Origin of the sequence: Pararhizobium antarcticum (assembly GCF_001885585.1) — a bacterium.
Lineage (GTDB): Bacteria > Pseudomonadota > Alphaproteobacteria > Rhizobiales > Rhizobiaceae > Pararhizobium > Pararhizobium antarcticum.
Genome location: NZ_LSRP01000087.1, coordinates 1 through 56,683 on the forward strand (window position 1 = coordinate 1; position 56,683 = coordinate 56,683).

Annotated in this window: 51 protein-coding genes and 3 pseudogenes; 21 read left to right on the top strand and 33 right to left on the bottom strand. The window is 60.0% G+C overall.

What is annotated here, in order from left to right:
• Positions 1-585 (top strand): alanine:cation symporter family protein (locus AX760_RS13245; RefSeq protein WP_139276499.1); only part of this gene is annotated, 585 nt, incomplete at its 5' end.
• Between the two features lie 371 nt (positions 586-956).
• Positions 957-2,216, top strand: coding sequence for a cation:proton antiporter (locus AX760_RS13250; protein ID WP_071833372.1), 1,260 nt, complete (start codon positions 957-959; stop codon positions 2,214-2,216).
• A gap of 79 nt (positions 2,217-2,295) precedes the next feature.
• Here AX760_RS13250 and AX760_RS13255 read toward each other — a convergent pair whose 3' ends face one another.
• The 14 genes from AX760_RS13255 to cyoA all read right to left on the bottom strand — a co-directional run bounded on the left by AX760_RS13255 (position 2,296) and on the right by cyoA (position 16,158).
• Positions 2,296-3,555: a Zn-dependent hydrolase gene (locus tag AX760_RS13255; protein ID WP_071833373.1), complete on the bottom strand. Its 1,260-nt coding sequence runs from the start codon at positions 3,553-3,555 to the stop codon at positions 2,296-2,298.
• On the bottom strand, positions 3,552-4,406 hold the full coding sequence (locus tag AX760_RS13260; RefSeq protein ID WP_071833374.1) for a BtpA/SgcQ family protein: 855 nt from the start codon (positions 4,404-4,406) through the stop codon (positions 3,552-3,554). Before AX760_RS13260 ends, AX760_RS13255 begins: the two co-directional genes overlap by 4 nt.
• A complete protein-coding gene (locus AX760_RS13265; protein ID WP_071833375.1) occupies positions 4,403-5,317 on the bottom strand; it encodes a ribokinase in 915 nt (304 codons plus the stop codon). Before AX760_RS13265 ends, AX760_RS13260 begins: the two co-directional genes overlap by 4 nt.
• Before the next feature lie 3 nt (positions 5,318-5,320).
• A complete protein-coding gene (locus AX760_RS13270; RefSeq protein WP_071833376.1) occupies positions 5,321-6,091 on the bottom strand; it encodes a glutamine amidotransferase in 771 nt (256 codons plus the stop codon).
• Positions 6,092-6,120: 29 nt separating this feature from the next.
• Positions 6,121-7,209, bottom strand: a complete 1,089-nt coding sequence (locus tag AX760_RS13275; protein ID WP_071833377.1) for a phosphotriesterase family protein — start codon at positions 7,207-7,209, stop codon at positions 6,121-6,123.
• A 2-nt stretch (positions 7,210-7,211) separates the two neighbouring features.
• Complete coding sequence (locus tag AX760_RS13280; protein WP_071833378.1) at positions 7,212-8,252, bottom strand: ABC transporter permease; 1,041 nt, start codon at positions 8,250-8,252, stop codon at positions 7,212-7,214.
• The gene (locus AX760_RS13285; protein WP_071833379.1) at positions 8,249-9,046 is read right to left on the bottom strand and encodes an ATP-binding cassette domain-containing protein; all 798 of its coding nucleotides are present in this window, start codon (positions 9,044-9,046) and stop codon (positions 8,249-8,251) included. Before AX760_RS13285 ends, AX760_RS13280 begins: the two co-directional genes overlap by 4 nt.
• A 188-nt stretch (positions 9,047-9,234) precedes the next feature.
• A complete protein-coding gene (locus AX760_RS13290; RefSeq protein ID WP_071833380.1) occupies positions 9,235-10,176 on the bottom strand; it encodes an ABC transporter substrate-binding protein in 942 nt (313 codons plus the stop codon).
• A 129-nt stretch (positions 10,177-10,305) separates the two neighbouring features.
• Positions 10,306-10,926, bottom strand: a complete 621-nt coding sequence (locus AX760_RS13295; protein ID WP_071833381.1) for a cupin domain-containing protein — start codon at positions 10,924-10,926, stop codon at positions 10,306-10,308.
• A gap of 244 nt (positions 10,927-11,170) precedes the next feature.
• The gene (locus tag AX760_RS13300) at positions 11,171-11,875 is read right to left on the bottom strand and encodes an SURF1 family protein (protein WP_071833382.1); all 705 of its coding nucleotides are present in this window, start codon (positions 11,873-11,875) and stop codon (positions 11,171-11,173) included.
• 16 nt (positions 11,876-11,891) lie between these two features.
• Entirely contained in the window at positions 11,892-12,311 is a 420-nt protein-coding gene (gene cyoD, locus AX760_RS13305; RefSeq protein WP_071833383.1) for a cytochrome o ubiquinol oxidase subunit IV, read from the bottom strand.
• A complete protein-coding gene (gene cyoC / locus AX760_RS13310; RefSeq protein WP_071833384.1) occupies positions 12,311-12,940 on the bottom strand; it encodes a cytochrome o ubiquinol oxidase subunit III in 630 nt (209 codons plus the stop codon). Before cyoC ends, cyoD begins: the two co-directional genes overlap by 1 nt.
• Positions 12,937-14,940, bottom strand: coding sequence for a cytochrome o ubiquinol oxidase subunit I (gene cyoB, locus AX760_RS13315; RefSeq protein ID WP_071833385.1), 2,004 nt, complete (start codon positions 14,938-14,940; stop codon positions 12,937-12,939). Before cyoB ends, cyoC begins: the two co-directional genes overlap by 4 nt.
• Positions 14,941-14,952: 12 nt before the next feature.
• Positions 14,953-16,158, bottom strand: a complete 1,206-nt coding sequence (gene cyoA / locus AX760_RS13320; protein ID WP_071833386.1) for a ubiquinol oxidase subunit II — start codon at positions 16,156-16,158, stop codon at positions 14,953-14,955.
• A gap of 232 nt (positions 16,159-16,390) precedes the next feature.
• On the opposite strand from cyoA, the gene AX760_RS13325 reads away from it, so the two are divergent.
• Positions 16,391-17,725, top strand: coding sequence for an MFS transporter (locus AX760_RS13325; RefSeq protein WP_071833387.1), 1,335 nt, complete (start codon positions 16,391-16,393; stop codon positions 17,723-17,725).
• Between the two features lie 69 nt (positions 17,726-17,794).
• On the opposite strand, the gene AX760_RS13330 is transcribed toward AX760_RS13325, so the two are convergent.
• The 3 genes from AX760_RS13330 to AX760_RS13340 form a co-directional block, all read right to left on the bottom strand.
• Entirely contained in the window at positions 17,795-18,553 is a 759-nt protein-coding gene (locus AX760_RS13330; protein ID WP_175552063.1) for an ATP-binding cassette domain-containing protein, read from the bottom strand.
• Positions 18,554-18,584: 31 nt separating this feature from the next.
• Entirely contained in the window at positions 18,585-19,706 is a 1,122-nt protein-coding gene (locus tag AX760_RS13335; RefSeq protein ID WP_071833389.1) for an ABC transporter permease, read from the bottom strand.
• Between the two features lie 80 nt (positions 19,707-19,786).
• Entirely contained in the window at positions 19,787-20,737 is a 951-nt protein-coding gene (locus AX760_RS13340; protein ID WP_071833390.1) for a sugar ABC transporter substrate-binding protein, read from the bottom strand.
• An 85-nt stretch (positions 20,738-20,822) separates the two neighbouring features.
• Here AX760_RS13340 and AX760_RS13345 point away from each other — a divergent pair, with 85 nt between their 5' ends.
• Complete coding sequence (locus tag AX760_RS13345) at positions 20,823-21,932, top strand: LacI family DNA-binding transcriptional regulator (RefSeq protein ID WP_245295014.1); 1,110 nt, start codon at positions 20,823-20,825, stop codon at positions 21,930-21,932.
• 30 nt (positions 21,933-21,962) lie between these two features.
• On the opposite strand, the gene AX760_RS13350 is transcribed toward AX760_RS13345, so the two are convergent.
• From AX760_RS13350 to AX760_RS13360, 3 genes are read right to left on the bottom strand one after another with little or no spacing between them, the layout of a single operon-like run.
• Positions 21,963-23,096 (bottom strand): Gfo/Idh/MocA family protein, encoded by a 1,134-nt coding sequence (locus tag AX760_RS13350; RefSeq protein WP_071833391.1) that lies wholly within the window; start codon positions 23,094-23,096, stop codon positions 21,963-21,965.
• 12 nt (positions 23,097-23,108) lie between these two features.
• Positions 23,109-23,999: a sugar phosphate isomerase/epimerase family protein gene (locus AX760_RS13355; protein WP_071833392.1), complete on the bottom strand. Its 891-nt coding sequence runs from the start codon at positions 23,997-23,999 to the stop codon at positions 23,109-23,111.
• A gap of 19 nt (positions 24,000-24,018) precedes the next feature.
• Complete coding sequence (locus tag AX760_RS13360) at positions 24,019-25,122, bottom strand: Gfo/Idh/MocA family protein (RefSeq protein ID WP_071833393.1); 1,104 nt, start codon at positions 25,120-25,122, stop codon at positions 24,019-24,021.
• A 127-nt stretch (positions 25,123-25,249) separates the two neighbouring features.
• On the opposite strand from AX760_RS13360, the gene iolD reads away from it, so the two are divergent.
• The 4 genes from iolD to AX760_RS13380 are packed head-to-tail and all read left to right on the top strand — an operon-like array spanning position 25,250 to position 29,774.
• Positions 25,250-27,115, top strand: coding sequence for a 3D-(3,5/4)-trihydroxycyclohexane-1,2-dione acylhydrolase (decyclizing) (gene iolD, locus AX760_RS13365; RefSeq protein ID WP_071833394.1), 1,866 nt, complete (start codon positions 25,250-25,252; stop codon positions 27,113-27,115).
• Positions 27,115-28,092, top strand: coding sequence for a 5-dehydro-2-deoxygluconokinase (iolC, locus tag AX760_RS13370; protein ID WP_071833395.1), 978 nt, complete (start codon positions 27,115-27,117; stop codon positions 28,090-28,092). The genes iolD and iolC overlap by 1 nt, the downstream gene beginning before the upstream one ends.
• 12 nt (positions 28,093-28,104) lie before the next feature.
• Positions 28,105-28,947: a 5-deoxy-glucuronate isomerase gene (locus tag AX760_RS13375; protein WP_071833396.1), complete on the top strand. Its 843-nt coding sequence runs from the start codon at positions 28,105-28,107 to the stop codon at positions 28,945-28,947.
• The gene (locus tag AX760_RS13380) at positions 28,944-29,774 is read left to right on the top strand and encodes a class II fructose-bisphosphate aldolase (RefSeq protein WP_071833397.1); all 831 of its coding nucleotides are present in this window, start codon (positions 28,944-28,946) and stop codon (positions 29,772-29,774) included. The genes AX760_RS13375 and AX760_RS13380 overlap by 4 nt, the downstream gene beginning before the upstream one ends.
• 125 nt (positions 29,775-29,899) lie before the next feature.
• Here the strand turns inward: AX760_RS13380 and AX760_RS13385 are convergent, their stop codons facing one another.
• Positions 29,900-30,796, bottom strand: a complete 897-nt coding sequence (locus AX760_RS13385) for a LysR family transcriptional regulator (RefSeq protein ID WP_071833398.1) — start codon at positions 30,794-30,796, stop codon at positions 29,900-29,902.
• A 121-nt stretch (positions 30,797-30,917) separates the two neighbouring features.
• Here AX760_RS13385 and AX760_RS13390 point away from each other — a divergent pair, with 121 nt between their 5' ends.
• The 8 genes from AX760_RS13390 to AX760_RS13425 all read left to right on the top strand — a co-directional run bounded on the left by AX760_RS13390 (position 30,918) and on the right by AX760_RS13425 (position 40,638).
• Positions 30,918-32,501 carry a proton-conducting transporter transmembrane domain-containing protein gene (locus tag AX760_RS13390; RefSeq protein WP_071833399.1) on the top strand — a complete coding sequence of 528 codons (1,584 nt, stop codon included), beginning with the start codon at positions 30,918-30,920 and terminating at the stop codon, positions 32,499-32,501.
• A gap of 4 nt (positions 32,502-32,505) precedes the next feature.
• Positions 32,506-34,914 carry a YbcC family protein gene (locus tag AX760_RS13395; protein ID WP_071833400.1) on the top strand — a complete coding sequence of 803 codons (2,409 nt, stop codon included), beginning with the start codon at positions 32,506-32,508 and terminating at the stop codon, positions 34,912-34,914.
• Between the two features lie 111 nt (positions 34,915-35,025).
• A complete protein-coding gene (locus AX760_RS13400) occupies positions 35,026-35,445 on the top strand; it encodes an aldose epimerase family protein (RefSeq protein ID WP_071833401.1) in 420 nt (139 codons plus the stop codon).
• A gap of 381 nt (positions 35,446-35,826) precedes the next feature.
• Positions 35,827-36,966, top strand: coding sequence for an ROK family transcriptional regulator (locus tag AX760_RS13405; RefSeq protein WP_071833418.1), 1,140 nt, complete (start codon positions 35,827-35,829; stop codon positions 36,964-36,966).
• Entirely contained in the window at positions 36,963-37,733 is a 771-nt protein-coding gene (locus AX760_RS13410) for an ATP-binding cassette domain-containing protein (protein ID WP_071833402.1), read from the top strand. Before AX760_RS13405 ends, AX760_RS13410 begins: the two co-directional genes overlap by 4 nt.
• Before the next feature lie 33 nt (positions 37,734-37,766).
• Positions 37,767-38,807, top strand: a complete 1,041-nt coding sequence (locus AX760_RS13415; RefSeq protein WP_071833403.1) for a sugar ABC transporter substrate-binding protein — start codon at positions 37,767-37,769, stop codon at positions 38,805-38,807.
• Between the two features lie 62 nt (positions 38,808-38,869).
• On the top strand, positions 38,870-39,865 hold the full coding sequence (locus AX760_RS13420; RefSeq protein ID WP_071833404.1) for an ABC transporter permease: 996 nt from the start codon (positions 38,870-38,872) through the stop codon (positions 39,863-39,865).
• On the top strand, positions 39,862-40,638 hold the full coding sequence (locus AX760_RS13425; RefSeq protein ID WP_071833405.1) for an SDR family NAD(P)-dependent oxidoreductase: 777 nt from the start codon (positions 39,862-39,864) through the stop codon (positions 40,636-40,638). Before AX760_RS13420 ends, AX760_RS13425 begins: the two co-directional genes overlap by 4 nt.
• 80 nt (positions 40,639-40,718) lie before the next feature.
• Here AX760_RS13425 and AX760_RS13430 read toward each other — a convergent pair whose 3' ends face one another.
• Positions 40,719-41,609 carry a LysR family transcriptional regulator gene (locus tag AX760_RS13430; protein ID WP_245295016.1) on the bottom strand — a complete coding sequence of 297 codons (891 nt, stop codon included), beginning with the start codon at positions 41,607-41,609 and terminating at the stop codon, positions 40,719-40,721.
• 139 nt (positions 41,610-41,748) lie between these two features.
• Here AX760_RS13430 and AX760_RS13435 point away from each other — a divergent pair, with 139 nt between their 5' ends.
• Positions 41,749-42,369: a pyridoxamine 5'-phosphate oxidase family protein gene (locus tag AX760_RS13435; protein ID WP_071833419.1), complete on the top strand. Its 621-nt coding sequence runs from the start codon at positions 41,749-41,751 to the stop codon at positions 42,367-42,369.
• A gap of 43 nt (positions 42,370-42,412) precedes the next feature.
• Here the strand turns inward: AX760_RS13435 and AX760_RS13440 are convergent, their stop codons facing one another.
• Positions 42,413-42,757 carry a nuclear transport factor 2 family protein gene (locus AX760_RS13440; protein WP_175552061.1) on the bottom strand — a complete coding sequence of 115 codons (345 nt, stop codon included), beginning with the start codon at positions 42,755-42,757 and terminating at the stop codon, positions 42,413-42,415.
• Positions 42,758-42,865: 108 nt separating this feature from the next.
• Positions 42,866-43,246 (bottom strand): nuclear transport factor 2 family protein, encoded by a 381-nt coding sequence (locus AX760_RS13445; RefSeq protein ID WP_071833420.1) that lies wholly within the window; start codon positions 43,244-43,246, stop codon positions 42,866-42,868.
• A 112-nt stretch (positions 43,247-43,358) separates the two neighbouring features.
• On the opposite strand from AX760_RS13445, the gene AX760_RS13450 reads away from it, so the two are divergent.
• Entirely contained in the window at positions 43,359-43,820 is a 462-nt protein-coding gene (locus AX760_RS13450; protein ID WP_071833408.1) for a MarR family winged helix-turn-helix transcriptional regulator, read from the top strand.
• 91 nt (positions 43,821-43,911) lie between these two features.
• Here the strand turns inward: AX760_RS13450 and AX760_RS28195 are convergent.
• From AX760_RS28195 to AX760_RS13485, 7 genes and pseudogenes are all read right to left on the bottom strand, one after another.
• Positions 43,912-44,127: pseudogene (locus AX760_RS28195) on the bottom strand (IS3 family transposase); the annotation flags it as partial.
• Positions 44,128-44,169: 42 nt separating this feature from the next.
• A pseudogene (locus AX760_RS28200) lies at positions 44,170-44,556 on the bottom strand (transposase); the annotation flags it as partial.
• 338 nt (positions 44,557-44,894) lie between these two features.
• Positions 44,895-45,959 carry a DUF2218 domain-containing protein gene (locus AX760_RS13465; RefSeq protein ID WP_071833410.1) on the bottom strand — a complete coding sequence of 355 codons (1,065 nt, stop codon included), beginning with the start codon at positions 45,957-45,959 and terminating at the stop codon, positions 44,895-44,897.
• Positions 45,960-45,984: 25 nt separating this feature from the next.
• Positions 45,985-46,791 carry an ABC transporter ATP-binding protein gene (locus AX760_RS13470; protein WP_071833411.1) on the bottom strand — a complete coding sequence of 269 codons (807 nt, stop codon included), beginning with the start codon at positions 46,789-46,791 and terminating at the stop codon, positions 45,985-45,987.
• The gene (locus AX760_RS13475) at positions 46,788-47,822 is read right to left on the bottom strand and encodes a FecCD family ABC transporter permease (protein WP_071833412.1); all 1,035 of its coding nucleotides are present in this window, start codon (positions 47,820-47,822) and stop codon (positions 46,788-46,790) included. The genes AX760_RS13470 and AX760_RS13475 overlap by 4 nt, the downstream gene beginning before the upstream one ends.
• Before the next feature lie 2 nt (positions 47,823-47,824).
• Complete coding sequence (locus AX760_RS13480) at positions 47,825-48,850, bottom strand: FecCD family ABC transporter permease (protein ID WP_245295015.1); 1,026 nt, start codon at positions 48,848-48,850, stop codon at positions 47,825-47,827.
• Between the two features lie 14 nt (positions 48,851-48,864).
• Positions 48,865-49,830, bottom strand: coding sequence for an iron-siderophore ABC transporter substrate-binding protein (locus AX760_RS13485; protein WP_071833421.1), 966 nt, complete (start codon positions 49,828-49,830; stop codon positions 48,865-48,867).
• Positions 49,831-50,104: 274 nt separating this feature from the next.
• On the opposite strand from AX760_RS13485, the gene AX760_RS13490 reads away from it, so the two are divergent.
• Positions 50,105-52,240, top strand: a complete 2,136-nt coding sequence (locus AX760_RS13490; RefSeq protein ID WP_071833414.1) for a TonB-dependent siderophore receptor — start codon at positions 50,105-50,107, stop codon at positions 52,238-52,240.
• Between the two features lie 53 nt (positions 52,241-52,293).
• On the opposite strand, the gene AX760_RS13495 is transcribed toward AX760_RS13490, so the two are convergent.
• Entirely contained in the window at positions 52,294-53,184 is an 891-nt protein-coding gene (locus AX760_RS13495) for a helix-turn-helix domain-containing protein (protein ID WP_083531183.1), read from the bottom strand.
• A 719-nt stretch (positions 53,185-53,903) separates the two neighbouring features.
• Here AX760_RS13495 and AX760_RS13500 point away from each other — a divergent pair.
• Entirely contained in the window at positions 53,904-54,653 is a 750-nt protein-coding gene (locus AX760_RS13500) for an SDR family oxidoreductase (protein ID WP_071833415.1), read from the top strand.
• Positions 54,654-54,931: 278 nt separating this feature from the next.
• A pseudogene (locus AX760_RS27735) lies at positions 54,932-55,421 on the top strand (integrase core domain-containing protein); the annotation flags it as partial.
• A 303-nt stretch (positions 55,422-55,724) separates the two neighbouring features.
• On the opposite strand, the gene AX760_RS13510 reads toward AX760_RS27735, so the two are convergent.
• Complete coding sequence (locus AX760_RS13510) at positions 55,725-56,591, bottom strand: polysaccharide lyase family 7 protein (RefSeq protein ID WP_083531184.1); 867 nt, start codon at positions 56,589-56,591, stop codon at positions 55,725-55,727.
• Positions 56,592-56,683: the final 92 nt, after the last annotated feature.

The following is a 56,683-nucleotide window of genomic DNA, read 5'->3' on the forward strand; positions in this document are numbered from 1 at the left end:
TCGCAAGGCATGGTCCAGGCGCTGGGCGTGTTCATCGATACGCTTCTGATCTGCACCGCAACCGGGTTGATGATCGTCTTGTCCGGGGCACTCGTGCCGGGCGGTGAACTGACCGGTACGCCACTGACACAGGCTGCCTTGACGGCCCATATCGGCGGCGCGGGGCATTATTTCATCGCAATCGCGATCTTCTTCTTCGCGTGGACCTCGGTGCTCGGCAACTATTCGTATGCCGAAAATGCGCTGGTCTATCTCGGATTGGACAGCAAGCTTGGCCTGATGTGCGCCCGCATAGGCCTGCTGCTGATGGTTCTGTGGGGATCCTACGAAAGCGCTACCACGGTCTTCGATGCCGCCGATGCATCGATGGGCTTGATGGCATCCATCAATCTTGTGGCGATTTGCCTGTTGTCACCATTGGTCGTCAAGCTGACACGTGACTACTTCGAACAGAGGCGCTCGAAGACGCCGGTCTTCGATCCACATATGTATCCGGAGCTAGCCGGAAAGATCGACGCAGAAATTTGGCACGAGGTATCTGCGGCCTCGAGTTCCACAGACGGATTGAACCCCGCCAAGGCCTGATTGTCGAGTGTTCTGCCCGCCGTGCACGCGGCGGGCAGGTTTTCAGTGCACGTGCATGGAAAGCGACGACCTCTGTCGTTCGACGGTGGTGACGATTGAGATATGCCGCCGGCTTCGATCGCTGCAAGTGTCAAACTTGACCAAGGGAATTCCCTCTTCGCTTGTGGCTCTGCGGCAGTCCGGTGGGTGTTCCGACACAGCTTGCCACGACACGTCGTTGGATCATTGGCCGGCATGGGTCTCAAGTTCGATCCGAAACAAGCACAAAGGGCCGCTGGCGCTAAGACCCCCGAGCAATTGCCATTGGAACAATACCGGGCGCCAACGATTCCTGCCTCTAGGCAGACGACCTCATCGGACAAAGGACTTGCATGTTGAACATCAATGACTGGGCGCCGGACCCCTATGCGGCAGCCCTGGCAGCTGCAGGTCTTCTCATCGCGCTTGTCGTCTGGCTTCCCTTGGCTCTCAGACGTCTTCCTCTGTCGGTCCCCATCATCTGCCTCGTCATTGGAGGCCTCATCTACACCGTTCCCTATATTGGCATAGATCCCTCTCCCCTCGCCCATCCCGACCTGACTGAACGTTTGACCGAGTTTGTGGTCATTGTTGCCCTCATGGGTGCCGGGTTGAAGATCGACCGTCGTTTTTCCTTCAAGGGATGGGGCATGACGTGGCGGTTGCTGCTGATCACCATGCCGCTGAGCATTGCGGCAATCATGGCGATCGGCATGGGTGTGTTGGGTCTTGGTGCCGCCGCGGCCCTTCTGCTGGCTGCCAGCCTTGCGCCCACGGACCCGGTTCTGGCTGCAGACATCCAGGTCGGCGGTCCGCTGGAGGGTGGAGAAGATACCGTCCGGTTTGCACTCACATCTGAAGCAGGCCTGAATGATGGTTTGGCATTTCCCTTTGTTCATCTGGCGATTGCCCTCAGTCTGGCGGCGGCCAGCGGTGAGCCATGGCTGACGAAGTGGCTCACCGTAAACGTCTTCTGGGAGATAGCGGCTGGCGTTCTGTGCGGGTGGATTGTCGGGCGCCTTTTCGGCTGGGCCACGTTCAAGATGCCGGGCGACACCTTGGCCCGGACCGGCGACGGGCTCGTCGCCATTGCCGCTACATTCGTTTCCTATGGCGTGTCGGAGATGTTGAACTGCTACGGCTTTTTCGCAGTGTTCGTGACAGCCTTGACCTTGCGGAATTCGCATCGTGATCACGATTTCCAACGCAACATGCACGATATAACCGAACAGATAGAGCGCATCGTCATGATGTTCCTGCTGCTCGCCTTCGGTGGCGCGATCGTCAATGGTCTCCTGGCAAGTGTCGGCTGGTTTGAGATTGCCATGGTTGTGCTGCTGCTGCTGATTGTCCGGCCGCTGACCGCACTGGTCGCCATGATCGGTGCAAAAGCCAGCATGGGGGAAAAGCTGACCATCGCCTTCTTCGGCATTCGGGGCGTTGGATCCTTCTACTACCTGGCCTATGGCATCAACCACGGAAACTTTCCCGAAGGCGACCGTCTCTGGGTGATCGTTTCGCTGGTCGTCCTCGTCTCGGTTCTGATGCATGGACTGACGGTCACGCCCGCCATGCGGTGGCTGGACAGGCGGCACGGGCGTGCGGTCGAGTAGTGCTACAGTTTGCCGATATCAGCACAACATCAGCCGCCTCAAGCGGACAGAACGACGGGCAAATAAATTGTTCGGCACCCTATTTCCCGATTGCCACCATAGCCAGAACGTCCAAAGTGGACTGCAGCAGCATCTGCGCGCCGGCGATGCTGTGTTCGGGTTCGACATATTCCGCCTCGTTGTGGCTCAACCCCTCCCGACAGGGCACAAAAATCATTGCAGCGGGCGCAACCTTCGCCACATAGAAGGCATCGTGAAAGGCGCCGGAGACCATGTGCTTGACCGGCAGGCCGAGATGGCGGGCTGCCTGTTCCAGCCCTTCGACGACCGTTTTTGAAAACAGAGCGGGGCTCATGTCGAAGGTCTTGCGCAAGTCGACGCTGCAGCCCTGAGCGGCGCACGCTGTCTGAAAGGCAGCCAAGACCTGCGCTTCGATGGCGATCAGCCGTTCCAGCAATGGATGCCGCAAGTCGATCGTGAGGGTGACAGATCCTGGAATGGCGTTGATCGAACCGGGCTGGGCGGCGATCCGCCCGACCGTTAGGCGGGCGGCCTCGTCTGCGGGCATGATGCCATTGTAGAGCGCATGGAGGGCCGACGTAACCGCGACCATGGGATCGCGGCGAAAGCCCAGCTGTGTCGTTCCGGCGTGGGCCGCCTGCCCCGTCACTGTGACCTCAAACCAGCGCGTTCCCTGTATGCCCGTGACAATTCCGATCGGGATATTCTCCTTTTCCAGAGACGGCCCCTGCTCGATGTGCAGTTCGAGGTAACCGAGGATCGGAAAGCCGAGCGCCTTGCGCTCTGCAGAAGGCAAGGCCTCAAGGGTTGCCGCCAGTGCGTTGCGCAACGGCACACCGTCTGTCCCGCGCGTCGCTTGCCAGTCCTCCGGTATATGCCCGACCGAAAAGGCCATGGAGCCCATGGTTCCCGGGGCAAAGCGGCTGCCTTCCTCGTTTGTCCAGGCGACCAGTTCGATCGGGGCTTCGGTGTCGATAGCAGCGTCTTCCAGCGTCTCCAGGACCTCGAACGCGGCCAGCGTACCGAGGGCGCCATCGTAGCGCCCTCCTGTTGGCTGGCTGTCGAGATGGCTGCCGATCAGGAAGGGCGGGCGATCGGGGGCATTGCCGTCGCGACGGATAAACAGGTTGGCCATTGCATCCTGAAACACCGAAAAGCCGCGCTGGGTGGCGAGATCGGCCAACAATGCGCGCGCCGTCCGGTCTTCAAGCGACAAAGCCTGCCGATCGACGCCGCCGGCCGGCGTGGCGCCGATGGCGGCAAAATCGTCGAGACGTTTCAAGAGCCGTTTGCCATTGACCTGCAGGCGTAAGTTCATGCCTTCAATCCGGCGATGAACGCGACAACCCGGGCCTTTTCGACCTTGTTCCACCAGACGCCCTCATATTTCAGCGAGCTGGCAACGATGACGCCATCGACGATGTCGAGGATGGCCCGGGCATTGTCCGGCGTGACACCGCTGCCGACCAGTGTCGGCAGGCCGGCAGCCTCCTTGATCATCCGGATATAACCGAGATCGGCGGCGTGTCCCGTGCGCTGTCCCGTTGCAATCACCGCGTCGGCGTCGAAAAAGACCAGGTCTTTGACCTGCTCCTCGACCGGACGGTCGGCGACGATCGCATGCGCGCCGTGCTTGACATGGGCGTCGGCGAAAATCTTGATGCCGTTGGCGCGGAGCGTGGCGCGGTAGCGCATGGCGCGGGCCGCTTCGCCCTCGATGAAGCCCTCATTGGCGACATAGGCGTTGGCCCACTGGTTGACCCGGACGAAACCGGCGCCGGCGGCGCTGGCGATGGCAAGCGCCGGGATGGCGGCATTGGCCAGAACGTTGATGCCGATCGGCCGGCCGAGTTCGCGGCGGATCCGGTCCGAGATCACCGACATATAGGCGGACGTCTCCGGGCCGATGTCATCGGGTTTGGAAAAGGGAATATCGCCATGGTTCTCGATGATCACCCCATCGCAGCCACCTTCGAGATAGGCGCGGGCATCGTCCAGGCCCTGTTGATAGAGATCCTCGACGGCCTCGCCCCTGTAACGCGGTGCACCGGGAAGCGGCGGCAGATGAACGACGCCGATCACGGCCTTGCTGCGCCCGAAGATAGCGGTAATGGCATTGCCGGACGCATCGCCAAGCTGTGGACCGATCGGTTTGGGGGACTGTGTCATGCGTGTTCCGTTTCTGATTTTCTGATGAGGCCGGATATTTCATCGACCGAGGGGCAGGAGGCGAGTGTTCCAGCGCGCGTCACCGCCAAGGCGGATGCGGCGACCGCGACCATCAGGGCTGCCTGCAGCGTCATACCCTTCGCGAGACATCCCGAAAAGACACCGCACAGCACATCGCCCGCCCCGCTGGTATCCACGGCTGAAACCTTTGGCGCCTCGATAAGGACGGGCTCGCACCCGACACCGTCGAGAAGCAGGCACCCGCGCGAACCAAGCGTGACGATTGCGGATCGTGCGCCGAGATCGATCAGTCGGGCTGCGGCCTCCGCGGGGCTGGAGCAGCCCGAAAGTGCCCGCGCCTCACCCTCGTTGACGATAACACTATCGACCATGTCCAGGCGCGGCTTGGCGCCTTCGGCCAGCGGACTGGCGTTGAGCACCGTTCTGGCGCCCTTGGCCCGGGCGGCCGTCAGGCAGGCCTCCGTCACCGCGGCTGAGAGGTTGCCCTGCATGACGATCACGTCGCCCGGTTCGATCCTGCCAAGCAGAGGCGTATGGGACAACGGATCGAAGGCCAAGGCGCATGCGACGCCGCTGAGGATGATGTTTTCACCAGTGGCATCGACCGCAATGGTCGAGCGGTCCGAGGGCAGATCAAATTCCGTCAGGCTTGCGCACCCGATTTCAGCCGATAGCGCCTCGGCGATCCATGCCCCATTGGCGTCCCGGCCCACAGCCGCCCACAAAGTAACGGGGGCTCTGGTGCGGGCCGCCGCGACGCCCTGATTGGCGCCCTTGCCGCCGAGACCGTCTTCATGGCTGATCGCATTCCGCGTCTCGCCGCCCTCCGGAAAACGGTCGAGACGGAAGGTGGTATCGATGCAGACATTTCCGACGACATGCACGCGCATGGTTCAGACCTTCGCCGTTGCCCAGGCGAGCATCTGTTCAAACAGGGTCTTGTAGCCAGGCCAGGCGATGAAGCTCGAGGGGAGCCAGTGGGGACCGACATCGGAGGTCCAGGCGACCGTGCGACCCTTGCCGTAGGTGCCGGTGACCAGCAGCGGCTGCGAGCCATAGTCGGTCGAGACCGTCGCCAGTACCTCGGCGCCATCCTTGACGGTGACTTCATTGTAGCCGAGCAGGACGGGCCATTCCGTGCCGAGGCCCTTGAGGATCGGATGGCTGTCCTGGCCTGTGACGACCGGGGCAAAACCTTCGGGAACCTCGACGCGGTCGTCATAGGCGAGGCAGGAGACCGGCAGCACCTCTTCGACCGGGGTCTTGTGATAGCGCGCGCCGCCATTGATGCCCTGAAAGCTGTAATAGCCGCCGAACATCAGAAGCCCGCCGCCATTGCGGACATAGTCCCGCAACAGGCGAAGACGGTTCGGCGTGGTCTTCGAGTGGATCCATGTGTCGGGATGCAAAAGCAGCGTGTTGGCACCAATATCCGACAGGATGATCGCGTCATAGGCCGACAAAGCTTCCAGCGATTGCGGGAAATCGCGCTGCGCTTCATGCGCCGGCATGAACTGGACGTCGAAGGGGCTTTGCTTCAACGCGGCCAGAAGCTCGTCGGCGCCGGTGTGATAGGTGACGGTCGGGAACTGGTCGAAACCCTTGATATGGGTGGCCGTGGACACCCAGGATTCGCCGGCGAGAAGAACTTTGGACTTGGACATGGAAACTCCCTGGACTTGAAGGCCAGCGCCTAGCGCGCGCTGGAGAAAACGGATTTCGGATTGTCGACCAGCATAAGGTCGATGGCAGCCTGCTCGACGCCGTGGCGCTTCAGGCGCGGCAGGAAATGCTTCAGGATGAAGCCATAGCCGAAGCCGCCATAACAGGTCAGCATGATTTTCAGGAACACGTCCTGCGACAGCAGAATACGGTCGCTGTAGCCCATGTCGATCAATGAGCGGATGGCGCGGGCATTCTGTTCGTCGGACGGCGACTGGGCATCCTGGTCGGCATAGTAGAAATCCATGCCGATCATGTCATATTCGAGAAAGGCACCGCGCTTGGCCAATGCTGTCTGATAGGGCAGGTCGTCGTGGCTGGGATTCATGTGGCAGAGAATGGTGTGGCGCAGATCGGCGCCTTCGTCCTCGACGATATCCAGAACCTGATGCGCCAGCCGCTCCCAGCCGGGCAGATGGATGGAAAGCGGCACGCCGGTGATCTTCGACGCCCGTGCAGCCCCGCGCAGCGACTTGCGCTCTTCAGCCGTGAAATCCTTGCTGACACCAATTTCACCGATAATGCCGGCCATGACCTCGGGCTGCGTTTCGCCACCGCCGACATCATTGACGATAAACTGTGTCACCTCGTCGACGTCCATCGCCTTCAGCCAGTCCGGATGGCTGAACTCGAGATAAAAACCCGTGCCCATGACGATCTTGAGCCCGGACATTTTGGCGATGCGCGCCAGTTTGGCCGGTTCGCGGCCAATGCCGATATTGGTCGTATCGACAACCGTGTGACCGCCGAGTGCCTGAAAGCGCTTCAGCTCCGACAATGCCAGATCGCTGTCATCGAGCGAGACATTGTCGCGGTTCATGTAGGGGTTCATCCGCAATTCGCCGATGATCTCCATGCTGACCTTCTGCTCGCCGATGGCCTGGGCCTCCGGATGGCAGGGGCAGCGCCAGGATTTGGCGCCGTCGAGCAGGATATGCTCGTGCATCAGGGTGATGCCCATGTCGGCCACCGGGATCGGACCAAGCACGGTCATCACCGTTCCCGACGCGACGCCAATCTCCGCGCGCTTTTGCGGCGTGCTGTCGAACAGGTGATTCATGACTACCGGCCTCTCGCCGCGCCGCGGAACAGGCGGAAGTTCAGCCAGACGGCGATGAGGATGATCGTGCCTGTGACGATCGGCGTCAGGAATGGCGACATGTGTGCGAGGATGAGGCCGTTTGCGATGACGGCGACGGTGAGTGCGCCGAGCACCGTGCCGATGACCGTGCCACGACCGCCGAACAGGCTGGTTCCACCCAAAACGACAGCCGCAATCACTTCGAGCTCAAAGCCCTGCCCGGCATTGGAGGATCCGGATCCGAGCCGGGCGGTGACGATGATGCCGGCGAGTGCTGCAGCACTGCTGGACAGCACATAGACGAACAGGGTCGTGAAGCGGGTATCGATGCCAGCCCGTCGCACCGCTTCAGCATTGGCGCCGATGCCGGTGACGTAGCGACCGAACGGCGTTTCGTTGAAAACGACATAGGCAAGGACCAGCACCGCGAGCGCGATCAGCGCCGGAACCGGAACGCCGAGAAACCAGGATCTGCCGATGACGGTGAAGAAACTCGAGGGATCGACAGGGATCGAGTAACCGCCGGTAATCAGAAGGGCCAGGCCACGGATAACCGAGAGCCCGGCGAGTGTGACGATGAAGGCGGGAATGCGCTCATAGGCGATGAAGAAACCATGGATCGCGCCGATCGCAGCGCCCAGCAGCAGCATGAGGACAATGACCAGAGGCCACGGGAGGCCTGCCTGCAATGCGGTGGCGGACAGCGTTGCGACCAAGGCAAGCACGGAGCCGACTGACAGATCGATGCCCCCGGTGGTGATAACGAAGGTCATGGCAGCGGCAACGATGAGCAGCGGCGCGCATTGGCGGACGATGTTGAGCAGGTTCGGCGCCGTGAGGAAGGCATCTGTAATGACGGAGAAGACAACACAGACGACAATGAAGAACAGGGCGATGGAGACGACGCTGCCATTGGCCAGCAATGTGTCCCAGAGTGTGGCCTTGCGCAGGCGCGACGGCGAGACTTGGGAGCCTGTGTGCCCGGTTGACGAGGGGCCGATCTGAGGGGGAGACAGGCTCATGCGGATACTCCGGTTTCATTGCCGTGCCGGGCAGAGCGGGCCGAAAACTTGCGTCCGACAATGAGGTTTACGACTTCCTCGATGCTGGTCTCGCCGATCAGCCGTTCGGCGACATTGCGACCTTCGTACATGACCTGGATGCGATCGCAGACCAGAAACAGATCCTGGAGCCGGTGGGTAATGAGAATGACGCTGACGCCACGGGCGCTGACCGTGCGGATGAGTTCAAGCACGGCCTCGACTTCGGCAACGGCAAGGGCTGCCGTCGGCTCGTCCATGATGAGGACTTTTGGCTCGAAGGAGGCCGCGCGGCCGATGGCAATCGACTGGCGCTGGCCGCCGGAGAGGTTTTCCACCTTCAGCCGCGTATCGGCGATAACGATGCCGAGCCGGTCGAGCATTTCGCGTGTCAGGCCGTGCATCGTCTTCTTGTCGAGGAATGGCACGCCGAGGATGTGCCGTCGCGGTTCGCGCCCGAGGAAGAGATTGCCGGCAACGTCCACCGTGTCGCAGAGCGAAAGGTCCTGGTAGACCATCTCGACATGCGCGGCGCGCGCATCGGCGGGCGAGGAAAAGGAAACGGCCTTGCCGTCGATCTCGATGGTGCCGCTGTCGGGAATGACGGCGCCCGAGAGAACCTTGCTCAAGGTTGACTTGCCGGCGCCATTGTCGCCGACGAGGCCCAGCACTTCACCGCGCTTGAGTGTCAGCGCGACGTTGTCCAGCGTCTGGATAGGATTATAGCGTTTCGAAATACCGGTCATCCGGACACGGTATGTTTCGCCGTCGGTCATGGGGCGTTCCTGTTCGTGCTTATTCAAGAGCTACCGCATCTTTTGCGGCTCGACAGTCCCTCACCCTAACCCGGCAAACGCGGAGAGGGAATGACGGAGGGTGCCGCGAAATTCCTTCCCCCCGCGGGCGGGGAGAAGGTGGCCGATAGCCTGAGGGAGAGGGAGACTTCGGCCGAAAGACGCGGTCTCTACTTGAACATGTCCTTGAATTCGGCGACGTTGTCCTTGGTGACGATGGTCACGGGGATGTTGATGATCGGCTCGATGGTTTCACCCTTCTTGAGCTTCACCAGCGCTTCGACGGCAGCCTTGCCCTCGCCGGCCGGATCCTGCTGGACGACGGCTGTGACCCAGCCCTCTTCGATGCCCTTGACGGCCTGCGCGGTCAGGTCCCAGCCGAAGATCTTGACGTCCTTCTGGCGGCCCTGGCTTTCGACGGCCGAGACGGCGCCGATCAGTTGCGGTTCGCCCGTCGCGTAGATCGTCGTCATATCAGGGTTGGCGGTCATCAGGTTTTCGGCAGCGCCAAGTGCTACGTCCTGCTGGTTCTGGCCATCGACGGTGTCAAGGAAAGTCACGGCGGCGCCACCTTCTGTCACGGCCTTCTTGAAGCCGTCGAGACGCTGGTTCTGGATGAAGGAATTGAGAGCGCCGACAATGCCGGTCTTGGCCGTACCGCCCATGTCGGATTTCACGTAGTCGGAAAAGAACTTGCCGATGTCCTCGCCGGCCTTGCCGTTGTCAACGCCGATGAAGGCGATATTGTCCCCGTCCGGGATCTGCGCATCGATGGCGATGACCGGGATGCCGGCCGTCTTGGCCGCCGTGATTGCCGGCTTCACGCCGTTGACATCGATAGCGACGAGAATAATGCCGTCGACCTTCTGGGTGATGTAGTTTTCGATCGCATCGTTCTGGGCTGCGGGCACGTTGTTGGCGTTGAAGATCACCAGCTTTGCACCGGCGGCATCTGCAGCCTTTTGCGCGCCGTCATTGATCTGGTTGAAGAAGAGGGCCTGCTGGTTGATGGTGACGAGCGCAAACGTATCTGCGCTGGCGGACGCAACGCCGAAGGCCATCGTCATGACGATGGCGGCCGTGCTGCGGATCAAAAGGCTGGAAAGGCGCATTCGGGTTCCCCTTGTTTTCGGAAAGGCCCGTAGCCGGGCTCATCAGCGCTTGAGCGCCATGGCATAATTCAATAGGCTTGAATTCTTGTCAAGTCTCTTGAATGAAGCTTTCCGCATCGCCTCGGGGGCTTAGAATGTCGCTGGCGTATTGACCCAGAAAATGCTGGCCCGCTTCTGGCCGGCATTGCGATAATGATGCGGCAGGTCGGAATTGAAGACGAAGGCGTCGCCCGCCGAAAGCATGAAGCTTTTGCCATCGACCATCAACTCGATCTCGCCGGTCAGGAGATAGCCGACCTCTTCGCCCGCGTGCTGGATTGGGCCGGCACTTTCGCCCTTTTCTTCAATATGGTGGATGTTGCACTGAAGCAGATGCCCGGCCGAGTAGGGAATGATGCGCTCCAAGGAAATGCCCTCGCCGCGCCGCAAGGGATCGAGCGCGATCAGCGGCCGTGTGCCGGCCCGGAAGATAATGCCCTCTTCTCCGTCGGATTCTTCGAACATCCAGCCGATATTCGTGCCGAGCGCGCCAACCAGGCGATGAAGCATCGGCAGAGACGGCGACGCCTTGCCGTTTTCTATTTTCGAGAGCAGACTTTCCGAGCAGTTGGCTGCATCTGCAAGGGCCTTGAGCGTCTTGCCGCGTGTCTGACGCGCCAGCCGCAGACGCATGCCCAGCCGGGCCGGATTGGCAGCCTGCACATCGTCCCCTTCGGGAACGTCCTCTGTCACCTCAAAACCTTTGTTCATACGATTTCGTCTTCTGTGGTTGAATGCCGGAACATCAGTGCTGTTTGCTGAGGGCTTTGACTTTGGCTTGCCCGTTGCGCGTAAAAGGAGAATTATCATTCATCTTTCAGCGTAATCAAGGGACTTGAAAAGGGTGCCTCCCGCTATTCTTTCTGATGCGATCGAAAACCGCGTTCGACACACTGGATCGGCCGGCCGTATGGCAAGCGAAATCCGGCTTATGGTGGACCCGCAATACGGCCGACTACTCATCCGGGTCATTTACCGTCCGGCTTGCCCGGAAAAGCAGGAGTGCGAGCAATCCGGCAAGGCCGAACCAGGTGATGGCATAGCCCAGGTGGCTGTTGGGAAAGGCGACCACAGTCAGTCCGCCGATGGGAAGACCATCGCCCTTTGCCTCGGCGTCGAGAAAGTAGGGTGCCACTGCGGAAAGTCCGAGAAGCTGCGCCATGGCCGCCGTATCGCGTGAGAACCAACGTCCGGCCTTCGGATCGTTAGACCGCAGGAAAGCGCCGTTCGGCTGTGTGAGGCGCAACAGGCCCGAAATATCCAGCTGACCCTCCGGTCGGGCCAGATCACCCGGCGTATGATCGGCTGTGACGAAGCCACGATTGATGAAGAGCCGCCACCCTTCCTTTGTCTCAAACGGCGACATGACCCAGAATCCCGAGCCGCGGACGGTTACGGCCTTCACCAGACTATCGGCGGAGGGCATGAAATGACCACGGACCGATATCCTGCGGTATTCCGCCGTATCGAAAGTCAGTTTCGACCACCTGTCCGGTCCGGGAGCCGCGACCGGAGCCGCAGCAAGCCCGGTTTCGACCCTTTCGATCAGAGACGTCTTCCAGTATAGACGCTGCACCTGCCACACGCCCAGCCCGAGCAGCAACAGGACAGCCCCAACACCGGATCCGAGCAACAGCCATCTGCGCGTCGCGAGTTTCATCCTCCGGTCTCCCGGCTCAGGAGCCAAAACCCTGGAAGTTTTCGTGTTCCATCTGCGGCATCATGTTGGTGTTCATGTTGTACATGACCCAAAGCGAACCTGAAATCATGATCACCACCACGATAACGGTGAAAATCATCGAAAGCAGTGTCCAGCCCTCGTCGGAGCGGCTGTTCATGTGGAGAAAGTAGACCATGTGAACAAGGACTTGCGCCACGGCAAAAACGATGACCGTCAGTGCGGTGATCACGCGACTTTCGAAGCCACCCGTCATGACGATGGCGAACGGAAGGACGGTAAGGATAACGGCAAGCACAAAGCCTGTGAAATACGACCGGTAACTTCCATGGTCGTTCCTGGTATTGTCATGGCCCGTGCTGCCGTGCTCGTCTTGCTCGCCCCGGTGGCTATGGGGTTTGATGGAGTGTTGAGACATCAGATCATCCCCAGGAGGTAAACGAAGGTGAAGACGCCGATCCAGATCACGTCGAGGAAGTGCCAGAACATGCTGAGGCACTCCATTCGTCGCGTATTCGCGGGAATAAGGCCTTTGCGGTTCATCTGAACCATCAGCGTGACAAGCCAGATCGAGCCGAAGAGCACATGGAGACCATGCGTTCCCACCAAGGCGAAAAACGCCGACAGGAAAGCCGAGCGTTGCGGCCCCGCACCCAGTTCGATCAGGTGATGGAACTCGTAGATTTCGACGGCAAGGAAAGCGAGACCGAGCAGCAGCGTCACCGCAAGCCAGATCTGCATGCGTGCCTGCCTGCCCTCATACATCGCCAGCATGGCAAATCCGAAGGTGATCGACGAAACCAGCAGAAAACCGGTGTTGATCGCGATCAGGGTCAGATCGAAGAGCGCCTTGGGTCCGGGACCAGCCGCGTAGCTCTGCCCCAGAACCCCGAAGACCGCGAAGAGCACGGCGAACATGAGGCAGTCGCTCATCAGATAGATCCAGAAGCCGAGGCGCGTGGAGCCACCTTCCGCGTGATGGTGCGGCTCGGTCTCCCAGTAGACGGCCGGTTCGGACGAATGGGTCACGGTACTCACAGTGGTCATGCTCCAATTCCCGAAAGTTGACGGTCCCGAGCCGCTTCCACGCTTTCGACCTCGTCGACTGGCACATAATAGTCCCGGTCATAGTTGAATGTATGGGCGATGGAGACGGCGATGATGCCCAGGAAGGAAACAGCCGCCAGCCACCAGATGTACCAGACAAGTGCAAAGCCGCAGAGGGCTGCAAGTGCCGAAAGCACCACGCCCGTTCCGGTGTATCTTGGCATGTGTATCGGCAGATAGGCCGCTTTCGGCCGATTTTGGCCGACTTCTTTCATATCGTGCCAGGCGTCGAGATCATGCACCACGGGCGTGAAGGCGAAGTTGTAGGCCGGCGGAGGGGAGGACGTCGCCCATTCCAGGGTACGGCCGCCCCAGGGATCACCCGTGAGGTCAGGATTGTCCTTGCGCTGCCAGATGGAGACTGCGACCTGAACGAAGAAGGCGGCAATGCCAACGGCGATCAGGATGGCCCCGAGGGCGGCGAGGATGAACCATATCCGCAGGTCCGGATCGTCGAACACCCGCATGCGACGCGTTACGCCCATCAGTCCGAGGATGTAGAGCGGCATGAAGGCGAGCCAGAAGCCGACTACCCAGCTCCAGAAAGAGACTTTGCCCCAGAAGACGTTGAGCTTGAACCCGAAGGCCTTGGGCCACCAGTAGGCGATTGCGGCGAAGCAGCCGAACAGCACGCCGCCGATGATCACATTGTGGAAATGCGCGACCAGGAAGAGCGAGTTGTGCAACACGAAGTCGGCCGGCGGCACGGCCAGAAGCACACCCGTCATGCCGCCGACGGTGAACGTCAGCATGAAGGCGACGGTCCACATCATGGGCAGTTCGAACCGCACCCTGCCCTTGTACATGGTGAAGAGCCAGTTGAAGATCTTCGCACCCGTCGGCACTGAAATGATCATGGTGGTGATGCCGAAGAAGGCGTTCACCGAAGCGCCCGAACCCATGGTGAAAAAGTGGTGCAGCCAGACGACATAGCTCAGGATCGTGATGCAGACCGTCGCATAGACCATCGAACTGTAGCCGAAGAGGCGCTTGCCCGAGAAGGTCGAGGTCACCTCGGAGAAGACACCGAAGAGCGGCAGGATCAGGATATAGACCTCCGGATGGCCCCATATCCAGATGAGGTTGATGTACATCATCGCATTGCCGCCGAGATCGTTCGTAAAGAAATTCGTTCCCACGTAGCGATCGAGCGTCAGGAGGATCAAAGTCATCGTCAGCACCGGGAAAGACGCGACGATCAGGACGTTGGTGCAGAGCGCAGTCCATGTGAAGATCGGCATCCGCATCAGGGTCATGCCGGGCGCACGCATCTTGATGATGGTGACGAGCAGGTTGATGCCCGACAGTGTCGTGCCGACACCGGCAATTTGCAGACCCCAGATATAGTAGTCGACACCCACCCAGGGACTGTAGCCGATGCCCGACAGCGGCGGAAATGCAAGCCAGCCGGTCTGGGCGAACTCACCGACGAAGAGCGAGGCCATGACCAGTACGGCGCCGCCGACCGTCATCCAGAAGGAAAAATTGTTGAGGAACGGGAAAGACACATCACGCGCGCCGATCTGCAATGGCACGACATAGTTCATCAGCCCTGTGACGAACGGCATTGCCACGAAGAAGATCATGATCACGCCGTGGGCAGTGAAAATCTGGTCGTAGTGATGCGCGTTGAGGTAGCCTTCGGACCCGTTGAAGGCAAGCGCCTGTTGCAGGCGCATCATGATCGCATCTGCAAACCCACGCACCAGCATGACGAGCGCGAGGATGATATACATGATGCCGATCTTCTTGTGATCGACAGATGTCAGCCATTCCTTCCAGAGATAGCCCCAGAGCCTGAAATACGTGAGGCCAACGACGGCGGCGATGCCGCCGAGCACCACGACGATCAAGGTCGACAAGACGATCGGATCGGTGGGGATCGCGCTCCAGTTGAGGCGGCCGAGAAGAAGGGAGGTCGAATGGTCTACCGTAGCCATGCCCGGTTCCTGTCAAAGTTGCTGCACGTTACCAAAGGACTGCTGCATAAGGGTGAGGTAGCGATCCTCAAGGCCGCCAAACGGCGTGACCGGTTGAGGCATGCCGTGGCCGCGAAGGGGGCCTGATTGAATGGGGGTTACACCGGATGATGCCGGCTTTGCGGCAAGCATCTGATCCAGTTCTTCCATGGAGCAGAAACCAACCACCTTGAAGGGTTCCCATCCGAAGACCGGTTCGCGCATTCCCCGCCGCTCATGCTTGTCGTAGATCAGGGAACTCATGTTGACGGTTCCGGCGAGACCCGATCCGCCCTGCGCATCGATCGCCATCATTTCCGCCATGCAGATCTTGCCCTCCTCGACGCACATGTTGACCACACGGGCGAAAAGCTGCGGATCGACGCTCGTATAGGCGGCCGGCCGCACGTTTTCGGTCGGACGCTCCAGCTCCAGATAGGCTTTCCGATCGAGCGGCACCTTGCCGTTGCGCGCCGTCTCGATCCAGGCTTCGAAGCCAGCGTTATCGGTCACCTTCGCCTTGAAGCGCATGCCGGAAAAGCCCGCGCCGGAATAATGGGATGCCAACCCTTGATACTCTCCTGGCGCGTTGAAGACACCGTGCAGCGTCGTCTGCATGCCAGGCATGGCGTAGATCATGCCGGCCATGGACGGGATGTAGAAGGCGTTCATGACGGAGGACGAAGTCAGCGTGAAGCGGATAGGTCGATCCACGGGGACCGGCAATTCATTGACGGCCGCAACACCATATTCGGGGTAGATGAACAGCCATTTCCAGTCGAGCGCCACCACCTGGACGTCGAGCGGCGGCTGGTCGGGGGAGAGAGGCTCGGTCTGCGACACGCGGGCAAGGGGCCGGTAGGGATCGAGCAGATGCGTGCCGACCCATGTCAAGGCGCCAAGGGTGACCACGATGAGAAGCGGAATGGCCCAGATGATCAATTCCAGCTTGGTCGAATGGGACCAGTTCGGCTGGTAGCTGGCCGTAGCGTTCGAGGAACGGAAGTGCCATGCGAACCAGCATGTGAGCAGCATCACCGGAACGATGATAATCAGCATCAACAATGTGGAGATTACGAGGAGGTCACGCTGCTGGGCGGCGATATCGCCGGTCGGCGCGAGAACCTCTGCCTTGCAGGCGGAAAGCAACAGAACCGCACCGAGAGCAGCAAACAGTTTAGGAAGGAAGCGTTTCGGCATATCTTACCCTTACGATGGACCGGTCGCCAGCGGGCTCCCTCCAGCACCCGGCAACGACCTTTGAACGTCAGCAATCTAGATATTCCCATTTTGCGATGCGGCACATACGACAATTTGTCACCTGTCAATTTCGACGCGATTGCGGCATCGCTAACGGGCAGAATAGAGGCGGCGAGGAAGACGTCCGCGCCCGATGTTTCCACCACGGCACCAACGAGAGTGATCAGGTTCTATGGCGAGCACCACCGATACCCAAACCCCCGCTCGGCGACATGACAGAAGCCAGACGACGGACGAGCATCACGTGTCTCCATCCGACATCGCGGTCGGCGTGGTCATTGGCCGAACGTCGGAATTCTTCGACTTCTTCGTTTTCTCGATCGCCTCCGTCATCGTATTCCCGGCCCGGATCTTTCCGTTCCTCGACCCGCTGACCGGAACGCTCTGGTCCTTCGTCCTCGTCGCTCTGGCTTTCGTCGCACGCCCGCTTGGCACCATTCTCTTCACAACGCTCGACCGCCGTTATGGACGAATGATCAAGCTGACAGTCTCCCTGTTCTTGCTGGGAACCTCCACGGTTGCCATGGGCCTCGTCCCCTCCTACGAGACGGCAGGCGGGTGGGCGATCGCCATGCTGGCCGCGTTGCGCATAAGCCAGGGCCTGGCTTTGGGTGGGACATGGGACGGCCTGGCGCCACTGCTAGCGATCACCGCCTCGGAGAAACGGCGCGGGTTTTATGCGATGGTCCCGCAGTTGGGCGCCGTCGTCGGCTTGACCGTTGCCGCTGTGCTTTTCGCTTACCTGGTCATGACGCTTTCATCCGCCGACTTCCTGGATTGGGGCTGGCGCTATCCGTTCTTCGTCGCCTTTGCGATCAACGTTGTGGCCCTTTTTGCACGCCTGCGCATCGTTGAAACGCCGGAATTCAAGGATCTTTTCGAGGCGAACGAACTCACGCCGACCCCCCTCAGAGCAACCTTGTCGCAGGATGGGCGGACTGTTCTTCTGGGTGTTTTCGTGCCGCTCGCGAGTTTCGCCATGTTTCATATGGTGACGGTTTTCCCGCTGTCGTGGATCTTCCTCTATACCAGTGAGGCACCCGGAGAATTCCTGCTGATCCAGGCCGCGGGTGGCTGCGTCGGGGTCCTGGCAATGCTCGTTTCGGGATGGCTTTCCGACCGGATCGGTCGCCAAAAGATCCTCGTCTGGGGCGCATGGGCAATCGGCGCGTTCGCGTTGATTGCGCCACTTCTGCTCAACGCAGGCCAGGCTGGCGTGACAACCTATGTCATGACCGGCTTCCTGATTCTCGGCTTCAACCTCGCGCAGTCTTCCGGTGCCGTCGCGTCGCTCTTCGACCAGCGGAACCGCTACACCGGGTCCGCCTTCGTTTCGGCACTGTCGTGGATGTTCGGCGCGGGTTTTGCCCCGCTTTGCGCGCTGCTGTTGTCGACCTGGTTCGGCCTCTTCGCCGCCGGCCTATACCTGTTGTCCGGTGCCGTCTGTACGCTCCTGTCACTGGCCGTCGTCAAGCAGGTTTCTCTTCGTCCCAAGGTCCAGGCATAAAAAGGTTTTCGCGGACGATGCTAGGTGCCGCGCGCAACAAGCGTGGCACCCAGCATCGACGCCATCATTTCATACCGTGCCACCCAGGCTGCTCTCTAGGGCCGCCAGTTCCTGGCCACCGGCCATCAAGTCCTGCAGTTCTTCGGGCGCGATGTCGCCGCGTTTTGCCGTCCCGACCGTCTTGCCTCGGTTCAGCACGGTGAAGCGATCGCCGACGGCCATAGCATGCCGGACATTGTGGGTGATGAAGACAACACCGATGCCTTGTTTGCGCACCTTATCGATCGTCGACAGGACATTCGCCGTCTGCCGCACACCAAGCGCGGACGTCGGCTCGTCCAGGATCAGGACCTTGGCGCCAAAATAGACGGCACGGGCAATCGCCACGGTCTGGCGCTCACCGCCCGACAGCGTGCCAACGGCCTGATCGGGACCGCGCAGATTGATCCCCATCTTGCGCATTTCCTCCATGGTCACCCGATTGGCAAAGTCGTGATCGAAGAATTTCATCGGTCCGACTTTACGAAGCGGCTCATTGCCCATGAAGAAGTTGCGGCTGACGGACATCAGCGGGATCATCGCCAGATGCTGATGCACGGTGGCGATACCCGCAGAAATGGCGTCGCGCGGATCGGCGAAATTCATCGGCCGCCCCTCGAACATGATCTCGCCCTTGGTGGGCTTGTAGACACCGGACATCGTCTTGATGAAGGTCGATTTTCCAGCACCGTTGTCACCCAGCAGGCAATGGCACTCTCCGGCAAAGAGATCGACGGAAACACCGGCCAGCGCGATCACCGAGCCGAAATGCTTCTCGATATCCTTCATCTGGATGAGGGGCGTGAGATGGCTTTCCATCTTATTTCTCCCCGGTGATGATGCGGCGGATATAGGTGTTCAGAACCACAGCAAAGAGCAGAATGATCCCGAGAAACACACGAAACAGCGAACTCTCGACGCCGGCAAAGAATAGACCCTGTTGAACGACGCCGAAAATCAATGCGCCCAGAGCCGCACCCAGGACCGAGCCATAGCCGCCGGTCAGCAGGGCGCCACCAATCACCACGGCGATGATCGCCTCGAATTCCTTCAGCAATCCGCGATCCGCCCCGGCCGAACCGAACTCGATGACCTGGCAGGTGGCAAAGACGGTGGCGCAGAATGCGGTGAACATGAACATCATGATCTTCACCCGGTTGACCGGCACACCCGAATTCCTGGCGGATTCCGCGTCGCCACCAGAGGCGAAGATCCAGTTGCCGAACCGGGTCTTGGTCAACAGCACATGGCCGAACGCAACGAGCACCAGCGCCCAGACGATCAGCATCGGTATACCGTCGACGACGGGCATGCCCTTGTTCACACCCCGCTCGAATGTCGCGATCAGCCCGATTTCACCGAACCACTGAAACAGCCCCGTCAAAACCTTGCCGCCGAACACCGGTGCAAGCCAGTCACCCTCGGCCGCTTCCCGGATCCCCCCGATAATCGTCTTGTTCTCCAGGGTCTGCGGCAGAAAGATGGTCAATCCGCGCAGAATGAACAGCGATGCGAGCGTCACGATAAAGCTCGGCAAGCCGGTTTTGACGCAGATCCAGCCGTTCAGCGCGCCGGTCGCCACACATAGTGCAAAGGCAACCAGAATGGCGATCCACATCGGCCAACCCATGTTGACGCTGAAGATGGCGATCATCATGCCGGCAAAGCCGATCATCGAGCCGACCGAGAGGTCGAACTCCCCAGCAATCATCAGGAGGCAGGCCCCGACAGCGATGATCATGAACTGCGCCGATACGACCGACCAGTTCAACACACCCGCAGCATTGAACATGCCGGATTCATGCGCTGTCAGCAGGAAGAACGTGAAGACCAGGATTGTGCCGCAAATACCGCCAAGCTCCGGGACAATCAGGGCTTCCCTGAACCGGGATCTTGACTTGATGCGCTCATCGCTTTGGTGAAGTGCTGGTGTCTCGGTCATCGGACCCCCTCAAAGTACAGCCGAAAAATGCGAAGACGTGGTGGCCAACCTCCATTGGCCACCACATACCCTTGAAAAAATCAGCGGTACTCACCCGCAAACTTCTCGACCTTTTCCAAGCCGTCCTTGGTGACGAAACCGGGACCCGAGTTGATGTTGTTGCCCGGCAGCACGCCGTAACGGTCATAATTGGTCAGGATGACAACCGGCAAATAGGCCTGCAGGAACGGCTGCTGGTCAATGCCCCATTGGATGACACCCTCCTTGATGGCCTTGACGATCTCTTCGCCGAGATCGAAAGTCCCAAAATAGATCTGGCCGGCCATGCCGTTTTCTTTCAGCGCGGCGATGGTCGGATCTGCCGAAACCGGGCCGAGCGTCAGGATGCCGTTTGTGTCGGGATTGGCGGAGAGATAGGCCAGAACCTTGTTCTTGATTTCCGCCGGGTCGGTACCGCTATCGAGCATCGAGCCGCCCAGTTCAACGCCGAGACCGACGGCAAAGCCGCGGCAACGCTCGCCCACAGTCGGCTGCTGGATCGCATGGTTGACGCAGAGGAAGGAGGTCACACCATCCCCCTTGGCGCGCATGCCGGCAGCGAGGCCAGCGTCATATTCCGGTTGGCCGACATACATCAGAGCGCCCACTTCGCGCGCCTGCTCGGGCGTTCCCGTGTTCATGATGATGACGTCGATACCCTGATCGACAGCCTTCCTGATCGGCTCCTTCAGCACGTCGAAATCGGCGAGCGTCGTGATGATCCCATCGGGTTTCGAAGCGGCGGCCTGATCGATGATGCGCGCCATGTCGGCGATATCGCCCGTCGGCGGGTTTCGATACTCGACGGTCACGCCCATCTGCTCTCCGCCGAGTTTGATGCCGTTCTTGACGGTGTTCCACCAACTGTCGCTATCCGGCGCATGGCTGACCAGAACATAGCGCTCGCCTTCGGCAAGCGCCTGCGTGGCTGCCAGCATGGGCGCAGCAACAAGCGCCGTGGTCAAAACCAGTTTCTTGAAAAGTGACGTCATTTCTCTCTCCCTATGAGACTAAATTCGCGCTGAGCGCCGATCTCCTCCGACTCCCGACGTCAGTTAATACACAGCGCAATGCTTTTTGCAACCGATTGCAAATTTGACAGGCTTACTGACCTATACTGCATGCCGGCAGTCACGCTATAAGGGCGGACTGAAAGGCAGGAGGATGGCGACCATGGTGGCGACTTTGAAAGACGTGGCCGAACGTGCCGGGGTATCCCGTTCCGCCGTGTCGCGTGCGTTTACCGACGGCGCCTCGGTCTCGGCGAAGATGCGCAAGCGTGTCGAGAAGGCCGCTTCAGAGCTTGGCTTCAGCCCCAATGTCCTCGCGTCCAGTCTGACAACTGGCCGGACAAAACTGATCGGCCTTGTCTCGAACAATTTTCACAACCCTATTTTTCTTGAAGTCTTCGACCTGTTCACCCGCGCGCTCCAGGATCAGGGCTTGCGCCCGCTTCTGGTCAATCTGACCGATGAAACAGACCCCGCAAACTCGGTTCGCATGCTTCGGCAATATTCGGTGGATGGTGTTGTCGTGGCGTCCTCCACGTTGCCGCCAGCCTTTGGCAAGGCATTCCGCGATGCGGGCGTTCCTGTCGTCCATGCCTTTGGTCGCGTGACCAGCGCGCCGGAGGTGCATGTGGTCGGGATCGACAATATCGATGCCGGGCGCTTGGCAGCCCAAACGCTGATAGCGCGCGGCTATCAGCAGGTCGCGTTCATGGGTGGGCCGGAAGTGGCAACATCGACACAAGACCGATTGAAGGGATTTTTACAGGAACTCGCGCTCCACCCTCAGATCAGCGTTAGCCAGTCCTTTGCCAAAGCCTATTCCTTTGAGGCGGGGCGAGAGGAGATGCAGGCTCTTTTGAGGCGCGACTATGCCGAGGCGTATTTCTGCGGCGACGACGTGCTGTCGATCGGTGCACTGTCGGCCATTCAGGACCGGCAACTTTGCGTGCCCGACGATATCGGCATCATCGGATTGAACGATATGGAGATCGCCGGCTGGCACAACATCAATCTGACAACGATACGTCAGCCGATCAAGGAGATCGTTACCTCCTCGATCGAACTGATAACGGCGATGCTGCGTGAACCCGCGCGTTTGCCGGAAGCGCGAATCTTCGCCTGCCAGATTGTCGAGCGGGGAACGCTGCGCCCATTGCCCATAACGGCCGCAGCCTAACGCTCGCCAGGCAAACAGAGGCCAGCACTGTTAGCGGAACAGCGGAGGCCGCGCGTCGGTCCACAGACCGCCCGCCTTGGCCGAAGCCACGGCCGCATGAACCGCCGCCATCGATCGCAAGCCATCCTCCGCCCTCGGCAAACCATCGCGGACCTCGCCCCTGATGGCATCGGCCAGATCGCAATAGATGTTCGCAACCGCAAGCGGGAAGCCCTCCGGATGCGCAATCGACACCCGGGAAAGCCGCTGTGCATCCGCATGCAGGCCGCTTTCGCCCTTTTCGATGATCTGGGTGCGGCCGTTGACAGGCGTATACATCAGCTGGTTCGGCTGTTCCGAGGCCCATCGCAGCCCGCCGGTTTCGCCAAAGACCTGAATATCGAACCCATGCTGCCGGCCGATGGCAACCGACGATGTCCAGAGCCGCCCGACCGTGCCGCCTGCCATGCGGAAGTTCACCATGGCGTCGTCTTCCAGCGTCCGGCTTGCAATCGTCGAGGCAAAGTCGGCTGAGAGGGTCTCGACCTCGTCGTTGCAGATGAAGCTTGCCATATGCAGGGCATGAATGCCGCAGTCGGCAAACTGTCCGGAGACACCTGCGACAGCAGGATCATAGCGCCAGCGGACGCGCGGATTGTCCGCGTTGGCAGCATCTCCATGGTGACCATGGCTGAAATTGGTGACGATCAGGCGGATCCTGCCCATCTCGCCCGCCTTGACCATGGCGCGCGCCTGGCGCACCATCGGATAGGCGGAATAGCAATAATTCACCGCACAGATCCGGCCCGTGGCCTTGACCACCCGGACAATCTCTTCGCCTTCTTCCACCGTCATGGTCATCGGCTTTTCGCACAGCACGTTGAAGCCGGCCTCGAGAAAGGCCTTGGTGATCTCGAAATGCGTGGCGTTCGGCGTTGCCACGGTGACCAGATCAACCCGATCCGCCCGCCCGCGTTCGCCCGCAAGCATTTCCGTCCAGTCGCCATAGGCCCGGTCCGCGGCGATCCCGAGCCGCTTGGCATAGTCCCGCCCCGCGTCTGGCCGATGATCAAGCGCGCCGGCGGCGAACTCGAAATGCCCGTCCGCCAAAGCGCCTAGACGATGCGCCGGTCCGATCTGACTGCCTTCGCCACCACCGATCATACCCCATTTCAGTTTTGTCATTGTGTGCGTTCCTCAAAAGCCAATGGATTGCAGGTATTCGCGGTTGGCCCGCGCATCCTCCAGCGGGGTGCCGGGCATCGATGGGTCGCAGTCCTGCTCGACCGTGCACCAGCCTTCAAATCCGGCGTCGACGAGGCGTTTGCGGACCGCTGGAAAGTCGACATCGCCCTTTCCCAGATTGCAGAAGATGCCCTCCCCGCAGGCTTTGTAGAAGTCCGTGCGGTTGGCGACCGCACGGGCCTTTACATCTGGATCTATATCCTTGAAATGCATATAGGAAATTCGGTCCATATGGCGATCCATGAAGGCGACGGGATCAAAGCCGGCGTAGGAATGATGCCCCGTGTCGAAGCAGATCTTGAGAATGCTCTCGTCCACCTCCCCCAGCAATCGTTCCAGTTCCGGCTCGAAATCGATAAAGCCCGCAGCATGCGCATGGATGCCGACGGTCAGACCATACTCTTCAGTTCCCATTCTGGCGACGGCGGCGATCCGGCTGCGGAAAGCGGCCCATTCGCCATCGTCCATCTGCTCGGCCTCCGTGGCGCGCCCTGCCGTCGGCGCGCGGCGCGGCGATATGCTGTCGATCAACACCAGATGCTGTGCCCCATGCGCGGCCAGGGCTTTGCAAGTGCGAACCGAGGCATCCATGACGTCATCCCATTTTGCCGGATCATGAAACGGACGGAACACCACGCCGCCAATGATCGCCAGATCACGGGCTGCAAGTTCAGGCGCCAGCACGGCCGGATCTTCCGGCATGTAACCGATGGGGCCAAGCTCAATTCCCTTGTAACCAGCAGCCGCGCATTGATCCAGAACGGTTTGCCAGCTTGGATAGGATGGGTCGCTTGGGAATTCTATGCCCCAGGAGCAGGGTGCATTGCCGATGCGAATAGTCATTAGAAGGCCTTTCAATTGCTCAGAACGCGGCGACGTCCTGCCATGTCTTTGTTGTGGAGGAGGAGAGCGCGGCAGCGACAATCTGATTGACCATCATGCCGTCCTGAAAGGTCGGCCAGGCTGCTTTGCCGGCATGGATGGCCTCGAGAAAATCCTTGGCCTCGATGATGATCTGGTCCTGATACCCGGTGCCATGTCCCGGTCCCTGACAGAAGGACAGATAATCCGGATGCGTCGGTCCGGTCAGAATCTTGGTAAAGCCACGGCTGGCCTCCGGGCCTTCGGCCCGATAGAGCCAGAGCGCATTCTGGTCCTCCTGATCGAAGCGGATGGCGCCACTTGTGCCGGTGACCTCATAGGCGTAGCCCATTTTGCGGCCTGTCGAGATCCGGCTGAAATACATCTGGCCCATGACGCCGCTGTCGAAACGGCACATCATCTGCGCGTGGTCGTCATTGCTGACAGGGCCGCCCGGCCGCTGCCGGTGCACGGTTTCCACTTCGGCGATGACACTCCGGATGGGGCCAAGAAGCGCAAGGGCTGCATTGATCATGTGGGGCGCCAGATCGCCCATGGTGCCATTTGCCATACCCGTCGTGCGCCAGCTTGCCGGTGACTGCGGATCGGCAAGAAAATCCTCGGTGTGCTCGCCGCGAAACCATGTCACATCGCCGATAGCGCCCGACGCGATCAGCTGGCGTGCATATTGGCTGGCCGGTGTGCGAATATAGTTGAAGCCAACCATGTTGACGCATCGAGAGACCTCAGCTGCTGCGACCATGGCGCGACTGTCTTCCAGTGATGCGCCCATCGGCTTTTCGCAGAACACAGGCTTTCCCAAGGCAAAGGCGGCCTCGGCAATGGCGCGGTGCGTGGCTTGCGGAGACGCGATGACAATGGCCTCGACCTTGGGGTCGCTCACCAGCACCTGCCAATCGGCAGTCCCCCGCGCAAAGCCATAGGCCTTCCGATAGTGTTCGGCTTTGTCTGCACTCGTGGCACAGACCATTTCGAGACGCGGGCGAAGGGCCGTGTTGAAAACCGCTCCCACGGCAAGCAGAGCGACGGCATGGGCCTTGCCCATGTAGCCGCCACCGATGATCCCGATCCCAATCTCCGACATCCCGACCCCTGCGTAATCTTTTTGTTTGCAACCGATTGCAAAATTCGTATCCTAAGGCTCAATATTTGACAAGCCGGAATCGGACCGCAGTGTGACTGCGCGCTTTGGCAAACGGGGACATTCGGACATGAGCGAAGAGACCATTCGGCTGACCACGGCGCAGGCCATTATCCGTTATCTGGCCAACCAGTTCATTGTGATCGACAGTGCTGAAATGCGCCTGTGCGGTGGGGGACTCGGCATATTCGGTCATGGCAATGTCGCATGCCTCGGCGAAGCGCTTTACGAGGCAAGGGAAGAACTGCCACTGTACCGGGGGCAAAACGAACAGGGCATGGGTTTTGCCGCGGCGGGTTATGCCAAACAATGGCTGCGGCAGCGTTTTCTGTTTTGCACGGCCAGCGCCGGTCCCGGCACGACCAATCTTTTGACCAGCGCCGCACTTGCCCATGCCAATCGGCTGCCGATGCTTCTCCTGTGCGGCGATACCTATGTCACCCGGCTGCCCGATCCCGTCTTGCAGCAAATGGAAAACTTCGGCGACCCGACATTCGGTGTGAATGATGCGTTCAAGCCGGTCGTGCGCTATTGGGACAGGATCACCCATCCGGCGCAAATCCTGCCGTCGCTTCCCAACGCCATCGCCACCATGCTGGACCCTGCCGACTGTGGTCCGGCCTTCATCGGCCTGCCTCAGGACGTGCAGGGATGGGTTTACGATTACCCGACGGTCTGGTTCGAAAAGAAGGTACACCGCATCCGTCGCCAGACCCCGGATTCGGCAGAAATCGCCGACGCCGTGGCGCTGCTGCGGAACGCGAAAAGGCCGATGATCATTGCAGGCGGTGGCGTGCAATATTCCCGGGCGATTGCCGAACTGACTGCCTTTGCCGAAGCGCGCCGGATCCCCGTGGTGGAAACCATTGCAGGGCGCGCCAATATGGTCTCGACACATCCGCTGAACATCGGCCCGATCGGCGTCACCGGATCGAATTCGGCCAATGCAATCGCTGCCGAGGCCGATGTTATTCTCGCCGTCGGGACGAGACTTCAGGATTTCACAACGGGGTCGTGGACCGCGTTTTCAAAAGAAGCGCGCTTTATCTCGGTCAATACGGCGCGCCATGATGCCGGCAAGCATCGGTCGCTTCCGGTTGTCGGGGACGCAAAGCTCTCGCTGCTCGCTCTCACAGATGCGCTCAAGGATTATGCTGCTCCGGCAGCCTGGGTCGCTGCCGCTCAGGCGCATCGCGCAGCCTGGGACAGCTACGTCGCCCAGAACGTGGCCCCGGGCAACAGGCCCAACTCCTATGCGATGGCCATCGGTGTCGTCAACGACCTCTGCCACAAGCGCGACCGCGTGGTGGCCGCCGCTGGCGGGCTACCCGCCGAAGTAACGGCAAACTGGCGCACGCTCGAAACCGGCACCGTCGATGTCGAGTTTGGCTTTTCCTGCATGGGCTATGAAATTTCGGGCGCGTGGGGCGCCCGCATCGCCCAGGCCGAACGCGAGCCCGAGCAGGATACGATTGTCTTCATTGGCGACGGATCGTTCATGATGATGAACTCCGATATCTATTCCTCGGTTCTCAGCCGGAAGAAACTGATCATTCTGGTGCTGGACAATGGCGGCTTTGCAGTGATCAACAAGCTCCAGAACAACACGGGCAACCAGAGCTTCAACAACCTCCTGACAGATTGTCCGACGATCCCGGAGCCTTTCGCCGTCGATTTCGAAGCGCATGCCCGCGCGCAAGGGGCAATTGCCGAGACAGTCGCCAACCCCGCCGAATTGGCGGAGGCGTTCAAGCGCGCCAAGGCGGCCCAGAAAACCACCGTCATCTGCATGAAAGTCGATGCCTATGAAGGATGGACCGGCGAAGGCCACACGTGGTGGGAATGCGGCACGCCGCAGGTTTCCAACGACCCGGCCGTGACGGAGGCTCATCGGGCCTGGGAAGCATCGCGGCACCTGCAGCGCAAGGGCGTGTGATGGGGCTCGAACGGATCGCAAGCAAAGCATTTCTGGTCATCGGCCGGGTCGGCATGGACCTGACACCCTCCCCGGCCGGCACCCGCACGCGGGATGCCTCGTCGATGATGGTGGCTATGGGAGGATCCTCGGCCAATATCGCTGCCGGGCTCTGCAAGCTGGGCTGCAAGGCCGCTTTGCTGACCACCGTTTCAGACGATGCCGTTGGTTGGTATTGCCTTGGCCAGCTCGACCATTACGGCATCGATCGGCGCCATGTGACGGCGATCAGGAGTGAGGCGCGGACCTCGCTTGCCGTCTATGAAACGCGGATGGACGAGCACCAGTCGGTGATTTATCGCAACAATGCCGCCGATTTCCAGATGACTGTCGCCGATGTCGAGGCCGTGGACTACACAGCCTACGGCGGACTGATCACCACCGGCACCGTGTTATCAGCCGAACCGTCGCGTTCTTCAGCGTTCCGCGCATTCGAATTGGCAAGAACCGCCGGCCTTCCCATCATTCTTGACGTTGATTACCGCCCCTATAGCTGGCCGTCCGCAACAGTGGCGCAGGACGTGCTGTCGCGGGCGGCGGACCTATCGGATGTGATCGTCGGCAATGACGAGGAATTCGGCTTCATGGCCGGCGACATCACGAAAGGCTTGGAGAAGGCCCGCGCACTGGCCGCCTCGGCAGCTTCCATCGTGGTCTATAAACGCGGCCCGGACGGCGCGATCACCTTCGCAGGAAGGGAAGAAATCCGAACTGGCATCTTCCCCGTGACCGCCTTGAAGCCGACGGGCGCCGGCGACAGCTTTCTGGCCGGGTTCCTGGCATCACTCGGTGAAGGTCGGCCGCTGCGCGAGGCTGTAATGCGCGGATCGGCATGCGCCTCGATCGTGGTCGCAAAGCCCGGATGCGCGCCCGCCATGCCCTTCGTTGCCGAGCTGGACGCCTTCCTCGCATCACATCCTGGCGCCACATCCGCCTGAAAGGACCAATCCATGCATATCGCGCCCTATGACAATACCAACAAGCCGATCGTCGATATCGACAATGGTCTGGTTCCGCTCAATTATTTCAACATCGTCAAGCTGAAGAGGGGCGAGGCATTCGAATATCAGGTGCCTGGCTACGAGACCTGTATCGTGCCGGCGACGGGCAAGGTGGACGTGACGGTCGAGGGCGTATGCTTTGCGGATCTGGGAGGTCGCGGCGTCGATGTATGGGATGGCGAGCCCCAGGGCGTCTATGTGCCTGTTGGTGCGAAGGTGACGATGGTCTGCACATCCGAGGCCACGGAGACCTTTATCGCAGGCGCGCGCTACGACAAGGTTCTGGACCCCTTCGATATCCGCAGCGCCGATATCGACATGATCCAGTATGGCAGCGACGAGACCAAGACCCACCGCAAGATCAAGCATATCCTCGGCACGAAATATCACGACAGGGTGGGGCGTCTGCTGGTCAGCGAATTGTTCACCGTTGGCCAGGGGGGCTGGTCGGGTTTTCCCAGCCACAAGCACGACACCGACCGCCTGCCCCAGGAGACCCGGCACGACGAAACCTACAACTTCCGCTTCCGGCCCAATCACGGCTCTGGCGTCCAGATGTTGCAGCGCGACGATGGCAGTCCGGGCGATGCCTATCACATCGTCGATGGATCGACGGTTTGCATCGACAGGGGATACCATCCCTGCGCGGTGCTGCCGGGCTACGAGATGTATTATTTTACCATTCTGGGCGGCCTCAGCCAGAGATCGCTGGTGCAGTATTTCCAACCGTCCCATGCGGCCCAGCTGGAAACGATCCCCGGCATCAAGGACATGATTGCGAAGTTCAAATGACACTTGCGACGCTTTCCGAGGTGCTGCAGCCGGCGCTGCGCGACGGCTATGCCGTTGCCGGGCTCGTGACTTTGGGCTGGGAGGACATGCGTGCCTATGTGGCTGCAGCTGAAGCCGAAGGCGTGCCGGTGATCCTGCAGGCGGGGCCATCGTGCCGCGTCCACACGCCCATTGCGATTTTGGGCAAGATGTTCCGCCATCTCGCTGAGAACGCCACTGTTCCGGTCGTGGCGCATCTGGATCACGGCTACACCTATGACGAATGCAGAGAAGCGCTGGACGCCGGTTTCACCTCGCTGATGTTTGACGGGTCACGCAAGCCGCTGCGCCAGAACATCGACGAGACGGCGGCGATTGTCGAAATGGCCCATGCGGCCGGGATGTCGTGCGAGGGTGAAATCGGCTTTGTCGGTTATGCCGGCGGCGAAGGTTCCGCCGGAACAGATCCCGGGGAGGCCGCCCAATTTGCCCGGGAAACGGGTGTGGATGCTATGGCAATCTCGGTCGGCAATCTGCATCTGCAACAGTCCACCGGCGGCGGACTGGACGAGGAGCGCATAAGGGCGATCGAGGCGGGGACGCCTGTGCCGCTGGTCGTTCATGGCGGCTCCGGCGTGTCTCTGGCACAGCGCCGGACGCTCGCCCTGCAATCGAATATCTGCAAGTTCAACATCGGCACCGAATTGCGCATGGTCTTTGGCGAGGCTTTGCGGTCAGCCGTCAACCGCGATCCCGCGCGGTTCGACAGGGTTGCGATTCTGAAGGAAACGCACGACCCGGTCGTTGAGGCGACACGGCGTATACTGAAAGTGTTCAAGCGAGACTAGGATCCACAATCCGGATTTACGAGGAGGTGGATGCGGGCGGGGCATGCTGGTTGCCTGCCGTTGCAAATTTTCGGTATCGGCATCGGTTTTGCAATCTAACGCGTGCCCGATACAGGCTGCGCCTGTCAGGCGATCTTGAAGGGCCCGTGTTCGGTTGCCTCCAGCAGGGGCTGGATAAGCGGGTTCGGGAAGCGGCGTTTGACGGTAACGGCGAAGAAGGATTCGACCATGCCGGGCAACGCATCGAATTCCATGAGACTGCCGGTTTCCAACTCGCCCTTGACGACGATCGGGGGAAGAACGGCCAGGCCTGCCCCTTCGCGCGCCAGAAGACGCATCATCGCCATGTCATCGACTTCGGCTGCGATCTGCGGGGTTATTGCGAGCCGCGCGACAAGGGCATCGAACTGCGAGCGAACAGCGCTTTCGAGCGTTGGCAGGACAACCGGATGTTCCGCCAGGAGATCCGCGAGACTGGCTCCCGGCCTCCCGTAGGATGGCTTTCCGACAAGACTCACACGCTGCTGGTAGACATGCTGGGCGATGAAGGGCGTGATGGAATCGGCCATCGGCGGCTGGTTTAAAAGAACGATATCCAGGTTCAGCGCCTCAAGAGCGCCGAGGAGTTCGCTGGTGCTGCCTGAGCGCAGGATCATGTCCACATCAGACCGACCGAGGATCGGACGCAGGAACTCCATCTGGAAGTTGCGCGACAGGGTGGCCAAGGCTCCGATGCGGATTGCCCGACGGGTCCGGCCGGTTTCCTTGAGGGTTTCGATCAGTTCCTCCCCGGCCGAAAAGATCGTGTCCGCATGGTCGAGCGCGATGCGGCCGGCCTCCGTCAGGACGAGTTGCCGCCCCCGCCGCTCGAACAGCGGATGACCCAGGCGCTCCTCCAGCCGCTTGATCTGGATCGACAGAGCCGATTGCGAGAGGTTCAGCCTTTCGGCCGTACGGGTGAGGTTGCCATCATGGGCGACGGCACGGAAGTAGCGGAGGTGGTGATAGTTCAGGTCAGGCATCGTTCTATTTTATAGAACGAAATGACAAAAACAATGAATTTTTATCGTGCACATACGGCTGGTAACAGATCCGGCAATTGCTGTTTCCCTCCCGTGCGGCAGCCAATTCCTGGAGATATCCGTGATCCACGCCCTGCCCCTCCTTGCGCCGCTGCTTTTGCTCGGTGCCTCGATCTTCGCCTTCCGCGCGCCGGGCCTTCGTCCACGCAGCGCAATCCGCGTGGCGGAAATTGCAGCGCTCTGCACCGTCGTCATCGCGCTCGCCTGCGGTGTCGTCTTGACCACCTGGGGTCCCGGCAGCAGCCCGACGATCGGCATTTCCTATGGCACGCTCGCCTCGCGGCTCGACCACGTCAGCCTGATGATGCTTGCTCTCGTCTCCTTCATCGGCTGGATCGTCCTGCGCTATTCGGGCACGTTCCTCGATGGAGAGGCGAGACAGGGGCCGTTTATCGGCTGGATGACTGCAACACTTGCCGCAGTCCTCGTGCTCGTGCAGTCGGGCACGCTGCTGCAGCTTGTGCTCGCCTGGGTCGCCACCAGCCTCCTCCTCCACCGGCTTCTTCTGTTCTATCCCGAACGCATCGCTGCCCGGCGGGCGGCGCGCAAGAAATTCATCGTGTCGCGAACCGGGGATATCGCCCTCATCGGCGCTGCAGTGCTGCTCGGGTTTTCCTTTGGAACCGGCGATATCACAACGATCCTGGCGCTCGCCCGCCAGGAGGAGGCCGCACCGCTGACGATCGCTGCCGCAGGTCTTCTGGCGATCGCCGCCCTCCTGAAGTCGGCTCAGTTTCCAACCCATGGCTGGCTGACGGAGGTGATGGAAACGCCGACCCCTGTTTCCGCCCTCCTGCATGCGGGTGTGGTCAACGCCGGCGGTTTCTTGCTGATCCGCTTCGCCGACGTGATGATGCAGGCACCGGTGGTGCTGGCCGTACTCGTCATGATTGGAGGCTTCACGGCCCTCTTCGGAAGCATGGTCATGCTCACGCAGTCGGCTGTGAAGACCTCGCTCGCCTGGTCGACAGTCGCGCAGATGGGCTTCATGATCCTGCAATGCGGCTTTGCGCTCTTCCCGTTGGCGCTGCTCCACATCGTTGCCCATTCGCTCTACAAGGCGCATTCCTTCCTCGCGTCAGGCTCCGCCATCGAGACCGTGGCATCGACCCGCAGACCAGGCCCCATCGCGATCCCGAATGCGCGGGCGGTCGGCCGCGCCTTCCTGCTCGCCCTTGCCATCTACGCGATGATTGGCGTGCTCTTCGGCTTTGCAGACAAGCCGCCGCAGGCGCTGGGCCTCGGTGCCATCCTGATTTTCGGCGTCGCCTATCTGATCGCACAGGGTCTGGCAGATACCGCACCCTGGGCCCTGACCTGGCGGACCGCGCTCTACTCGATTTCGGCCGCCACAGCCTATTTCGGCCTGCAGCTTGGGGCCGACACGCTGATGCTCGGAACGCTGCCCGCAACGCCGCAACCCGGTCCGCTCGAGTGGACGCTGCTGGTCCTCGCTGTCGCCACCTTCGGCGCCGTCGCCGTCGCCCAGGCACTGTTCCCGCTCTGGGCCTATCATCCTGCAGCAGCAGGTCTGCGGGTCCATCTGGCCAACGGCCTCTATGTCAATGCTCTCTTCGATCGCCTGCTCCGGTGCTGGGCTCTGCCCCCTTCCGAAGCCGCAATCCCCGCTTCCGCAAAGGACTGACCCGATGATCGCGATAAACACAGTCGATGCCCGTAACGACACACCACTGAGGCGGGCGGCAGACCAGGCGGTCCGTGCGATCCCTCCGGCCTGGCCGCTGACGGCGACCGTGGCCGTCAATCCCTTCCTTGGGCAGATCGACACGACCCTGGACCAGACAGCGGCGCGACTTGCAAGGATCGGCGGTGTGCGGCTGGCGCTGCCCCGCAAGCATTATGCCGACAAGATCGCGAACGGCGAGATCATCGACGCGGATCTCTTGGCTGCACTTCCACCAAGGCCGCCGTTTGACCACATCGATCTGTCCGCTCTCAAGGCGTCCCTCACGCAAGAGGCCCGCCCCATTCTTGCCTTGCCGACCATCGCCGATCTTGCGGCGCGTACCGCCGGCAAAGACTGGCCGGGGCTTGTTGCGGAGCGGATCGGTGCCTTCGCCTCGGGTTTCTTCGATGAGGGACAGGCCCTCTGGGCAGCATCGCGGCGCAACGGCATCTATGCCGCCTGGCGGGCCTTTGCAATCCATGACCTGACGCCGGAAATTCTAGGCCTCAAGGGCTTCAGCATTCATGTCGCCGATACGCCGGAGACGCCGCATGCAGCGATCGAACGCGCGGCCGTCTCGCTGGACCTCGGTGCGGAGCCCGGCACCTATTTCCACCAGCTTTTGCTGACGCTGGGCGGTTGGGCGCAATTTGCCCGGCATGTCCAGTTCAAGGCCGAACGGGACGGAGGAGGCGACACCACCGCTCTCGAGCTGCTGGCGATCCGGCTGGTCTTCGAGGAGGTGCTGTACATCCGTCACAAATCCGCGATCGAAGATGAATGGCAGGCCGTGCGGCAGACCCATGCCGCACCCCTCATGGCCGACGAGGACACCGTCATTAACGGCGTGCTTCAGGCCGCGGCCGAGCGGGCGGCGCAGCGGACGCTTGCAGCCGCGCTCGCCATGCCATCGGCGGCCAAGGTCGCCGATCTGCGACCCATGCTTCAGGCGGCGTTCTGTATCGATGTCAGGTCGGAGCCGTTCCGGCGCGCCCTGGAGAGCACGGATAGAGGCGTCAGAACCCTCGGCTTTGCCGGCTTCTTCGGGCTCGGGATCAGCCATAAGCGTTTCGCCTCCGATGTTTCGGAACATCGAATGCCCGTCTTGCTGAAGCCCTCGGTCTACACCTGCAGCGCAGTCGAGAACGACCTCGGCACGCAGGCTAGGTTCAGTGCGCGTGCCATCCGGGCCTGGGGACGCTTCAAGCTTGCCGCCGTATCATCCTTCGCCTTCGTTGAGGCCATGGGACCTGTCTATGCGGGCAAACTTCTGCGCGATGGCCTCGGTTTCGGCAAGTCAAACAAGCCCGACACGGCGGCACCGCGCTTCGATGCGAGCCTCGACCTAGACACGCGGACGGCGATTGCCGAAACGGTGCTCAGGGCCATGTCGCTCACCAAAGGCTTCGCCCGCTTCGTGCTGCTTGCCGGTCATGGTGCTGGTGTCGTCAACAACCCATATGCCAGTGCGCTCCACTGTGGCGCCTGCGGTGGCTATAGCGGCGACGTCAATGCGCGCCTGCTTGCCAATCTGCTCAATGACCGCGGCGTGCGGGAGAAGCTCGCCGGGAACGACCTGCACATTCCAGCCGACACGGTCTTCCTTGGCGGCTTGCACGATACCACGACGGATGGATTTACGCTTTTCGACGATGATCTCGATATCAAAGCCAATGCCGCGGATCTCCGGACAATCCGTGCGTGGCTGGCGAATGCCGGCCGGCTGACGCGGACCGAGCGCGCGCACCGACTGCCCCGGGCGACGGCGCAGTCGGTGGCCGGGCGGAGCCGGGACTGGTCGGAAGTCCGCCCCGAACTTGGCCTGGCCGGTTGCCACGCCTTCATCGCCGCACCCAGGTCGCGGACCTCAGGGCGCTCGCTTGAGGGAAAGGCCTTCCTGCACGACTATGTCTGGCGGCAGGACGAAGGCTTCAAGACCCTCGAGTTGATCCTGACGGCGCCTGTTGTCGTCGCAAGTTGGATCAGCCTGCAATATTTCGGCTCGGTCGTCGCACCGTCTCTTTTTGGAGCCGGCAACAAGCTCCTGCACAATGTCGTTGGCGGGATCGGCGTCGTCGAGGGCAATGGCGGCAATTTGCGCGCCGGCCTTCCATGGCAATCGGTGCATGACGGAGCGCAACTCGTTCATGAGCCACTTCGACTGACCGTGGCCATCGAAGCGCCGAAGGAGGCGATCACCGACATCCTGCTGCGCCATCCGCAGGTCAGCGCCCTGTTCGACAACGGTTGGCTCAGCCTGTTTGGCTTGAATGAGCAGGGCCAGATGGCGTGGCGCTATAGTGGCGAGCTTGGCTGGACCGATGAAGGCACCGACAATGACCGTTCCATTCCGTTGGAAATCGCGAGCTGACAGTGACAATCGATCACCGCAAACTCGGCCATCAGGTCAGCGCCGGAGGCATTGCGCAGGTGGTAATTGGCAGCGCCCTGGAGACATCCCAGTCTGACGGCGACATGTGGGGTGGGACGATCTGCAGCGGCCACGGTCGATGAACGGCTGATCCCGCACGGTGCGCCAGACGATGTGACGGACACGGTTTTCGACTTCCGTTTCAGGCCGGCAATCGGCCAGATCTACGATCACAGTTTTTGCCTGGACGCCGGCCGTGACGATCTGCATCTCGGCGCTAGGCTATGCGAGCCGGAAACTGGCCGCATCCTGGAGGTCTGGACGACGGAACCGGCAATCCAGCTTTATACAGCAAACCATTTTTCAGATGCCATGGTCGCGCCCTTCTCGAAAGTGGTGCTCAACGGTGCCATCGCGCTCGAACCGCAGACCTATCCCAACGCTCCCAACGAGCCCACCTACCGCGGCGCGGTTCTTCGCCCCGGCGAAACCTATCGCTACCGGATGGAGTGGCGCTTCTCTGGCTTCTGACCTTCCACTTCCAATCCGGCCTGTCGACGCAGCCCTCATCCGATGAAACGTCGGCGATACCCCTTTCCCGGCGCTGCAGGAACAACTGCCGTCGCGGTGCGCTATAGCGGCCGATGAGGTCTTCTATGTCAGATACAGCTGATCGATCGCAGCACTTCGGTCTCAGCTATTCAAAACCTGAAACTGATCCCTGCAGAGAACACACGCGGTCGCGCGCTTTTCTCGTCCTGGTTGCCACCAGCGAAAAGCATGACTTTGCCAAACTGGCCTCAGCGCATTCACCAGACCCAACACCTTCTTGCATAGCCAATTTCTTTTTTGAAAATCATTTGACTAAATCATTTGTCGCTGTCACTCTTTTGTCATTCGGAGGTTTTCGACATGGCATTGCGCGGCACCAATCAGGAAACGGGAAGGCCGTACAATCGACGGATCGTACTGGAATCGATTCGTCTGCACGGGCCAATGACGCGTGGCGACGTCGCGCAACGAGTAGGCCTTACCGTGCAGACGGTCTCCACCATTGTCCGCGAACTCGAGGAGCAGGGGCTGATCCTTTCGGTTCAAAAGCCCCCTAAAGGGCGAGGCATTCCGCCCTCGACCCTGACCATTAATCCCGACGGCGGGCTGTCCGTCGGCATTCACGTCACGCCTCTCGGCATAGAAGCGGCGCTGGTCAATCTGCGTGGCGATGTCGTCGATAACGTCCGCCGGGACGTCATGAATGCAACGCCCCAAGAGGCCTTTTCCTTCATCCGCGACATGGTCACCCAGCTCATGGCAAGCCCTCGTTGCGGTCGCCTCCTCGGTGCCGGGCTGGCACTGCCAGGCCCGTTCGATGTGGAATCCATGAGCTTCGTCGGCTCGACCACGATGACCGGCTGGAAGAACATCGACATACGCCAGCACCTGGCCGATGCGACAGGCCTGCCTGCCTTCATCGAGAACGACATGGCGGCCGCCGCCCTGGGCGAGCAACTGTACGGCCTCGGCCAACAGGTATCGAACTACTACTACCTGTTCTTCAGCGTGGGTCTCGGTGGCGCCATGATGCATGACGGGACCGTGATGGGCGGTGCGTGGGGCAATGCCGGCGAAATCGGCCATATTCCTGCGGTGCCCGATGGTGAGCCATGCCCATGCGGCAACCGCGGCTGCCTGGAACGCTATCTTTCGCTGGATGCTTTTGAGCGTCGCGGCTTGCCAGCGGACGAATGGGTGTCGGAGGTTGCTCCTTTCTTCCGCAATGCCATCCGCACGATCGAAAACCTCTTCGACCCCGAGACGATCGTGCTTGGCGGTCTCGCGCCACAGCCATTGCTCCATCAACTCGCGACCCTTGTCGAAGGGCTGGACAATTCGATCTCCGCCCGCGCCCACCGTGCCCTGCCGCGTGTCGTCATGGCCAGCGACTGCCAGCATTCAGCGCTCCGAGGCGCAGCTGCGCTCGCTCTTTTCGGCGTGCTGTCGCCGCGCCACGGCCAGATGTTTGAAACATTAGAAAAGGGGAATGCCGAATGAGCGAGAAACTACTCGTCCTGGACGATATCCGCATGAATTTCGGGGCAATCGCGGCCCTCAAAGGCATCAGTTTCTCAATCGGGAAGGGCGAAGTCGTGGCCCTTCTGGGCGATAATGGCGCCGGAAAATCGACACTGGTCAAGATCATATCCGGTGGCTTGCGGCCGACATCTGGCCAAATGGTCTTCGAAGGAGCAGACTATCAGGCCAAGACGCCCGCCGAAGCCAAGGCAGCAGGCATCGAAACTGTCTACCAGGACCTGTCGCTGTGCACCAACGTCGATGTGGTCGGCAATTTCTTCATGGGCCGCGAGATCACCCGCAAGGTTGCCGGCATTCCTTTTCTCGATGAACGCGCGATGGAAGAAATCACAACCAAGGCGCTGACGAGCGCCGGTACCCGCATTCCCTCCATGCGCACCAAGGTCGAACATCTGTCCGGCGGCCAGCGCCAGGCGATCGAGCTGAACCGGTTTGCACACTGGGGTGGCAAGCTGCTTTTGCTGGATGAACCATTCGCTGCACTCGGCGTCGAACAGACGCGGCGCGGGCTGGACATGATCCGCCATGTCGCCAACCAGGGCATCGGCGTCGTCATCATCACACATATCATGCAGCAGGCCTTTCAGGTCGCTGATCGCATCGTCGTCATCCGCCACGGCGTCGTCGCCGGCGATGTGGATAGAGCCAAGACAAGCCCGGATGCAGTGATCGAGATGATCACAGGGCAAGCCCTCACCGGAGCCGGACCGGTGGGCAAAGAATGAAAAGGGGTCCGGCTTAAACTGGAGAGAACTATCATGAAACGAATAGTGATAAGCTTGCTGAGCGTTCTGGTGCTCGGCCTTTCGATGCTCACGACGGCGGCGGCCCAGTCCAAGGGCGTGGTCTATTATCTCGTGCCGACACTGCTCGATGAATTCCAGTCGGGCTCGGTCAGTGCCCTGCAGATGTTCCTGAAGCAGACCGGCTACGAGATGAAGACGCTCAATGCCGACAACAAGACCGACGCCCAGCAATCGCAAATGAACGATATCATCGCGTTGAAACCTGCGGCGATCATCCTTGCGGCTGTCGATTTCAATGCGCTGAAGCCATCGATCGAGGCGGCCCGTGCCGCCGGCATACCGGTCGTCGAGTTCGATCGCCAGATCACCTCGACCCCGTCCGACTTCACTTCCGTTGCTGGCACGATCGAGATCGGCCATGTCGCCGCCGACCAGGCGGAGGCCATGCTCAAGGCCAAACATGGTGATGTGAAAGGCAAGGTCCTGCAGGTCCTGGGAGACCCCGGCGATCCCTACACGCTCGATATCCAGAAGGGTTTCGAGGAGAAGATGAAGGCCTTTCCGGGCGTCACCATTGTGTCGGTGCCAGCCCTGATGTGGGAAGCCAGCAATGCCGGGACGATCGTTTCCGACCAGATGCTCGCCAATCCCGATATCGACCTGATTTTCCCGCATGCCGCCCATCTCTCGGTTGCCGCCGTCGCCTCGCTTGAGTCCGCCGGAAAAAAGCCGGGCGACATCATGATGATGAGCTCGAACGGCGCTCCTGTCGGCCTCGACCTGATCCGCAAGGGTTGGCTCAATACGGAAGTGGAACAGCCACTTTATGCCCAGGCTGCAGCCGTTGCCATGTTCATGGACAAGATCGTCGGCAAACAGGAAATCAAGGCCGGCGATTATGACGTGCTCGGGCTCAAGGGCGTCGTGACGATCGAGGCATGGGGTCCGAATATCAAGATCCCGGGTGCTGCGATCACCAGCGACAATGTCGACGACCCGGCTTTCTGGGGCAACATGAAACCGCCAACCGCAGCAGTAAAATCTGTCGAGTGAACGGCCCTTCCTCCGGGGTCCCAGGGCCCCGGAACCCTTGCCCTCCAATCCGGAATTGCCGTATGACTCCTCACACTCGCAAATCTCTTGAATTCCTTCTCGACAATCTCGTCTGGTTCATGCTCATCGTCGTTCTTGCGCTGTTCTCAGCCTTGATCCCGAACTATTTCCAGATCGGCATCTTCACCAACATCATCGAAGCGTCGAGCGTGCTCGGTGTCATGTCGATTGGTCTGGCGCTGGTGATCATCACCGGACACATGGACCTGTCGGTCGAGTCCGTCGCGGCGCTGTCGGCGATGGCCGTCGGTATCCTCTTCTGCTCAGCCGGCATCGGGCTTGGGATCAAACTTTCCCCGGAATGGCTGATGATCCCCGCCTCGCTGCTGGTCGCCTGTGCCATCGGAGGGTTGATCGGCCTGTTCAATGGTTTCCTCGTCGTCAAGCTGAAGATGAGTGCCTTCATCATCACCCTCGCCTCCTTCATCTGGGTGCGCGGTATCGTGCTGGCCGTTTCCGGGGGGCGCTCCGCCCAGGACCTCGACCCGGCCATCCGCTGGTTCGCCATAGAGCGATTTGCCGGGATCCCGCTCTCCGCCTGGATCGCGATTGGCTGTTTTCTGATTTTCTCGATCATGATGGCCAAGACACCGTTCGGTCGGCATCTGATCATGATCGGCGGCAATGAGACCGCCGCCTACCGCGCCGGCATTCGCGTGACCCGCAATCTGATCATTGCCTTCGTGATGGCCGGCGCTATCGCTGGTCTTGCCGGTTGGCTCCTTGCCGTTCGCACCTCGGGCGCCACCGCCAATCTCGGCGTCGGCCTTCTGTTCAATGCCTTCGCAGCCGTGGTCATCGGCGGCGTCAGCCTCAAGGGCGGTGTCGGAGCGCTGCCCGGTGTCTATGCCGGCGTGCTGCTGCTCTCATCCATCAACACGGCCATCAACCTGATGGGCCTGCCGGCCAACTATACCCAGGTCATCCATGGCTTCCTGGTTCTGGCGGCCGTTCTTCTCGACACTTTCAAACAAAGGCTCCGCCAGAGGCTCGCATGACAGACAGATTGAAAGACAAGGTTGCACTGGTGATCGGTGCCTCTCGCGGCATCGGCAAAGCGATCGCGCAACGCTTCAAAGAGGAGGGTGCCAAACTCGTGCTCGCCGATTTCGAAGAAGAGACAGGGCGGGCAGCCGCCAAGGAAATCGGCGCCGATTTCGTCCGCACCGATATTTCGAAACTGGACGATGCTGTAGCGGCGGTCGGATTGGCGCTCGAACGTCACGGTCGGCTCGATATCATCGTGCAGAACGCGGGCATCTACCCCTGGCAGTTGATCGAAAATACGTCGCCCGACGACTGGGACAATGTGATGGCGGTCAACCTGCGCGGCTGTTTCAATGCTGCCCGCGCCGCGCTGACGCCCATGAAAAAGCAGGGGGCGGGACGCATCCTCTTCACCTCGTCGATCACCGGCCCGCATGTTACCAGCCCCGGTCACGGTCACTACGCTGCAAGCAAAGCCGGCATCAATGGTTTTATCCGCTCCGCCGCTTTGGAATTCTCTTCTTATGGAATCACCGTCAACGGCGTCGAACCGGGAAATATCCTGACGGAGGCGATCCAACTGCATCGCAGCGCCGCCTTTATCAAGAACATGGAGGATGCCATTCCGCTGGCGCGCCTCGGTTCACCGCGCGACGTGGCCAACGCCTTCCTGTTTCTGGCCTCCGATGACGCGAGCTATGTAACCGGCACCACGATCATCGTCGATGGTGGTCAGCTTCTGCCGGAAGGGGCAGATTTCAAAGTGTTGCCCCCTTCTGATTGACGTCCGGTAGCGCGGTGCATCGAACGGCTCGCGCCGCCGTCAACTGACGGGCTGACAATGAGCTTTGTCTGGCCGATCGGTCAGTTCCCTCTCTCGATCGCCAGCAGCGACGCACGCAGCCGATCGCCCGCGAAATCGAGAAAGCGACGGATTTTTTGCGGGAGTTGTGTCAGCGGCGCGTGGAGAATGTGGACCGGGGCCGGATTTGCCTCAAAGCTGTCAAGGAGCAGACGCACCCGGCCGGCATTGAGGGCATCGATCGCCTGGTAATGCAACAGCTGAACAAACCCCAATCCGGCCTCAGCCGCAGCGATTGCGGCCTCTGCGCCAGAAACAAGCAGACGCGCTTTGCCCGCGGGCCAGCTTGGTCCGCCTGCGCCAAGCCGGGGCGTCGTGCCTGCAAGTGGAATGTTCAGGATGATGGAGGGCAGCCCGGCGAGATCGTCAGGACACTGCGGTACGGCATACTGATCAAGAAAATCGGGGCTGGCAACGATCACAGATCGCATCCTGCCGAGCCTTGTGCCGATCAGGCTGCTGTCTGGCAGCGCGCCGATCCGTACCGCAAGATCGGCGGCGCCGGCAGCCAGATCGACATTGGCGTCGATGAGTTGCAGATCGACGGTGATGCCCTCATGTTGCTGCAGAAAGTCCGTGACGATCGGCAAGACGTGAAGCCGACCGAACATTCTCGGCGCGCTCACCACCAGCCGTCCGGTCGGCTCGACGAATTCGCCCGCTGCTTCGCGCTCGACCTCGTTTACCTGCGCGATGATCTGGCGCGCGGCCGCAAGATAACGCTGCCCGGCGTCGGTGAGCACCAGCCGGCGGGTCGAGCGGATCACCAGCACGACACCGAGATGCTGTTCCAGCTGGCCGATTTTCCGCGTCAGCGTGGCAACCGGTACGGCGCGCTTTCTTGCAGCCGCTGAAAAACTGCCTGCATCCATCACATCGATCAACAGCGACATTGCTTCCAGCCGATCCAATGAGTTCCCCAATATTCGCGTAGATGCTGTCCAGATTCGGCCGATTGCGCGGCCATGCCGGCATGATTACATCGTCTTTCATATGAGATGCTTCGTCAAGCGCTCGCCATCGGAGGTGATCATGAGCTACGGGTTCCTGGATGTGGCCATAACGCCGGCCGTGCGTGCCACGCAAAAGCAACTGGGTGTCGACGGCATGTGGGAGAGCTTCAGGGGGCAACGCGACTTCGATCGGTTCACCGAGCAGGAGGCGCTCTTCATTACCGACCGGGACAGTTTTTATATGGCAACGACATCAGAGACGGGCTGGCCTTATGTCCAGCACCGCGGCGGCCCGCAGGGGTTCCTGAAGCTGGTGGATGATCAGACGCTGGCCTTTGCCGATTATCGCGGAAACTTCCAATATATCAGCATCGGCAACCTGTCGGTGAACGACAAGGTGTGCCTGTTCCTCATGGATTATCCGCGTCGGACCCGGCTGAAGATTTATGCGCATGCAGAGGCTGTGTCGCTCGATGCAGATCCGGCGCTGACGGCAGCCGTGCTGAATGGCGCCCGCGGGCGGGTCGAGCGGATCGTCAGGCTGCGGCTGCAGAACTTCGACTGGAACTGCCCGCAGCACATCGTCCCGCGCTACACGGATGTCCAACTGGAAGAAGGCCTGCGCCCGATCCGTGATCGGCTGGCGGCACTGGAGACCGAAAATGCCGCATTGCGCGCCCAGGTCGCAAACCCCGTTTAGCGCGGGGGGTCGACTACGAATAAAACATGCTGTGTCTTCATCCTCAGGCTTTTCGTGTTTTCAATGCCTGAATGAGACCGTCACGCACGACGAAGCCATAGTGCAAATGTCCCGATGAAATCGGCACACCATCCAATGTCTCAACCGTTTGAGAAAGCGACACGACAACATACCCGCCTCCCATCTCCCTTACATCCACCACTGTATCGTGGGTTCTCGTTGTGGCCCACTGTCTTTGCCAATATGCCTGGAGCGCGTCCTTGCCCTTCAACATACCGACATCACCTGGCCAGACGATATCGTCGGGCAGCATTGCCAGCAATGACATGCTGTCTCGTCTGTTATACGCGTCAAACGCCGTCCTTATAAGACCGTCGGTGGCCGTCATGATCCGTTCCCACAAAATTCGCCGGATATCTCCCGAAACCAAATGCTCGCCAGCCCGTCTTGCACAGATCCATAGGGCCATCAGCTTTCAAGGCTCGCAGTGCGGTGATCAGGCGGGGTCGCCGGCATCAAAGCGGGTGACCTTGCCACCTTCAATGCGAAAGACATGTCTTACGGTTTTATCGCTCAGCTTGTGGCCCTGCTTCCCTTCAGGCGGGACGCCGTTGAGATCGTAGATTGTCTGCTCGACGTCTACAGCGAGTGCCCCGTCGGGAGCCGCTGAAAAGGCAACCGGCTTCACGTTCGGGCTGACGATCGCCCATTGACGCGTCCAGTAAGCGCGCACGGCTTCACGGCCATGTTCATGGCCGCCGTCCATCGCGTTCGCCCATTCGACATCGTCGGCAAGCGCGTCCAGTACCCCATCGATATCTCGCGCGTTGAAGAAATCGTAAAGGCGCTCGATCATCCGGACGTTGTCTTCAAACATGTCTGACCCCATAAGAAATTTCTGAACTGCTGGCCAATCTGGGATTGTCAGTCGGCTGAATTTTATATATGTGCATATGTATATTGCCGTCAAGTGGGAGTGACTTTAAAAAATGGACGAAGATGTACTCGTCACGCCGGGGCATTTGATCAGTCTGGCGGCACGCGGATTTGCACGATTGAGCGAGGCGCGTCTTGGTCCGCTTGGATTTGGCGTTGGCCAGCTGCCGGTGCTTGTCGCCCTTCACAACGGTATTGCCCGGACCCAGCGTGACCTCGCCCGGTTCGCCAAGGTCGAGCAACCTCCAATGGCGCAAATGCTCGCGCGAATGGAGCGCGACGGTCTGATTACCAGAACGCGCGACCCGCAAGATGGAAGGAGCAGTCACATCGCGCTGACGAGAACCGCTCAGGAACGGTTGTCAGAAGCATCAGAGAGACTGTTTCAAGGCAATCGCGAGGCCTTGGCCGGATTTTCCGATGCGGAAGCCAACCAGTTTGTCGAATTCCTTGTGCGCCTCATTGAAAATCTGGATCGGATCGCAAGCGTCGAAACGGAAAATTCAGATACATGAAAATCGCAGCGGACAGGAGGCTTTGCCGGGTTTGCCGGAGACTTTTCGGTTTAGTTTGTGCGGCCATGGCCGGTGCGTCGAGCACGGCATTTTACCGTTCTTCGGCCTCGGCTGGCGGAATGTTGCAGATGGGCTCCAGAAGACATCCGTTGTTGCACTCGTCCACCCATTCGAGCGTGGCGAACGCCACGGCTTCGAAGTTGTGCCAGGGTTCTCGCCCATGGGCGACGTCGACCTTGCAAAGGCTGTGGTTCATTTCGGCGAGAGCGTTGTCATAACCGTCAGCAACTCTTCCGACGGAAGTCTCGAACTTCACCGCCGTGCCGCGACGGGCGCAGCCGACCAAGAGCATTGACCGGTGCTCGATGAAGGCAATCATCACTTCAACGGGGCGGTCGAGCTTCCTCCTACCCGGCAGGCGAATGTATCAAGTTCACCGCAAGGGGCCATCACACAATATGCAGTCACCTTGCGCGATATATCGTTGGCTTGCCGGAGCTCCCGGTTCTCCCGCTCCAAAGCCTTCAATTTCTCGCCCACATCGCTCGGCGGGGCCTGATCGTTTATCGCTGTCGACCTCTGCCTTCTCCACCCACGCATGGAGGGCATGCGTCGAGCAGCCAATTTTTCAGACTGTGGGTGACGCCGCGGCCCACCGCGAAGGGTGCTCGGCTTCATGTTGCGTTACCATTCGAACGGCACGGGCGTGGACTTCAGGGGGTTTTTTGTTTGTCATCTTGCTTGTCCTGGACCCTACTTCTCACGAGTGGCTCTCCGGTAGATCCGGCCCGGCTCAAGCGTGATTGCGCTGCAGATGCCCAAAGGCTTAGCACCCGGCATACCAGACCTGCGAACGAAGCGCACTCATGGCGCGTTATTGCTGGCGCGGTCTGGTTTGGCTAATCGCCAATGACAAGAGCGTTCCTACCGGGTTTGGAGCCGGCTACGCAGTGTAAGGACGGCGCGCATTGCGGTTCCCAAGCCATATGGCCCAGGACGATCCAGCGGATGGATGCGGTATACGCCAAGTGGCTCCGGCTATGTCCAGGGCCTTTGCGCAGATAATTGACGCACTTACCTCATGTTGCGTTCCCAGTACCAGGCGACATACATCTTTTTGCGATCATGCCTTCGCTCCTTGAGTGTCGACCGAAGCGCCCGGATATCGGCTTTCTCGCAGGCCGCCCAGACGAATGTTTCGGGGTCGATGGATGCAATCGCTTTTTGGGCTTCTGCCAGGAAAACGCTATTGGTACGGTCTGGATAATCGCTCCTGTGCAGCCAACGGACATCCAGCACGCCGCCCGACACAATGGACTGTTCCTCCGCCTCGTCCTCAACTTCGATAAGTGCTTGCATCTGCGTTCCCACCGGCACCTCGGCGGCGATACGGGCGATGGCAGGCAGTGCACTTTCGTCGCCAATCAGAAGCATCGACTTTGCCGTCGGAAGATCGCCCCCACCCGGCCCGAGAAGTGCTGCCTTGTCCCCTGCCCGGGCGTCCCGAGCAAAATCGGCTCCGGGCGTGGATATCCCATGCATTGGATGCTGCAGGAAGTCGATCGAGACTTCCCCTCGCTCAAGGTCCACCGAACGGATGGTGTAGACGCGCACCAGAATCTGGTCGTCGCCCTCCGGCCAGGAAATGCGTCCGTCCTGGCGAAAGCCCGGCCATACCGGTGCCCTGCCCTTCGGCGGAACCAGCAGCCGGACATGCATGTCTCCACCCATGAACGGGGTGACATCGGCGCAGGAAAATACGACACGGCGCATTTTCGGCGTCACATTTTCCACGGAGATAACGGTCACTTCATGCAGGTTGGGCAGGCTAAGCAGGGACGTCGGCGTCATCCACGTCAACTCCAGCGGCTGGTCGCCGGCAAAATAAAACAGATGTTCCGCCATGTCGGTACGGGCCGCCTCCAGAAAGGCCTGTGTCGAACACTCCAGCGCGATCAGCAATTTTCCATCATCTGTGCGGATTGTCGCGATGCCGCTTTTGCTTCTTAGAACAGCCCGATCGCCGCTACGTTCCACCTCCGCATGCTCGATGAAATGTTCGCAAATCTCGTCGAGCATCTCTGCAGCACTGTGGGGAACGGCAACACCCGAAAGCTTGAGTGATTGAACATCGTTCATCAGTCTTTTCTCCTTGTTCGAATCATCAAGAACGGCCGGCCAACCGGTGACGCCCGATCGGCAACATGATCGGCCGGGCGGAAATGGGATCGACAATGATGCGGCTATCCAATCCGAAGACCTGCCGAACCATGTTTTCCGTCAGCACATCTTCTGGGGTGCCGAAGGCATGCACACGTCCACCCGTCATTGCGACGAGATAATCCGCGTAGCGCGCCGCCAGATTGAGGTCGTGCAGAACCATGACGACCGTCGTGCCCCGCGTCCGGTTCAAATCGGTCAGGAGATCGAGTACCTCGATCTGGTGGTTGATATCCAGAAACGTGGTTGGCTCGTCGAGCAGCAGGATGTCTGTCTGCTGGGACAGTGCCATGGCGATCCAGACGCGTTGGCGCTGGCCGCCGGAGAGTTCATCAACCGGCCGCTCGGCAAGATCGAACGTTTTCGTTGCCGCAAGAGCGCTGTCGACTGCCTCTTCGTCCAGTTTCGTCCAACGGGAAAACAGGCTCTGATGCGGATGCCGCCCGCGTCCAACAAGATCGGCGACGGTGATGCCTTCCGGTGCAATAGGCGATTGTGGCAAGAGCCCCAGCGTCCGGGCGACCTCTCGTGAGGGAAGGGTATGGATCGACTTGCCATCCAGAAGAACCTGTCCCTGGCTTGGTGAAATGAGCCGCGATAGTGTGCGCAGCAGCGTGGACTTGCCGCATGCATTGGCGCCGACGATAGCCGTGATCATCCCCGGTGGTATGGTCAGGTCGAGGTCCCTCAGGATTTCTCTATCGTCATAGCCGGCCGAAAGCTGGTTAGCGGCGAGGGAATGCGCAGTCACAGCGAGCCTCCGGTACGGCTGACCTTAATGATCAGGAAAATCAGGTATGGTGCGCCAAGTGCGCCGGTCACCACACCGACCGGATAGCGGCTTGGCAGGAGAAGCTGACCTGCATAGTCGCCAGCGAGCACGAGCAGCGCGCCGACCAGCGCAGAGGGCACAAGCAGCGATCCATTGCTGCGGAAAATGCGGGCCGCAATCGGCCCCGAAAGGAATGCGACAAAGGCGATGGGGCCGGTGACGGCCGTCGCGGTTGCGATCATGCCGACGGCTGAAACGATAACCAGCATACGGGTGCGTGCGACTCGAACCCCGAGCGCTGCAGCTGTGTCGTCACCCAGTTGCAGCGCTTCCAGATCACGGGTGCGCATGAGCAGAAGTCCGCCGAAAAGGGCAAGCGCAAGGAGCAGTGGCAGTGCCTGCGAAAGCTGCGCGCCGTTAACGCTGCCTGTCAACCAGCGCATCGCCTCTTGCAGCGTCCATGCCGGCGCTGATGTCAGGATGTAGCCGATCACACTCTGGAGCATGGCTGCAACACCAATGCCGACAAGGATGAGACGCGATCCGGCCACACCGTTGCGGAAGGACAAGCCGTAGACTAGGACCGCAACCCCGAGGCCAGCGACCACGGCCAGGACCGAGACCATTGGCCCCGTGATCGACAGGACGACTATGGCGAACACGGCCGCTGCACTGGCTCCGGAAGTAATGCCGATTATGTCGGGACTGGCCAGCGGATTGCGCAGCATGATCTGGAATGCAACGCCGCCCAACCCGAAACACATGCCCGCCAGCACCGACAGGACGGCGCGGGGCAGGCGCAACTGCCCGACCGTGAAAGATGCACCAGGCACGTTCTCGCCGAACAGCACGCGCACGACATCGGTCGGGGGCGTGAAAGACTGTCCAACAGACAGAGTAATTCCGAAGATCGCGACGACAAGAGCGAACAACACCGCCTGTACGGAAACGCGTCTGCGTGCGCGGCGGCGCCGGTAGTCCAGAAGAAACCTGATCGTGGGCGACAGCATGATCACAATTCCCGCACTCGCTGACGCCGTACGATCCAGATGAAAAATGGCGCTCCGATCAGCGCGGTAACGATCCCGACGTCGATCTCCCCTGGGCGCGCGATAACCCGCCCGAGTATATCGGCGCCGAGCAGCAGGCCCGCACCGCCCAGTGCGGAAAAGGGCAACAGCCATCGATGATCGACTCCGATAAGGGTCCGGCAGAGATGCGGCACCACCAGCCCGAGAAAACCGATCGGCCCGCAAACGGCCGTCGTTGTGCCGCAAAGAAGGATAGCGCCGAGCGAGGCAATGGCACGCGCGGTTGCGACGTGCTCACCAAGACCGGCAGCCAACTCCTCGCCCAAGGCGAGTGAATTGAGTTTTCTTGCCGACAGAAGACTGATCGCAAAGCCGACCGCGAGAAACGGCAGGACAGGCGCGATCCGCTCGTAGGTCGCGCCGCCGACGCCGCCTATTTGCCAAGACTGGATACCGCCGGCGATATCGCCGCGGGGCAGGACAATAGCGATCACCATGGAGGCGAAGGCCACAGAAGTGGCGGCCCCGGCAAGCGCCAACTTGAGCGGCGTTGCACCGCCTCTTCCCGAAGACCCGATCGTGTAGACGAAGATAGCCGCACACCCGGCGCCGGCGATCCCCGTCCAGATATAGGCCTTCGGCGACGACATTCCAAACCAGGCGACACCGATAACGACGGCGAGCGAGGCGCCCATGTTGACGCCGAGAATGCCGGGATCGGCGAGCGGATTGCGGGTGACGCCCTGCATGATCGCGCCGGCAAGCCCCAGCGCCGCCCCCGCCAGCAGGGCAAGAAAGGTCCGCGGAATGCGCAGCGCAACTGCTGCCTGACCTATGGTGTCTTGGGCGCCGCCGATTGCTGCAATGATATCGGCCCAGTCGACATTGCGCGTGCCTATCGTTATCGACAGCGTCAGAAGAACGGCCAACACAGCGATAAGCCCGACAAGCCAGAGGGTTCTAATACGGTTTGAGCGGGCGGCATTCGGCCAAAAACGAGGGAACATGTTGGTGCGGCCGGTCATTTCGACTTCTTGGCTGCCTCACTCAGCAGTTTCACGTAGTCCTTCAGCACCCATCGTATCGACAGGGGGGTCGGGTTGGCGGCATTGCCGACTGGGTCGTTGCCGAGCATCACGAGCGATTCTTGCGCAACCGCTGGCATATGCAGTGTCAGGGGATTGGCTTTCAGAGCATCGAAAAGCGTTCTGTCGCCGTATGTCACGAGAATGTCGACGTCATCGAATGCGTCGATCTGCTCTGCGCTCACCGAGCCGGCGAACGTTCCAAGCTTCGTGGCCTGCTCGACGCTCTTCGGAGAGACCATTCCGAGATCGGCAAAGAATTTCACCCGCGTGTCGTTCGCCGTATAGAAATTAATGGTGCTGAGGTCAGATGCGCTTAGATGTGTGATGAACATCGCCGACTTTCCCTTGATCTCGGGATGTCCGTCGAGTGTACGGGCAATGTCGGCCTCGATGTCCTCAATGAGCGCATCGCCTTCGGAAGCCATGCCGAGCCCTGCGCTGTTGAGCCGAATCATCTCGCGCCAGTCCGTCGACCAGGGCGCCTGCGGATAGGCTATGACAGGAGCAATCTGGCTCAGGGTGTCATAATCGGCCTGGCTGAGACCGGAATATGCCGCGAGGATCACGTCGGGTCGTACTGCCGCGACGGCTTCGAAATCGATGCCATCACCCTCGTCGAACAATACCGGCGCGTCGCCCGTCAGTTCACCCAGTCGCGCGGCTACCCATGGCAGGATACCGTCTGCGTCATCGTCGCCGTAATTGGCGCGCGCCATGCCGACCGGAATGATGCCGAGCGCCAATGGAACCTCGTGGTTTGCCCATGCAACACTGGCAACCCGTTCCGGCTTCTTCTCAACAATCGTCGTGCCGAAGGCATGATCGATGCTGAGCGGATAAGAGCCACCTTGTGCCGCCAGCGCGGTTGCGTGCGCGGCCATCCAGACGCAGGCGATCATGGCCTGCACGGCGAAACGAAACTTCATCGCCACACTCCAGTCAAAAGTATAAGTTGACTCCAAATCTCAGCTTAATCGATGCCCGTCAACGGCAAAGCAGGAACTATGTGGAAAGTGCGCGTAGATTTCCGTGGGATTCTACAAAGCCGGGGAATTGTACAATACTGGATAAATGCACTCCAGTTAATAGCAGTGACGGGCTATATCGACAGATACCCTACACGCTGTCGGTCATGCCGATCACCCAGCAGTCACGTCAATTTGGATTTTGAAGATGGACCTCGTTAGAACAGGCGCTCGCTCACTGCAGGCTCCGATCCGCTACCGAACAGCGCTGCTTTTCGGATGCACAGCACTCATCGCCCTTGCACCAGACTATTTGATGGCCCAGGACGCCAACGATGATGTCACGACGCTGGAGATGATCGTCGTTGAGGCAAACTCTGGTCCCGGCGTCTTGAACACGGGCAATGATTCAAAGTCAGTCGTCGCGACGGAAACGACAGGCGCCGGCAAGATGCCGACCAGGATCCTGGAAGCCCCCGCCGCGGTATCCGTCATTACCTCCAAGGAAATCCGGGAGCGCGCCGCGGACAGCGTCGAGCAGGTCGTACAATACACAGCCGGTGTCGTGACCGACTTCTATGGATCGGATGACCGGTACGACTATTTCGATATTCGCGGCTTTACGCCCTATACCTATCGCGACGGTCTGGCTATCGGCAGGACTTTCGCCGGGGTGCGGGAAGAGCCCTACGCTTTCGAGCGTATCGAGGTGCTCAAGGGCGCCAGTTCGGCCGGATTCGGAGCGGCTGAACCGGGCGGATCGGTCAACTATGTCACGAAGACGCCGAAAAGAGAGCGTTTCGGCGAGGTTTACGGCACGGGCGGATCGTTCGCACACAAAGAGACCGGCTTCGATTTCGGTGACAATTTCACCGAAGACGACACGCTGTCGTACCGTTTAACCGGCAAGTTCCAGCGTTCGGACGCCGAATATGATTATTCCCAGGATGATGAGAACTTCATCATGGGCGGCCTGACCTGGCGCCCGACCGACGCGACAAGCCTGACATTCGTTTTTGACCATCTGGACAAGGATGGTGTTCCCGGCAGTGGAGGCCATCCGCTCGGTACGGACCTAGACAGAGACCAGTTCTTCGGCGAGCCCGACTACTATTTCAATACGACAAACCGCAACACCTATAGCCTGATGTTTGACCATGACTTTGGCAATGGACTGAGCTTCGGCTCCAACGCCCGTTCCAGCAATTCGGACAACGCCTTTGGCAGTGCCTATCTCTCCAATACGCGGCAAGATGGATCGAATCTAGCAGACCGTTATTTCTTCGGCAGTGACACATCGAACGAGCAGTTCATCATCGATGCAAACCTGGTTTACGAAACGAGTTTCGACACGGTCGACAGCCGCACGCTTGCCGGCATCGAATATAATGACTTCAAATCGCTGAATTACGGCCTATACGATCCCGGCGCTCCTCCCATTAACTGGTTGAACCCGATCTACACGGGTGGACCGATCTCGACGACACCCACCTACGGGACGGCAAACGATCAAAAGACCAAGGCGATCTACCTGCAGCAGGACCTGACCTTCGCTGACAGGCTGACGGTGAGCCTGGGTCTGCGCAATGACTGGCTTGACCTTGGCCAGACGGACTTGTTCTCGAACGTTGCCCAGGCGGATGAACACAGCGAATTCACAAAGCGGATCGGTGCCAGCTACAAGATCACCGAGGAACTGGCAGCCTATACGAGCTACGCAGAATCCGCAGCGCCTCCCGGCGTCGGCACGGATCCGACGACTGGAAAGCAGTATGAGGTCGGGATCAAATATCAGCCGGATGCATTCCCTGCATTGTTCACCGCTTCAGTCTATGACCTGACAAAAGGTGACTTTACCGTCTACGACAGTGTGAGCTATCTGCCGCAAACGGTCGAAAAGGTCAGCCATCGCGGCTTTGAACTCGAAGCCAAGGCCGCGTTGACAAGCAATATCAGTATGATTGCGGCTTATAGCTACATAGACTCCAAAATCGATGAGCCCGGCGGCGTCAATGATGGAAACCGCTTGATGCGCGTCCCAAAGCATGCGGCGTCAGTATGGGGCACCTATACCCTGGAAGGGCAAGGGGCACGCGGCGACATGACCTTTGGAGTAGGCGCCCGCTACACGGACTCATATTTCGTCAACCTCGGCAATACCGCATCCTCGGAAAGCGCGATCGTGTTCGATGCCGCTTTTACCTACACTATCCAGGAAAACACGATGCTACAGCTGAACGTCAAAAATGTCTTTGACGAGAAGCATATCGCCAGCCAGGATAGCGGTGGGGTCTACTACAATCCAGGTCGCGCCATGATGGCGACGCTTCGCCAGACCTGGTAATCGCCTGCCCCCTCCCCCCACGAACTCATTGGGTGGGAAGGCGGCTGAGCATGTCAGACCTGCTGCATCTTTCGCCAGGCGGCCGGAGGTTCTCCAGCCACTTGGCGAAACACTTTTGTCAGGTGCGCTTGATCGGAAAAACCGAGTTGTGCCGCGACGCTGGCAATCGAAAGATCAGTTTCACGCAGCAGATACTTCGCCTGCTCGATCCGTTTGAAAAGTTGCCATTGCAACGGAGACTTGCCGGTGGTCTGCTTGAACACGTTGGCAAACCAGCTTTCAGACAAATCGACCGTGGCCGCCATGTCGGCAACGGTCATCCGATAATCGCCAAGTTTTTCGATGCGTGACAGCAACTTGTTCATCTGCGCCTGCGTCAGCCTGCCTCCCGCCTTTTCGTTGGCTTCTGCGGGAATATCGAGCAGGCCGGCGACAATGCTACCGACGAGGCTCTCGGCGTAGACGGCATGCTTCGATGGGCTTATTATTTCGTCCGCCAGAAGTTTTGCCAGTGTTTCGATCGCCACGACGTTATGGAGTTCAACCGGACGCCGTATCGCCATCTGCGCGGCCGAACTGCCGACCGATGGTGTCAGATATCGCAGCGCACGATCCTTGTGCAGGTGGAGGTTGAGATGGCTGAAGCGATGGGTCGTTTTGTTGCTGGTCCACATCGGCACACCAGCCGGGACATACACGGCGCGTGCCATCGCCCTTGAGCTCCGTGCGAAATCGTCATTCCTGTTCGAAATGCGGACATGCGGCGAAACATCGTTGAAGAAAAACATGATCCGCGGATCGTCCGCAAGATAATATCCGCTGGCACCGGCCTGGCTTTCAGCTTCCCACAGAACCGACACGATGCCATCCAACTGACGCCATTGAACGGGAGCGGCGACTTGAATACCTTCCGTCTTCCACGACATTTTGTGCCAGAAGCTCATGTGTAAATGTCCGTCTTTCGAAAAAACTCACGGGTCGCAACTTAGCAACCAGCGCAAAAACATCTCCGGTGTCATATTAAGTTGAGAGTATCAATCATATTTATTGGAGTGACAAGCGAATATGCACCTCTGACAGCTTCATTGGTATCAAGGACGTTTCGGAGCAAAGGCGTTCGACGACGACCTTCGCTGTCGGCAAAGGCTCGCTGAAACCCCGGATCAAGATGCTGGAGGAAGCAGTTTCCGAGCACTGTCGATGTCAGCCGAACGGTTGTGCGTCGCGCCACCGAAAGCGAATATCGGATCGGCGGGACAAAAAAACTGTGGCACCCACGCCTCCACGGCGATGCCGAAGTTCGAGTAGAGCTCCTTTGGCGGGAGCGGATGCACCGGAGAAGGGGATGCCGGCGAATATCGACGTTTGATTTTCAGCGCGTGCCGGGAGCCGGCATCCGGCAGAACGATCTGGCTGCCAAGCGGTCGTGGCGCAGTCCGGGAAGCCGAACGAACCGGGCAAGGCTTTCCAGCGCAGCGAAGATGGGCGGCCTTCTCGTCCAGTCGCCCCGCGAGCGTCCGATCCTAACCACCACCATTCCTGGTGTCCGTCGCGAACGGTTTCATCGCGGCACTGACAACAAGGGGCGTGATCTGCAAGAAACGGGTGGTCGTACTGTCCGCCCATTGCCTATGCCTTGGCTCCCCGCACAAGGAGATCAACCATGGGAATGTTACAAGACAAGGTCGCTATCATTACCGGAGCGTCATCTGGGATTGGCCGCGCAGCCGCGATGCTTTTCAGCGCAGAAGGAGCCGCAGTTATCCTGAACGCCAGAGGCAGACCGGGCCTCGATGACGTAGCCGAGACAATTCGCGGCCAGGGCGGAAGAGTGCATGTTGTGGTGGGTGATGTCAGTCTGCCGGAAACACACGACGAACTTGTCGCTGATGCAATCCGATTGTTTGGCGGTCTGGATATCGCGTTCAACAATGCAGCCATCGTCGGCCCCATGAAGCCGCTCGTGGAGGTTGCTCTGTCGGAATGGCAGGAGACACTTGCGACGAACCTGACATCTGCATTCCTGGCCAGCCGTCGCCAAATCCCGGCGATGCTGGAGCGAACCGGTGGCGCAATCATATTCACATCCAGTTTTGTCGGAACCAGCGTCGGGCTACCAGGCATGGGCGTTTATGCAGCGGCCAAGGCTGGACTGATGGGGCTGGTTAAGGGAATCACGGCTGATTATGCCAGCAGAGGCATCAGGGCGAATGCGCTAATGCCCGGTGGCGTCGAAACGGCGATGGCCGGTGATGAGGCCCAAAAAGAGTGGGCAGCAGGTTTGCATGCTGTGAAACGGATTGCACAACCGGAAGAAATCGCCAGGGCCGCGCTGTTTCTGGCCAGTCCCATGTCAAGCTTTGTCGTGGGTTCTGCCTTGTTCGCAGACGGTGGGAACTCCGCTGTCAAATAGTGACCGAGGACAGATCGCACCTGTCATCAAAAGCGCCATGCGTTCATTTAAACGCATGGCGCCTTAACTGCCGATTTTGGTAAACTTGGCACTCACTGTCCGAACGCCGAAATCTTATCAAACGTCCGTCCCAATTCTCATCGCCTGGACGACATCTGCGTTCGCGCGGGAATACCGCACTATCAACGGCACAAGGATCGTAGAATTTGTTCTGATCTCCCCTTTGAGGGGCAATTCAAAGAGGGGCAGCACATTGGCATGCTCTTGCGCGCGCCAAAGAGCGCTGCAGCCTGGACTTCGTCAGCGACGCCTCCACGGACGGCCGCCGCTTGCGTGTTCTGGCGGTCGTCGATGATTTCACCAGCGAATGACCTGTGCCTGGTTGCCGACACGTCCCTGTCGGGCGCAAGGCTGGCTCGGGACTGGACAGCCTGATCGCCAGGCGTGGAAAGCCGAGAACGATCGTCTCGGACAACGGCACGGAGAGGACCAGCATGGCCATCCTCAAATGGTACCAGGAGACAAAGGTCGAATGGCACTACAACGCCCCCCGGCAAGCCGATGCAGAACGGCTTCGTTAAAAGCTTCAACGGCAGCTTCCGCGACGAGTGAATGAACGAAACGCTATTCTCGTCACCCACCCAGGCCCGCGCGGCCATCACAGCATGGAAGGAGGACAACAACAGGAACACGCCCCACTCTTCGCTAGGCGACATAACCCCCAGCGAGTTCGCAATGAAAATGGCACTGGAAAAACAGGGCGCATGAGGCCAGATTGCCCCCCAGACTCGCCCGAAAACGGGATTACCGTTTGGCCTCAGGCCACCCGACTTTCAAGGCGAAGGCGGCACTTGCCGCATACGAGGCGAGCAGACACGGGTGGAATTGCCCCAGCAGTTTGGCATGCACGCAGATCAAACAATGGAAAGCCCAGTTCCTTGACGGGGGTAGGCGTTTTAGGCGATGAATCTAAGGCGAAATGGCGGGGCTATTCACGCAGATCTTACATGTCAACGCTCGGCGGCAAAACCACGGTCTGGCGATAAACAATCTGTTCAGCGCTGTGCGCACCTAACCCTCGCTATCGTCATCTTGATCTATTTCCCGAGCACTTGGCTTGCGGAATATATCGTGGGTCGGACGCGTGAGCGCGGTAAATGTCACCTTGCCCTGCCCCGTGCCGACCGCGCGTGCCTTCGATCCTGGTTTCCCGACCTGGATATAAGCGCCGGCTTTAAAATAGAGATCTTTGTCTACCCAAAATCGGCTTATAATATCTGTCGCGCTATATGTAGTTCCTTCATGTGTGGCGGAAACAACAAGCGATTTTCCGTCTACATCGATCGTGTAGGAAAACTCATCGCCGAGACGGATATTTGTCGGATTTCCCGCGGTATCAACAAGGTCGAACTGTGTCTCCTCCATCGCTTCACCGGCTTTATCGTCCATGAAGTACAGCTTTCCGTTGTCGAAATATAGACGACATAGCTCATCATCGGGACCGTGGATCTGCCCAATAATGATACGCCCCGGTTTGCTGGCGCTTGTCATGGGCAACTCGTCGACGACAAGTGTCGCCGCAAGATGGCCGCCATCGGCAATCCGCCATTGGTATTCGTCGCCTTGTCCGTCCATCTCGCGCAATTCGGAGCGAGGATAGTTGGAGCCACCAGTGCGTGCACCGTTTGTCGGCGCCATAAAACTAATCGAGTTCGATGCAACTTCGAAGTAAGGTGGCATAGCGAAGCCAAGTAGGTCGGTGCGTTCCGTCGCATCACCAACGCCTGAAACGATGCCATCATTGTTTACAGGAAGGGTTAGCTTCCAGTAGGATAGATCTATGCTGGTGGAACTTGCAGTCTTCGCCGTGACCGGAACTTGAGATGGCTTGATTTGGGGTCTGAGTGTCCGTCCGGAGACTTTGAGAATCGGCGGAATCGGTTAGCGGACTTCGGTTTGCGGGTTGTGCGCGGTTGTGATTCCTTTTGTGCTTTCGAATCACGAAAGGAAGCTGCGATGTGGACGATCGA

Coding starts and splice junctions, on each gene's coding strand:
- AX760_RS13435 (WP_071833419.1), top strand. CDS start 41,749: ATGAGCTACGGGTTCCTGGATGTGGCCATAACGCCGGCCGTGCGTGCC.
- AX760_RS13275 (WP_071833377.1), bottom strand. CDS start 7,209: ATGAATCACCTGTTCGACAGCACGCCGCAAAAGCGCGCGGAGATTGGC.
- AX760_RS13500 (WP_071833415.1), top strand. CDS start 53,904: ATGGGAATGTTACAAGACAAGGTCGCTATCATTACCGGAGCGTCATCT.
- AX760_RS13480 (WP_245295015.1), bottom strand. CDS start 48,850: ATGTTCCCTCGTTTTTGGCCGAATGCCGCCCGCTCAAACCGTATTAGA.
- iolD (WP_071833394.1), top strand. CDS start 25,250: ATGAGCGAAGAGACCATTCGGCTGACCACGGCGCAGGCCATTATCCGT.
- AX760_RS13410 (WP_071833402.1), top strand. CDS start 36,963: ATGAGCGAGAAACTACTCGTCCTGGACGATATCCGCATGAATTTCGGG.
- AX760_RS13270 (WP_071833376.1), bottom strand. CDS start 6,091: ATGTCCAAGTCCAAAGTTCTTCTCGCCGGCGAATCCTGGGTGTCCACG.
- AX760_RS13335 (WP_071833389.1), bottom strand. CDS start 19,706: ATGACCGAGACACCAGCACTTCACCAAAGCGATGAGCGCATCAAGTCA.
- cyoC (WP_071833384.1), bottom strand. CDS start 12,940: ATGACCACTGTGAGTACCGTGACCCATTCGTCCGAACCGGCCGTCTAC.
- AX760_RS13280 (WP_071833378.1), bottom strand. CDS start 8,252: ATGAGCCTGTCTCCCCCTCAGATCGGCCCCTCGTCAACCGGGCACACA.
- AX760_RS13385 (WP_071833398.1), bottom strand. CDS start 30,796: ATGCCTGACCTGAACTATCACCACCTCCGCTACTTCCGTGCCGTCGCC.
- AX760_RS13485 (WP_071833421.1), bottom strand. CDS start 49,830: ATGATCGCCTGCGTCTGGATGGCCGCGCACGCAACCGCGCTGGCGGCA.
- AX760_RS13300 (WP_071833382.1), bottom strand. CDS start 11,875: ATGAAACTCGCGACGCGCAGATGGCTGTTGCTCGGATCCGGTGTTGGG.
- AX760_RS13425 (WP_071833405.1), top strand. CDS start 39,862: ATGACAGACAGATTGAAAGACAAGGTTGCACTGGTGATCGGTGCCTCT.
- AX760_RS13375 (WP_071833396.1), top strand. CDS start 28,105: ATGCATATCGCGCCCTATGACAATACCAACAAGCCGATCGTCGATATC.
- AX760_RS13355 (WP_071833392.1), bottom strand. CDS start 23,999: ATGACTATTCGCATCGGCAATGCACCCTGCTCCTGGGGCATAGAATTC.
- cyoB (WP_071833385.1), bottom strand. CDS start 14,940: ATGGCTACGGTAGACCATTCGACCTCCCTTCTTCTCGGCCGCCTCAAC.
- AX760_RS13405 (WP_071833418.1), top strand. CDS start 35,827: ATGGCATTGCGCGGCACCAATCAGGAAACGGGAAGGCCGTACAATCGA.
- AX760_RS13445 (WP_071833420.1), bottom strand. CDS start 43,246: ATGTTTGAAGACAACGTCCGGATGATCGAGCGCCTTTACGATTTCTTC.
- iolC (WP_071833395.1), top strand. CDS start 27,115: ATGGGGCTCGAACGGATCGCAAGCAAAGCATTTCTGGTCATCGGCCGG.
- AX760_RS13395 (WP_071833400.1), top strand. CDS start 32,506: ATGATCGCGATAAACACAGTCGATGCCCGTAACGACACACCACTGAGG.
- cyoA (WP_071833386.1), bottom strand. CDS start 16,158: ATGCCGAAACGCTTCCTTCCTAAACTGTTTGCTGCTCTCGGTGCGGTT.
- AX760_RS13440 (WP_175552061.1), bottom strand. CDS start 42,757: ATGACGGCCACCGACGGTCTTATAAGGACGGCGTTTGACGCGTATAAC.
- AX760_RS13290 (WP_071833380.1), bottom strand. CDS start 10,176: ATGCGCCTTTCCAGCCTTTTGATCCGCAGCACGGCCGCCATCGTCATG.
- AX760_RS13420 (WP_071833404.1), top strand. CDS start 38,870: ATGACTCCTCACACTCGCAAATCTCTTGAATTCCTTCTCGACAATCTC.
- cyoD (WP_071833383.1), bottom strand. CDS start 12,311: ATGTCTCAACACTCCATCAAACCCCATAGCCACCGGGGCGAGCAAGAC.
- AX760_RS13330 (WP_175552063.1), bottom strand. CDS start 18,553: ATGAAGGATATCGAGAAGCATTTCGGCTCGGTGATCGCGCTGGCCGGT.
- AX760_RS13360 (WP_071833393.1), bottom strand. CDS start 25,122: ATGTCGGAGATTGGGATCGGGATCATCGGTGGCGGCTACATGGGCAAG.
- AX760_RS13265 (WP_071833375.1), bottom strand. CDS start 5,317: ATGCGCGTGCATGTCGTCGGAAATGTCTGCATCGATACCACCTTCCGT.
- AX760_RS13325 (WP_071833387.1), top strand. CDS start 16,391: ATGGCGAGCACCACCGATACCCAAACCCCCGCTCGGCGACATGACAGA.
- AX760_RS13340 (WP_071833390.1), bottom strand. CDS start 20,737: ATGACGTCACTTTTCAAGAAACTGGTTTTGACCACGGCGCTTGTTGCT.
- AX760_RS13475 (WP_071833412.1), bottom strand. CDS start 47,822: ATGCTGTCGCCCACGATCAGGTTTCTTCTGGACTACCGGCGCCGCCGC.
- AX760_RS13495 (WP_083531183.1), bottom strand. CDS start 53,184: ATGAGCTTCTGGCACAAAATGTCGTGGAAGACGGAAGGTATTCAAGTC.
- AX760_RS13430 (WP_245295016.1), bottom strand. CDS start 41,609: ATGTCGCTGTTGATCGATGTGATGGATGCAGGCAGTTTTTCAGCGGCT.
- AX760_RS13295 (WP_071833381.1), bottom strand. CDS start 10,926: ATGAACAAAGGTTTTGAGGTGACAGAGGACGTTCCCGAAGGGGACGAT.
- AX760_RS13415 (WP_071833403.1), top strand. CDS start 37,767: ATGAAACGAATAGTGATAAGCTTGCTGAGCGTTCTGGTGCTCGGCCTT.
- AX760_RS13350 (WP_071833391.1), bottom strand. CDS start 23,096: ATGACAAAACTGAAATGGGGTATGATCGGTGGTGGCGAAGGCAGTCAG.
- AX760_RS13260 (WP_071833374.1), bottom strand. CDS start 4,406: ATGACACAGTCCCCCAAACCGATCGGTCCACAGCTTGGCGATGCGTCC.
- AX760_RS13450 (WP_071833408.1), top strand. CDS start 43,359: ATGGACGAAGATGTACTCGTCACGCCGGGGCATTTGATCAGTCTGGCG.
- AX760_RS13465 (WP_071833410.1), bottom strand. CDS start 45,959: ATGAACGATGTTCAATCACTCAAGCTTTCGGGTGTTGCCGTTCCCCAC.
- AX760_RS13285 (WP_071833379.1), bottom strand. CDS start 9,046: ATGACCGACGGCGAAACATACCGTGTCCGGATGACCGGTATTTCGAAA.
- AX760_RS13490 (WP_071833414.1), top strand. CDS start 50,105: ATGGACCTCGTTAGAACAGGCGCTCGCTCACTGCAGGCTCCGATCCGC.
- AX760_RS13250 (WP_071833372.1), top strand. CDS start 957: ATGTTGAACATCAATGACTGGGCGCCGGACCCCTATGCGGCAGCCCTG.
- AX760_RS13380 (WP_071833397.1), top strand. CDS start 28,944: ATGACACTTGCGACGCTTTCCGAGGTGCTGCAGCCGGCGCTGCGCGAC.
- AX760_RS13255 (WP_071833373.1), bottom strand. CDS start 3,555: ATGAACTTACGCCTGCAGGTCAATGGCAAACGGCTCTTGAAACGTCTC.